This window comes from Microcoleus sp. S36a_B3 (genome assembly GCF_036700745.1).
Lineage (GTDB): Bacteria > Cyanobacteriota > Cyanobacteriia > Cyanobacteriales > Microcoleaceae > Microcoleus.
The window spans coordinates 115,343-173,013 of the sequence record NZ_JAUBPN010000013.1 but is presented as its reverse complement, the minus strand read 5'-3'; the positions used below and the strand labels follow the sequence as shown (position 1 = coordinate 173,013).

Genomic DNA, 57,671 nt, shown 5'->3' with positions numbered 1-57,671 from the left:
TATTCTAGCAATTTCTGTGCCGACGTGAACGTAACAAAAATAGACGGTATTCAGGCCGTATAAATCTAAAATTCGAGCTTGGGATTTCCACAAGGGGCTTCTTTGTCCGGGCGAGAGGACTGTTGCCCACAAAATGGCATCGCGCAAGGGTTCAAATACTTGACAAGGTGCTTTTTCGGCGAAAGAAATTGTGGCGGCAAATCCGACGTTCGGGCAGTTTGTCATGCAGTCTGGTACTTCGTGGGTGCAAGCTTGAAAGCGCAAAAAAGATAAGGTTTCGCTACTGCGAGAAGCGCTTAAGTATCCTAATAGGGGAATTTTTGCTAAGCGCAATTTGTCCCAAGCTTCTAAAATTGGCTGCAAAATTAGATCGCGGGCTTCGCTGGGTAACTGTTCCAAAAACCAATAAATCAGGGAACCGTCTACCATTGCTAAAGCTGGCGCGGGCAATTTATCGTCGTTAACTTTTGCCCAATCGCAGCCCATTTCTGCCAAAGCAATTGCTTCGGAAACTGCGCGCCGGTATCCCATCCATTCTTCGGTTCTAATTCCCCACTGTCGCGAAGCATACAAGTCTTCGGGTTTGTAGAAAACCTCGGGCACGCTATCTAAAACTGGGTGGCGGCTTTGGCCGTAGTGCAGCATGACTGTGCCGATGTTTAGCAGGTAGCAGTAGGCGATTTCGTGATGGTTGGGCGATATTTGCGAGCCGTCTGTGGCAAATACTGTGTGGGCGGCGGGGGGTGCGGTGATGTAGGTGCGATCGCCCAAAGGCTCGATCGGAGTTGCAGCATTGAATAAAGTGCGATCGCGCCAACTTTCTTGCAATTCCACCAAATTGTCCTGTCCAGTTGCGGCCTTTGCTAGTAAATTCTGAGCCACTTCCAAGCGTTGGCGAGCCGCAGCCGCTTCCACATTCAAATGTTGGCTCATTCCGTGCATTGCCTTAGCCGCTTTAGTTAAATCGAGCATTGGTTTTAAGCCTCAGATTGCTTTTCCGCATCGGAATGTAAGTCCTTGGGAAAAGATGGACTGGCATTCCGATGCGGAGAACTTGGAAAAGAAGGACTGGTATTCCGAACGATCGAACCTATTTTATTACGCTCGTCAGAAAAAAAAATCGATTTTTTTTTCGGTATCCTTGATTTTTTGGGAAGTTTATGTTATGTTTATATTATAATGGAAATATATGCAAAAATATTTTTTACGCAACCATCCCATTATATAAAAATACCATACCAGCGCCGCAAAAGTCAACCAAAAAAGTGTAAAATTTCAAATTTTTTTTTGACTCTGCTCACACAAAAAAACCTAATTGCCAACAAGTCTAACATCAATATTCGTCGGGGAGCCAATCGGCAAAATCTCCGGCAAACTGAGACAGAGAAAGCAATTGAACTGGTGGATTTTGAGCCACCGATTCCCGTTCGGCCGAAGTATTGTAACCCCAATCAGCCAAAAATAACCTCACCTGAGATAAATCCGGCTGCTGCTTCACCGATAGCAAAGTTTTTAACCGGTCTTCCACAAACCAAATAGTCGCATCTTTGCCTGAAGCTGCCAAAAATTCCCGCAAAATTTGGTGTTTCGGCTTGTTATATTCTTTGCCAAAAATCAACTCTGACGGCATTTGTACGCCCGCTAGCTGCAAAAGTTCCCGCACAAAACGGCCTTCCTTGGTAGTGACGATCGCCACTTTGACCGCACTCTCTTGCAACGAGTGCAGGCGATCGGCTACTCCTGGATAAAAGCGGTGCAAAGACAGCCACCCAGCTAAATCCTCAGCAATCCAACGATCGCGCAGTCCATCTAACATAGCACTGACAGACTGGGCTTTTAAATTATTTTCGGTCAATAAATGCGGGACAATATTGGGCCAGTCCAGCAAGATTTGCTCTGGGGTGATTCCTCTCAGCAGCGCGCGGATCAGCAGGGGCATTTCCCAACCGGTTTCGATGGCGGGTCGCACTCGGTAAAAACTCAAAGCTAAATCTGGATCGGGGACTGTTTCGGCTGGTTTCCAAATTTGACAGTAGCTACGCCAAGCTGTTTGGAAATATTCGATTAGTCCGTCACAAATCACACCGTCAAAATCAAGAGCTAGAATTGTAGGAAATTTATTAGTCATCAGTCTGTCGATTTTAGATTTTAGATTTTAGATTTTAGATTGGGTGATGGTGCAATCATTTGGCAGTCATTAGTTGCTCAAATTTGGCTTGTGAAAAAGTTGCGTAGCACAAGCTTTTGATGGAGTCTGTCAACCGCAGATTTAAGACAGATTAACGGAGATTTACGCAGATGTATTTCTACATAATTTGTGGGTGAGTGCTAGAGGTTTGGTAAGCTGTTGTGCATTTAAATTGTAGATTTCGACGATCGATCAAAAATCCTCTCCCAATCTCCCCCTCTCCCAATCTCCCCCTCTCCCCATCTCTCCATCTCCCCCTCGCGCCCGGTATTTTTGACTTGGGGCGCGATCGGGTAAAGAAAGTCATTTTTCACGTCGCCACCAGCAGACGGACAAAAATTTAAGAAATGGCGAGTTTTAAAGAGGCCCAACTAGCGGTTGAGTTGCCACTGATTCAAGTCCTTGGGACTGCAACAATTGCGTCCACTTGGCTGTCAGCTTCGCATCCCCTGGTGTCTGACGGCGCATTTGGGCTAAAGTATCGAGAGTTTCGTACCAAATCCCATTTTTAGCGTAAACGTCGAGCTTAGTCATTTGGTCGGAATTTGCCAAATCGCTTTTAAGAGTTCCCTGGGGTTCTATGCGCTGTACGAATCCTTTAACAATTAAATCTGCCGATCGATCTTCGGGGTCGCATACCATTGAAAACGACCATACGTATCGCTTGCCAACTTCCAGGGATTTCTTGTTATCGCTGCTAGCAGGAACGCTAACTCCCACAATCCCGGATTTGTCAGTTTTAAATGTTTTTTCGTAGACTACTTTCTCTTCGTTGTCGGTCAGCAAAGTAAACTCTATTTTTGCTGAGGTTTTAGGAACGTAGACAAAAATTGTGGGAGACTCTGTGAGAGTTAAACCGATATTAGTTGGAGGCACTAAGGGAGTAATCGATAAACCCGCAGGACAAAGCTTGCTGCCGCGATGCGTCCCTCCTTGTCGGCTGCCGGGGGCTGTGACATCGGGGGGCTTGAAATTAACATTCTGACTCAGCACTATCGGCCGGGATTGTGCCCGCATTCCTGCGAGGGAACTGGGGACGGTAAGTGCGATCGCAGCGAAGCCGATCCCCAGTGTAGCTAGATGTTGAAAACGTTTCATTTTTTTGTACCTTTCACTATAATATTGCAAACACAGGCTTTCGCTGATGGCGACAAATATTTTTGAGCGGTTGATCTAGGGCGCAGATACACAATTTTAACCTTGACATATCATCCATAACATTAATTAATTCGATCGGCAAGTCGATTGTCCGTCCCCAAAATCCGGCTGTCGAGGTCGCGAGTATCATTGCATACACATTCTGTCGCCGCAAAATGTAAATTTTTGTTACAAAACGGTCGGAGTTTCCGGATTTTCTAAGATGGAGGAAGTATGCGCTGCCGGCGGCTGCCAGCGAAACAACTGCTGTGCGGTGAAACGATTCAAACTTGGATACTGAAATAAATGAATAAAATATCTCATAAAATTCGATCGGCAGCAACTCAATTGAGTCAACTGTATAAACCATCACTAGCATTTGCTAAATCTGTATTAATTGCCAGCGCGGCAGTCACAATATCCTTGATGGGTGTCAGACAGCTAGGAATACTCGAACCGCTAGAATTAAGCGCTTACGACCAAATGCTGAGGTGGCGTCCCGACGAAAAGCCGGACTCGCGCTTGCTAGTTGTGGGAATTACCGAAGCAGACATTCAGAAACTGAAACAGTGGCCGATATCCGATCGCAAAATAGCTGAAATCTTACAAAAACTGGAAAAAATGCAGCCTGCAGTCATCGGTTTAGATGTACTGCGAGACGTACCTTTAGGAGACGGGCGCGACGAACTAACTAAAATTTTACAAAAGAGCGACAAAATAATCGGGGTATGCTTAGTCACCGACGGGAATCCAGACAGTCCCGGTTCTCCGCCACCGCCGGGGATACCAGAAAACCGGGTGGGATTTGCAGATTTTGGAGTCGATCCCGGTGGCATACTGCGGAGGGCTTTATTATTTATGAAACCGCCAAAAATTGAGGGCAACTCCACGGTAGAAAAACATCTTTGCAATGACAATTCTCAAGTTTTAGCTTCCTTCAACCTCCAGCTAGCACTCAACTACTTGCAAAGACAAAAAATTTATCCTCAACTGGCACCCGATCAATCTTTATGGCTAGGAAAAACTCAAGTCAAAAAACTAGAAAGCAATGATGGAGGATACAGCAATGCTGATGTCAGGGGATATCAAATATTAATTAACTATCGTTCCCGGCAGAATCTCGCCAACCAAGTTAGAATTACGGATATTTTAGAAGGGAAAGTTGACCCTAATTTAGTTAAAGATAAAATAGTATTGATCGGCTACACCACAGAAACCGTTAAAGATTTCTTTTATACTCCTTACAGCGGGCGGCGGCAAGACAAGCAATTCATGCCCGGTATTGTGGCACACGCACAAGTAGTCAGCCAAATTTTGAGTGCTGTTTTAAACAACAAACCGATGTTTTGGTTTTGGCCGGAATGGGCAGAAATTCTGTGGCTTTCGGGATGGTCAATTGTGGGAGCAACAGTAGCATCGCGGATGGCTCACCCAGCGCAGTTGGTGGGGACATTTGGAGCACTGCTGTTGGTGTGTGGCGGTTGTGGCTTTGGGATTTTTCTGTTGGGAGGGTGGGTGCCGGTGGCAGCGCCAGTTTTAGGATTAATCCTAACTGGTGCTAGCATTGTATCGGCAGACAGATTTAATAAAGCCGGATACGGGAAAGTAATTAGCGATCGAGTAAAACAAGTATTCAAAATCGAAATTGACCAAGCCCAAAAAGAACAGCAGGTGGCAGAAATCACAGAATCTGATTTCTTTAAAGAATTGCAGCAAAAGAAAGAGAAACTGAGAGTTAGCAAAAAAGAAACCCCTCAACCAGCACCTTCCCAACTGCCAGAAATAACAGCAAGTGCTGCAGAGCTTCCCAAGGCCGAAAGTGAGCCAGACGAATATTTAGCTCAGTTGCAGAAAAAAGCCAAACAGCAGAAGCAGCGCGCTACTGTGGCTAAAACTGTGACTGCATCGGAAAGCGGCTCAAAAACCGATGTGAACAATACCGAAAACGGCGCTAGTTCAAGGGAAACCAAACCCGATGAAGAGTTCAACGATTTGCAAGCGAAGGCAAAACAGATGCGGCAACGCCGTGCGGCTGAAAAGAAGATCAAAGAGGAAAAGATTGAGAGTTTAACAGACAAAGAAGATTTTGTCCAAAAGGAAGATTGACAGACTATTTGACGGCATCTGAAGTTGCATCCAAATCATTGTTTTTTTCCGTTTATACCTCTCATTAATTCCTGAGTTTATAGAGTCTGATTGATGGTAAATTTACGAAGGATATCATGTCCTATGGATTCCCATAACAAAAACGGTTCGTAGTGGGGACTGAAGTCACCACTACGAACGAAATGATAATTAAATAACTGTCGCTCGTTACTTGTTACTGTCGAAGATCCCGATCGTGCTGCTGGGGCGAAGAAGAGCCTTTCTTTGCATCGCTGCTTTGGGAAACAGAGGAGTGTGGCAGATATTTAAGTTATTAAATTTTCGTTGCTTAGCAGCAACGTCGGTTCATATCATATTCGGTCGATTACCATAACAAAAACGGTTCGTAGTGGGTACTTCAGTCTGCTCTTAAGTTGCGGAGGCTGATTGACGCACTACGAACTATACGAACTAATTTTACTATGGTTAGTCGAGGGGACACGATCTCACACGATTTGTATAGGATATAAATCATTAATCTGTTGGGAGGATCTCAGTTTGGCAGTTGAGCGTGCGAGCTTCCCCGCGCGCGAGTACAATAGGCGAGTGTGGACGATCGCAATATCACAAAAAAAATGCTTTTTGCCAAACTGAGATGCTCTGAATCTGTTTATATACAAGTATAAAATAATAAATAATTTCAAGGTCAATAAATGACTAGACTTAAATAGATAATTGTTCCATCTTTGTAATAGGCGTATCATGTCCAAAATCATCTCTGTTCACTCTTACCGGGGCGGCACTGGCAAATCGAACACGACTGCAAACCTGGCATCTATTATCGCTCGCGACGGAAATCGGGTCGGCATTGTAGACACAGACATTCAATCGCCGGGGATTCACGTACTGTTCGGTTTCAGCGAGAGCAACATGGATCGCTCCCTGAACGATTACCTGTGGGGCCGATGTCCGATCGCCGAAACGGCCTACAATGTGAGTGAGTTGATACCAAAATTAGCGAATAACGGCAACCTCTTCCTCGTTCCTTCGAGCATTAAAGCAGGGGAGATAGCGCGAGTTTTGCGCGAAGGCTACGACGTGGGACTGCTTACCGACGGCTTTCAAGAACTGATAGACGTTCTGAATTTAGACTACCTATTTATCGACACGCACCCTGGGCTCAACGAAGAAACCCTGCTCAGCATCACCATTTCCGACATTTTGCTGCTAATTCTGCGTCCGGATCAGCAAGATTTTCAGGGAACGGCTGTCACGGTAGATGTGGCCCGCAAATTAGAAGTTCCTAGGATTTTGATGACGATCAACAAAGCCCCAGAATCTCTGGATTTTGAGGATTTGAAGCAGCAAGTAGAGAGTATTTACAACATCCCAGTTGGCGGGGTGCTGCCCCACAGCGAGAAAATGATGCTGCTAGCGAGTAAGGGGGTGTTTGCACTCCAATTCCCTAATGACCCTTTAACTAAGGTGGTGGAAGGGATTGCCAAACAGATTGTAGGATAATGGGTGTGTCGGTGGTCGGCCCGGATGCAATAGTTTCGAGCTCCATGCTTGCGAAACGATGTCCCCGATTGCGCCGGCGAGTGCCGGGGAGAAACTTTCACTCGCGACAATATTTGCTTGAAGAGTAAGGAGAATGGCGACAAAATGAGATACAAATAGATTATGAGAATTTGTTAAAAAACTTTAGGAGGAGCACTCATGGAATTTGATTGGCGCATACTAATAGTATTGATGCCCGTCTTGTTGGCAGGCGGCTGGGCTGCTTACAACGTCGGCGCTATAGCTCTCAAACAAGCGCAGAAATTGTTGAACAAGCAAACTTAAACTCAGCATTTTCACTGGTAATTTCGCAGCCGACTGTTTCTTGAGATACAAAAACAGTCGGTCTCTTTGTGCCTTGGCTCAACAAGAGCGATGGCTGATGCGATTGGCGGAGGGCGATTGGCGAATGATATCGTGTCCGGTAGATTGACATATCTCAGATTGGATCGCGCGTGCGTCAGTCAGAGCCTGCATAAGAGCGGACTCGGGGACACACGCGCGAACTGTTTTTGTGATGGTAATCTACCGGACATGATATGACTTACTGGATTGCGATCGTGGTTTGGAGCAGGGGTTAACGGCAGTTGCTTCATGTTTGGGAATTTGTTTGATTTTTGACCTGAAGGGCAATTTACGACTCTAGAGAGAGTTTGTGCAAGTCAAACAACAGTTATATTCAGGACTTGTGCAGAAACCGGGTGCGATCGCACAAAAATACAGTCCCGGACGCACCCACACACCTAGAAGCCGGGTTTTTTTACTCGTTCTGTGGGTGAGTGCGAATGAGGCGCATAGAAAAAACCCTGTTTCGACGCACCCGTGCGTAAGTGCTCAAATAGTTAGTAGCAAGCGCTACCGGGTCAGAGAAACCAATTGTCTATATTAGACGAATCCCATAATTCTTGTGGATCGGGCGCATAGAGCCTGCTCTTTAGAGGTTGTTTGGAATTAATCTATTGGGGCGAGGGCGTAAGTGAAGAGCTTGATGTTTTTGGCTGTACTCAGCAGTTGTGATGAGATGGCCATACAAATATTTAGCAAGTACGTTCCGGCAAAAAATATGAGACAATCGCCAAAGTATTTGCGCTGAAAAGATCCCTAAAAACTGCGAAGTTTAACCAATAGGGAATATCTGTCAAATTGTCAACGTTTAACTCCTATATCTAAGGATAGATTATGCTTTTTCCCCGATCGAGCGGCATTTTACTCCACCCAACATCTTTTCCCAGCCGATTCGGCATTGGGGACATGGGCATAGAAGCATATAAGTTTATTGACTTTTTAGTGGAAAGCGACCAGCAATACTGGCAGATATTGCCGCTGGGCCCTACTGGTTACGGCAATTCTCCTTATTCGTGCTATTCAGCAATGGCAGGAAATCCGATGATGCTGAGCCCGGAAATTATGCGGGACGAGCAATTGCTCAGCGATGAAGATTTAGATAGTTTGCCGGAATTTGCGCTGGATACTGTAGAATTCGATCGGGCGATCGCGCACAAAATGCCTCTGCTCAAAAAAGCCTGCGAAAACTTCAAAGCGAAAGCATCGCCGGTGCAGCAAAAAGAATTCTCGGGTTTTTGCCAAACCAAAGCGTTTTGGCTGGAAGATTATGCCTTATTTATGGCACTAAAAGATAGCTTCAACGGAGCTAGCTGGCACACTTGGGAACCAGAAATTGCCCGACGCAAACCGGAGGCGCTAGACAAGTGGCGGCAGCAGCTAAATACTGAGATTTATTACTACAAATACGTCCAGTTCGAGTTTTTCCGCCAGTGGACAGAGTTGAAACGCTATGCGAACCTGCGCGAAATTAAAATTATTGGCGACATTCCGATTTATGTAGCTCACGATAGCGCGGATGTGTGGTCAAATCCCCACTTATTCTGTTTGGATGAAGCAAGCGGAGAACCAGCTTTAATGGCGGGTGTTCCGCCGGATTACTTCAGTGCCACAGGTCAATTGTGGGGCAATCCAGTCTACAATTGGGAGGCGCTGCAAGCAAATAATTTTGAGTGGTGGGTGCAGCGTTTTGAAGCGCTTTTCGATTATGTAGATGTGAGCCGGATCGACCACTTCCGAGGATTTGACGCTTACTGGGCGGTGAAGCGCGGGCAGCATACTGCGATGGAGGGAAAGTGGATTAAGGCGCCGGGAACGGCTTTGTTTGAAGTAATTAATGAAAAGTTTGGGAACTTGCCGATTATTGCTGAAGATTTGGGGGTAATTACTCCTGAAGTAGAGGCTTTGCGCGATCGGTTCGAGTTTCCGGGTATGAAGATTTTGCAGTTTGCTTTCGGCGCGGGCCCGGAAGATCCTTTTTGGCCTTTTAATTACGATCGCAACTGTGTAGTGTACACGGGCACCCACGACAACGACACGACTGTCGGCTGGTTCAATCAACTGCAACAGTACGAAAGAGATGAGGTTTTTCGTTATTTGGGCTGTATCGATCCCCAAGGAATTCACTGGTCTTTAATTCGCATGGGTTGGACTTCGGTTGCTAATTTGGCAGTTGTGCCGTTTCAAGATTTGTTGGGTTTGGCTACTGATGCGCGGATGAATTTTCCGGGGAAAGCAGACGGAAATTGGGGCTGGCGGTATCGGCGCGAAGCTTTGAATTGGGAGGTGCGCGATCGGCTAAAAAACATGACTTACATCACCGGGCGCACTCCTAATAAAAATTGAACAAAAATGGGTAATTGGTAATTGGTAATCTGCTCGTGTCCGGTCAATTATATCAATTCCGGTTGCACTCATACATGATGTTAACGATTAACTGTTAACGGTTAACTGTTAACAGTTAATCGTTAATTTACTATTCCGATGCTATCGGAAACGATATTACCCGTAACAAAAATGGTTAGTAGTGCGTCCTAGCTTCCGCTTTCATGTTACGGAAGCTAGGACGCACTACTAACCTAATTAAGAGCGAGTGCGGTTAATCGATCGCGGATGATAGGAGTCAATAAAGAAGGAGATGTCACTAAAACTTATCGACGGCTAGTTATTAACTATTTCCGATTGCCTTTTTCCGATTAACCTTGATTTTTGGAATCGGCTGAAGGCTTGAGTTCGTCTGCTTTAAAAATAAGTTGTTTGGCGACTCCGGGGTTTCCGATTAGTTCTGGTTGTCCGTTATTCACAGCAATCATTACCCCGCCGGCGTTACCAGCTACAATTACCAATTTGCGATCGGCTTCCCAGGTTTGTACAGTCCCGGTCGGCAAAATTCCCTCAAATTCTGTTTTGCCATCGACTTCAATCTGCATCCAGGAATCTGCCTTAAAAGTGAGGCTAACCATCACTGGTTTGTTGCTAGATTTATTGGGATTTTGACCGGTTCTTGCTGCTTCGACAGCCTCGTAACTATTGGGTTTCTGTTTTTTTGAGGCGCTCGATGCTGAGGCTGCTAAACGAGCTTGTTCTTGCTTCCCGAGGGCTAGTTCTTCGGCTGTGGCATCTTTTTTGCCTGTCGCAGAATTGCCCATCAAGTGAGATAAGCCGTTGACTGAACAGATAATTAGAAATGTGTAAAAGATGTAGAGGTGCATTGGGCGCAATTGAGGCCCATCTTGCCAGGATAGCTTGGTGCTCGATCGCGCTGGCGGTTCAATCGGGAAAAAGTCCGCAAACTGATTGGCATCCAAACCCATTGCTTCGGCGTAGCGCTTGATCAAACCTTGAGTGTAGACCGGTTCGGGGAGTTGGTCGAGTTGACCCTCCTCGATGGCTTGCAGGAGATTTCGGCGAATCATTGTTACCACGGCTACTTTGTCCAAAGAAATCGAATGCTGTTCGCGGCACTGCCGGAGTTGAGCTCCTATTTCCGCTAGCTTATTTTGAGGTGGTTCGGGTTCTTGGGGGTGCAGTTTTTGCTTAGTTGTTTTGAAGAATAAAAACAATAAATTCTTTGTCATATGCTGTGCTCCTCGAGATTTGCTGGCACGCTTATTGATGTTAGGTTGACTAGATTCCATAAAAAAATAATTTCTGCATCTTCTAGGGGGCGGTAGCAGCCCGGTGGCAATATTGGCGAACCAGGCTGCTGCAATAGAATCGGGCCAATGGCTGTGCGGTGCAGGCGTACCACGGGATATCCCAACTGCTCGGCAATACGCCGAATCTGTCGGTTTCTCCCTTCTGATAGAATGATTTCTAACAGAGTTTGGTCTCCGGCGCGATCGAGAATTCTCACTTTTGCGGGCAAAGTCTTTCTACCGGACAGAATGATGCCCTGACGCCACGCTTGCAGTATGGTTTCCGGGGGATCGCCCCGTACCCAAACCTGATAAGTTTTGGCGATCGAGTGACGCGGATGGGTCAAACAAAATGTCAGCTTACCATTATTGGTGAGCAAGAGAGCGCCTGTGGAATCTGCATCTAAGCGTCCTACGGGATGAATGCCTTGACCATAGCGCAATTTTGGTGGTAATAAGTCGAGAACTTTCGATCGGGCTCTGGGATCGCGGCAAGTAGAAACTACGCCTGCTGGTTTATTGAGCAACAGATAGACACAAGCGGGTCGATCCGTTGGTTTCACTGGCACTCCATCGACTTCAATCAAATCGCGATCGGGATTTGCTTTTTGTCCTAAGCGAGCAATATTGCCATTAACTCGGACTCGTCCAGCGACAATCATCTGTTCTGCCAGACGGCGAGAGGCAATGCCCCACTGGGCGAGAATTTTTTGCAGCCTTTCATCAGACATGACGGGAGTGTGGGAACCGCCAACACAGGAGCGTTGGGGGAGGAAATACAATAGGGTTAATGGATTTAACCTTACTACCAATGTTGAATTCCTAGTCGGAATAAATTTTTATGGTGGGCAATCCTTACAGGGCGTTGCGCCCGGTGTAGATTGTCCCGATAAGATAACCCTGAATCTTTTTTGGCAAAAACTACGAGGGAAAGACTCGTGGCAAGCTATCGCCCCGCCGTTAGTTTGCTGTTAATTTGAGAGGTGTGGGTCTGACTAGACGATAATCAACACTACCATAAATCCCGTACATCCGGTTAAATTTATACGCTCGATCGCCAAATTTGCCTTGGGATCGCACAAACTGGGTTTGTAAGGCTGGATGCGAGTCCCAGTTAAAGTTCTGTGCTTGAATATTAAGGCTTATATTTTTTAATGGTTTATGACTGTCGATCGCAACTCACTTCAATTTGACAATCAATCTGGCGCTGCTAGCTCTGATGGAACTGCTAATCTCGCCGAGGGACAAGGAACACCACCGCCTGGTAGAGGCAGCCGGATCGCGAGTTCGGTGCTGTCTCCGGCGGTGCAGTTGTGGCTGCGATCGCAAGTTCAGCAGGTTGACGAGTTGAAGGTGAAAATTGAGGGGAGCGATCGACAAATCTTCAGCGGTGCGATCCCCAAAGTAACGGCGGCCGCCAGCGGTGCTGTGTATAAAGGATTACATCTAACAGAAGTTGCTATAGAGGGCTGTGGCATTCGCACCAACCTCGGTCAAGCTCTCAAAGGCAAGCCGCTGCGCCTGCTCGAATCCGTTCCCGTCACGGGCGTTTTGAGGCTCGCTCAAGCGGATTTGAATGCGTCGCTGAAAGCACCTTTGCTGGCTGATGCTTTGAGCGAATTTTTGCTGCCAATGTTACCGCTGACAGATAGCGAAAAATCTCTGAAATTGCAAGATTCTCAGATAAAAATTGAGGCGGGGAAGTTGACGCTTTCGGCGACAATTTTGCGCGCTGGCGGTAGCAAAATTCCTTTGGTATTGCGGACTGGTTTGCGGATTGTCAGCGGTAGCGAATTGATGTTTGAAGCACCAGAAATAGAAATCGATGGAGAATTAAAGAGTAGTGATTTCAATGATTTTAAAATTGATTTCGGACAGGAAGTTGCAATTGATGAGTTGATTTTGAGTCCGGGGGAGATGGTTTGTCGGGGTGGAATTAGAGTTTTGCCTTAGTTAGTTAACTGTTGACTGTTGACTGTTAACTGTTGACTGTTGACTGTTAACTTTAACCTGATTCCTCGGCAGAGCCTGGAATACATACCCCAATGCCCAATGCCCAATGCCCAATGCCCAATCCCCAATCCCCAATCCCCAATCCCCAATGCCCAATGCCCAATTCCCAATTCCCAATTACCGATTAATTAAAAAAGAGTCGATCGCCGGTAACAGCAAAGTCACAAAATAGTAGACTAAGGGTGCGGTAAAAACATAACTGTCAGTGCGATCGAGAATGCCGCCGTGACCGGGGATCAATTGTCCCGAATCCTTAACCCCCGCGTCTCGCTTCATCATCGACTCAGTTAAATCTCCCAACAAACTAGCAACCCCAATCAACAAACCAAAAATAGCCCCAGTATAGGGCCACCCAGGCCATTGTAAATACCAAGACCCGGCGACGGCCACGGCGATGCTGCCGCAAACGCCAAATACAGCACCTTCAACGGTTTTTTTGGGGCTGATGTGGGAGAGGCTAGTGCGGCCGAAGAATTTGCCGACAAAATAAGCCCCAATGTCAGCGGCCCAGATGCAGAAGAAAGCCAGCATCAGCGAAGTCAATCCTAAAGATAGGTTGCTGTGACTTGTCCAAGACAGGGACGGGTGAATGTTAACGGGCGCATTGCTGGCTACTGTTTGCGAAAATTGGGTTGTAGCAATATTTGCCTGGTCGAAACCGACTCGCAGCCGTACCCAGTAGCTAGGTAAATAACCGCCGTAGAACAATCCTAAAATTGAGGTAGCAATATCGGCGATCGTGGATAATTTAGGTTGGAATAACAGGTAAAAACAGATTAAGGTTCCGGCGAGGGGAAACATCGCGTCTACGAGTTGGGGGGCCAGGGCGGCAGTAATGAGCAGGCCTTGACTGACAGCTAAGGTAGTTTTGGCTGCAGGTGCAATGCCTTTAGCCCGGGCTAACTGAAAATATTCCAATTGACCGAGGTAGACGATGACTCCAAAACCGAGGGTGAAGTACCATCCCCCCATAATAATCATTCCCAAAGCTAGGGCGATCGCAACTATTCCACTAAAAATACGGGACCAAGGCATAAAATGAATTTCTCATAGCAGATGGTAAATCGGTCGATCAATTTTGGATTTGAGATTTGAGATTTGAGATTTACAAGGGCAGATAAATCTGGGACATTGAACCTCAGTCCAAATTTGGGTGAGCGACGATTGTACGTGCCGCGGTATCCGTCTTTGGGCTGTGATTCGATGCAAAAATGCAAAAATGCTGCGATGCAAGAATTGTTAAGGTACGGCTTCCTCCCTTGCACGGGCAACCCCCATCCCCAATCAATCTTCCAAAATCTCAACTCAGGCGGTCAATCCAACTATGCTCGCCCTCATTCTTAGTATGAACGTTAAGCGAACTTAAAAAAGGTTAAGAATTACATTTAGGAATGGGAATGGGGCATCGGGAATGGGGCATCGGGAATGGGGCATCGGGAATGGGGCATCGGGAATGGGGCATTGGGCATTGGGTATGTATTCCAGGCTCTGCCGAGGAACCAGGTTAACAGTCAACAGTCAACAGTCAACTGACTTCTAATCCAGCTTTTCGCCACTGAGAATGAAAATGGGATTGACGGCGGCAAAGGTTTGACTCAGGCCGCGAGTTTCTAAACGGTTGACGGCGGATTGGACTACTTCGATGTTGCGGACTTGCAACTCGGCGAAGCTTTCGGAAAGGGCGTAAAGATTTTCTAAATTCGATGCTGTGGCGACAACTCGACCGCGGGGCTGCAAGTACCGCCAGACTTCCTTGAGAATCATTTTAATCGGGCGACCTCCTTCGATGCAGACTCGGTGGGGGGGTTGGGGCAGATTTTCGAGGCATTCCGGGGCACTGCCTTCTATGACTTCTACGTTGTCGAGCTCGAATCGATCGCAATTTCTGCGAATTAAGCTGGCTACTTCTTCGTCCCTTTCGACGGCGATAATCCGACCTTTGGGACAAAGCAAACCTGTTTCTACAGCAATTGTACCAGTACCTGCACCAATGTCCCACACTACTGAATCTGCTTGCAGTCGCAGGTAGGAGAGTAACAGCAGTCGGACTTCTCGCTTACTCATGGGAATTCCCGGTAAACGTTCAAATAAGTCATCGGGAATACCAGGAGTCACGTAGGGCCAAAGCATAGTTTGATTTTAAATAGAAGGCAGTTGTCAGTTGTCAGTTGTCAGTTGGTAGTTGTCAGTTGTCAGTTTGGCAGTTGGCAACCCCAAGGGAGGAAAGCACTATTTGCTACTTTCGATCTCCTTCATATTTACTGTCGCACAACCTTGAGAGTTTGGAGGTCGGGATCGCTACAACCTGTGATTTTTCCGCCGGCGGCAAGGATTTGTTGCAGGTAGTCAACGGCTTCTGGGGTAATGATTTCACCGGGCATCAAAACTGGTATTCCTGGGGGATAGGGACAGATGAGCTCGGCGCACAGGCGATCGACCGCTTTGTCTGCAGCTACAGTTTCCACTGCGGAAAAGAAGGCATCGCGGGGGGAGAGGGGAAGAGGGGGAGAATGAGGGAGTCGGAGAGGGGGAGAATGAGGGAGTGGGAGAGGGGGAGAATGAGGGAGTGGGAGAGGGGGAGAGGGGGAGAGGGGGGAATGGGAACAATCTTGCTTCTTGCTTGTTGCTTCTTGCTGAAATATCGAGCTATTAAATCCGTTAAATCCCGCACATCGATCGCTGTCGAACTTGCTTCTTTCTGCTAAAACTGTGAAAGCTTTAACTAGATTGTCGATATCTGATTCTGTATTCCCCAAACTGATAATAAATGTGAGATGTTGCGGCATGGGAAGTTCTGCTGTGACTGCGAGTTCCGAGTGCATGATTTCATCTGCAAAAAATCCTGTGATGCCTAAATCGGATACTTTTACTGTTAGCCTCGTTCTGTCTAATGCGGCACAACCGGGCGTGTTTGATGGTTCTAAAACTGATAAGCCGGGAATTTGATTGAGACGATCGCGCGCTGTGTCTGCTAATAGTAAGGTTTGAGCCATTAATTCTTTGCCGTGGAGGGCGATTTGTTGGCGGGCGGCGTCTAATGATGCTAACAATAAGTAGCTGGGACTGGTGGATTGTACTAGCTGCAATGCTCGATCGAGTTTTTGGATATTTATACGATCGCCCTTGAGGTGCAGCATCGATGCTTGTGTCATTGCACCGAGGGTTTTGTGGATTGATTGTACCGTTAAATCTGCCCCGGCTGATAGGGCCGGTTCTGGTAAGTTTGGGTGAAAGTTAAAGTGCGCGCCGTGGGCTTCGTCTGCTAATAACGGGATGTTGTATTGATGGGTAATTTGGGTGATCGCCCGCAAATCCCCGCAAACGCCGTGATAGGTTGGGTAGACGACCATTACTGCTTTCGCGTCGGGATGTTGTTCTAGGGCTGCTGCTGTGGCTTCTGGGGTGATGCTGTTGGCAATATCCCAATCCGGGTTGTATTCTGGATTGACAAAAATCGGAATTGCGCCGGATAAAATCAAACCTGAAATCGCGGATGAGTGGATATTTCGAGGTAGGATAATTTTATCGCCGGGGCCGCAAGTTGCTAAGATGGCGGCGATAATTCCGCAAGTCGAACCGTTAGCCAAAAACCGAGTTGATTGGGCTCCAAATGCTTGGGCGGCTAATTCTTGAGCTTCGGCAATTGCACCTTCTGGGTTAAAGAGATTGTCTAACTCCGGCAATTCGGGCAAATCCGATCGAAATACTGTTGCACCGAATAAGTCAATTAATGGCCCTGAGATTCCTTGTCCGCGTTTATGTCCGGGGGCGTAGAATGGGGTGTGCGGATGATTTGTGCGATCGCGCAAAGCATCTAATAGAGGTGTTTTGGTTTGAGAGTTCATCCGTGATTGGCTAAATTTGCCTTTTCAGGAAGAGGGATATCAACCCTCCACTAAGCTAAGACTGGCTTACCTGTCAATATAACCTGTTCAATAATATCAGCCGCTTTTTTGACTCCGCCCGATCCCACAATTGCCTCTTGCATCTCGATCGCCCTTTTTTTATACGACTCTTGGGTTAGGACTTTCTCAATTGCCGATCGCAATTTAGTCACGCTCAATTCCTTCAAAGCAACCACTTCACCAACACCCGTATAAGCAATGCGCCCTGCCACTCCAGGCTGGTCATTTGCCACAGGAATTGCCACCATAGGCACTCCATTGCTCAAAGATTCCAGACTCGTATTCATCCCAGCGTGAGTAATCGTGAGCGTTGCTTTTTGTAGCAGTTCTAATTGCGGTGCATAGCCAACAACTATCGGATTTCCCGGTAAATTTGGCAAGGATTCGGGAGTCGCACCTCCGCCCAGATCGATGACCAATTGAGCATCTAACCCTTCACAAGCAAAGGCGATGATTTGAAAAACTTCCAGCAAGCGATTTTGAATAGTTCCCATTGAAGCATAAATCAATGGTTTTCCAGTTAATTGTTCAAAACTAAAAGGTACTGGTTGGCGCGTCGCAGGGTTGTGATAAGGGCCAGTGAAATGGAAATGTGGGGGTAAATTTTGTCTGGGAAAATCGAATTCAGCAGGTTGCTGACTAAGTTGAGCGAGTTTAGAATAATAATCATTCGGATTAGAGTACAGAGGTAATTTCCACTCTTCGCGAAATTCGGCGATCGTCTCTCGAATCGGCTTGGTAAGCAAATTTAGTAACTGATAGCCGATTTGGTTGCGTAAGCGCCCTTTCCAAGTTGGACTATATTCCCAAGTAGTGCAAATCGGAGGAATGTTGGGTTCACGATTCAGCATCAACCCATTGCATACAGTTACAAAAGGAAGGTTGAGAATTTCTGCAACCGTTCCTCCTTCCAGTAAATATTGGTCTACAAGCAAAGCTTCTACACCGGCTTTTTTAATAGCGGTGGTCGCCTTTGTGAGAACAAGAGCCGAAGTTTTAGGAAGTGCTTTAAGATTATATCGCAAGGCAGCGAGTCCGCTGAGTTTTCCCATTTCGGTCAAGTTTTGTGCGATCGCTCCGAGGGGACATTCCTCTTCAGCAAATGACTGGAATTCTAATCCGCTGGCTACAGTTCGGACTTGAGCATCGAGGAAGCCAAATACCGTGACTTGATGTCCTCGACTAAGCAGTTCGCAGCCTAAAGCTATCATGGCGTTGAGGTGGCCGGTGGATGCCGGACAAATAATACCGAAGTGTGTCATTAGTAAATACTCCTTTGAGGTTAAAGTTTTTTTGGTAGTAGTGGGATAAGTGGTTTGTGTTGGGCGTTGGGGGCGATCGTACCTCTTCGTTAAAGCTTAGTGTTGTGAGGGAGGAAGTTTTCTAGCTTGTTGATGGGTTTAAGAAGTAACTAAAAGCTAGTAATTTTTGAGGAGTATGGTTGCTGTAGTCTACTCCAAAAAGCTGATTTAAAATGGTGCAAAATATAAATTTTAATAACTTTTCACTATTTAGATAGATGCGGTATTTTGATCTTTTTATCTACCTTAATTATGTTGAGTTATGAAAATTGCCGTGATTTCTCCCAACCCCACTCCGTTTCCAGGCCCGCAGATTCCCAGTACCGAACCGGGGCTGCCGGAAATTCCTTCGTCGCCACCGGTGCCGGGCCCCGTACCCGAACCGATTCCTGGCCCAGTACCGGAGCCGGTACCAGCCCCAATTCCGCAGCCAATTCCCGAACCAGTGCCGGAAACTGTACCCTCGCCGATTCCTCAAACAGTTCCGGAGCCTATTCCTCAGACAATCCCTGAACCAATCTAAATTATGTTTTAGTGCTTCGGGAAGTTTAAGATTGTTTGTGAGGTCAATCGCAAAAACCGACTTTTTCCAAAGTCCCCAATCTTTTTGATGAATATCAGACTTGAAAAAACTCGGTTTTTGCCTAAATTATCGATTAACTACTTACTGAAGTTGATCGAACTCTCTTTACAAAAGTTAATACCACGCAAATCAGTGTATGTGCCGTCAGAGTATTGGGCCCTGACATCAAAAACACAGCCCCCCGATATATCACCCTCGTACTCAGCTGAATCAAATTCAAAAGGGACAGTGCCCCGATCGGCAAGCGGACCGTCTAACAGGTTTTCTCCCCAATCATCGTCGGAACTACCCGACTGGAGGACTGTCATCGTCTTGCCGCTGTTGTTAATCACCGAAATTTTGACCATCTCAGCGAAAACGCTAGCTGCTGTGATCCCTAACAGAGGCAGCGACAGCCCCACAGCGATCGTTACTTTGCTTAACCACTTGTTAACCATGGAGCCATCTACCTCAAGTTGTATATTTATTCAAGCTTAGCTGTAAAAGTTAGAAGGGACAAGTCAGATATATTGCTATTGCTTATGATATTTTGATACAGTGATATGTTTCTAAATAGCTATGCTTACTGCCGGAATTGTCGGACTGCCTAATGTTGGCAAATCTACTTTGTTTAATGCTCTGGTTGCTAATGCTAAGGCGACTGCTGCTAATTTTCCTTTCTGTACGATCGAGCCAAATACGGGTATCGTGGCAGTACCAGACGAACGGTTGAAGGTGCTGAGCAATATTTCCAAATCCGTGCAAACTGTGCCGACGCGGATGGAGTTTGTGGATATTGCGGGTTTGGTGAAGGGGGCGAGTCAGGGGGAAGGACTGGGAAATCAGTTTTTGTCTCACATTCGGGCCGTGGATGCGATCGTCCACGTTGTCCGCTGTTTTGACAATGATGATATCATTCACGTTGCCGGTTCTGTCGAACCCCAGCGAGATATTGACATTATCAATCTGGAACTAATTTTAGCAGATTTGGCTCAAATTGAACGCCGGCTCGATCGCACTCGCAAACAAGCCCGCAACAACAAGGAAGCTCAAGCAGAAGTGGACGTGCTTGAAAAGTTGGTTGTGGTTTTGAATGCAGAAAAACCAGTGCGCCAGTGCAGTTTAACTGACGAAGAAGCTGAATTAGTTAAAGGCTTAGAATTGTTAACAAACAAGCCGATTATCTATGCGGCTAACGTGTCTGAAGACGATTTGGGAACTGGAAATAGCTATGTCGAACAAGTTCGGGAAATAGCAGCTAAAGAAAATGCTAAGGTTGTCATAGTTTCGGCGCAAGTTGAGTCAGAATTGGTAGAGTTGCCAGAAGAAGAACGGGTAGATTTTCTCGAATCTCTCGGCGTGACTGAAGGTGGCTTAAAATCTTTGATTCGAGCTACTTACGAATTATTGGGTTTGCGGACTTATTTCACTAGCGGGCCCAAGGAAACTCGCGCTTGGACGATTATAGCGGGAATGTTAGCACCGCAAGCTGCAGGAGTAATTCACTCGGACTTTGAGCGGGGTTTCATCCGGGCCGAAACTGTAGCGTATGAAGATTTGGTTGCTACGGGCGCGATGAATGCAGCTAAGGAAAAAGGCTTAGTTCGCAGTGAAGGAAAAGAGTATGTTGTACAAGAGGGGGATGTGCTGTTGTTCCGATTTAATGTTTAGTTTTTTTCAGGAGATAAGCAAATGGATATCGTTTCGCTGGCAATTGCTTGGTTGGTAACATCGGTGAGCTTTTTTATTATTTCCAAGTTACCTATCGGGGTGGACATTGACACTTTTGGAAAAGCGATGGTTTCGGCGGCAGTTTTTGGATTGCTGAATGCTTTGGTGCGGCCGCTTTTTGTAGTTTTTGGTTTTCCCTTTGTATTGATAACTTTTGGTTTGTTTATGATTGTTATCAACGCTGCTATCTTTGGATTGGCTGCTTGGCTAGTCGAAGGATTTCGCTTGCGGTGGGGAATTTGGAGTGCTTTGTTGGGCGCTGTAGCCCTCGGTTTTATTAACTCTATTCTTTATCAGTTGTTGAGTACGCTACCAAGCGTGCGGTAGATAGAGAAAGCAACGCGGAAGGGGCGGGTTTATCTGTGTTGTTAGCTATAGCAAATATCCCCGGCAAAACCCGCCCCTAATGACCAATGATATCAAATCCGGTAGCATCGGAATTATTCATATCTCTATTCTCTCTCTGTGTCCTCTGTGTTCTCTGCGGTTAAATCATTCCGATGCAACCGGAAACGATATGACCAATGACCAATGACTAATGACTAATGACTAATGACTAATGACCAATGACTAATGACCTATGATGAGTAATTGTCAGGGATAAAAGCGTCTCGACTGCGACTATTTTCCACAGGCCAGTCTGGATGTTCCCCGCCGATAATCAATTCTTCAACCGTCACGAATTCTTTGCTTAGTTGCTGGAAAACATTAATTAAAATATCGATGCCGATAGCGTCGCTAGTCCCTAAATCAAACCAACAGCGAGCCCAAGAACCTTGATACTCCATTTCTCCCATATTGTGCATCAAAGCCATCATGCTTTGGTCGGCTAGATTAACATCGTAATCCATGTCACTGATATCTAAGCCTTCATCTTGAACTTGCAAATTTTCTGCATTAAATCCCCCTAGTTTTCCCAAAAAAAACCAAGAGTCAAATACTTCTTCAACATACTGTTTTTCACCGTTTGAAGGCACGTTGCTAAACTTCAGCCAAATCCAGAGGTCAAAGGGGTTAAACTCGCGAAACTGTACTTTCATGGTTTTTTGGTATTTTTATAGTGGTGGTAAAGCCGTGGGCCCCCAGATGCCACCTGCATCTCTAATTTTATCGCGCATTGGGTCGCAGTTGCGAGATTTGCTGTCGAGACGGTTGCGGGTTTTACACTGCTGAAAGAAGATTTCGGCTACTAGGCTGCGCGGTAGTTGGTCTGGTTTGACTAAGGCTGCGTCGAAGTTTTGACGGGCTTCTTCTAGTAGGGTTTTGTTGCTTTCTTTTCCCCTGGCTTCGGAAAACAAGATTTGTGCTTTGAGATAAAGAATTTCTGGATTGTTTGGCGTTTCTGCTAGGGATTTGTTAGCAAATTCTAGGGCGCGATCGTATTTTTTTAAGTCTCGATAGCCTACTGCCATGCCGCGATAAGCTAAGTAGCGGGGAGAAGCTTTGTCTTCCAGTCGTTTAATGGCTTCGCTGGGGTTGGAAAATGGCAGGTTTGTGGCTAGCATTAAGTCCATGTAGCCTTTAAGCAGGTTGAGTTCTGGGTCGTTGGGAGCTATTTTTTCGGCTGCATCTAGGTATTGAAATACTACTCGCAGTTTGTTGAGTGCTTGGGGCGCGCCTTTGGCTGTTCCTTCTTTTGCTATGGCATTTGCTCCTTCTAGAAAGTGACCGACTGCTGTGTATAGGTTGCCGCGTAATGGGTTAGTTTTTGTCAAGTTTTCGCCAACTTCGCGGGTTTTTTGCGCGTAGGAATTCATCGAGTTGAAGTCTTGCTCGATGTATGATAGGGAGGCTGCCATTGCATAGGCTAGCGGTTCGTTTGGTTCGGCTAATAGTGCTTGTTGAACTTGGACTTTTGCTTGTTTGTAGTTTCCTTGTTCAAACATTGTTTTGAAGGCTGCTTCGGTGTTGGGCCCGATCGCCTGTGGGTTGCTGCTGCGAAAAGGATCGCCCGCTACTGCGGAGTTAATGCAGATGCTCAGGACGATCGCACTTGCTCCAAGGGCGATCGCCCGCACTGTCTGTTTAGAATTTAACATTTGTTTCCCAAGCGATGCTAAAGGGTTTTTTGTCATTGTCAATTCTCACTGGTGTAATATAGTGTAAACTAGAAACCTATGAGTTACGTTCTCAGACCTAGAGAGCCGCGAGCAAAAAAAGAATTGAATTTGCTTGATTTTTTCCGGCTGTTGCGGTATATTTTAATAATGGGAGTGTCACTAATTATATCTAAAAAGACAGATTTCCATTATTAGAATATACCATGAAATAAGTTAAAAATCAAACGCCCAAGCTCAAAAAAAACGGGAATTTTTTGTAAAGATTTATGTAAATTTTATGTAAAATTATTTTGGGCGATCGGCACGATTTAAAAACAGCCTTAACTATTAATAGCACAACCAGAAGCTGAGGGATACAAGATTCCCAATTCCTAATTCCCAATTCCCAATTACCAATTGCGTTAATGCTTTATCTAAAAAACTTAGTTTATCATCCTACAGCCTGTCCGAAGGCTATTCTGAAAAATGTTAACTTAGAACTGCCATCGCAACAAATGGGGCTGATTGTAGGCCGCAGTGGCTCCGGCAAAAGTACCCTCTTAGAAATATTAGCAGGTTTAGCAGAAAAAACTAGCGGCGACATCCGCTGGCGCGAACAAGAATTAACACCGGAACACTTGCAACAGTTAGGAGGTTTAGTGTTCCAGTTTCCCGAAAGGCATTTTTGCGGAGGCACAATTTTAGAAGAATTGCGACTGGGACATCCTGAATTGGGACAAGAACAAATTAACTCAGCAATGGCAGAAGTGGGACTCGGACATTTGCCGTTGCGTAGTTCTCCCCACGCTTTGAGCGGTGGACAACAGCGGCGGGTAGCCCTGGCGGTGCAGCTAATTCGGCAGCCGCATTTGCTGCTTTTGGACGAACCGACGGCGGGTTTGGATTGGTCGATGCGCCGGCAGTTGGTAAGCTTGTTGGGTAAGTTGAAAAGTCACTGGACTTTGTTGATTGTCACTCACGATGCCAGCGATTTGTTGAGCGTTGCTGATAAATTTTGGACTTTAGACCACGGGGATTTGCAGGAGGTCGATCGGGCTAAGTTAGAAGCTAAGGAAACGAGTTTTGTTAGTCAGTAGTCAGTTGGCAGTTGGCAGTTGGCAGTAGTCAGTAGTCAGTAGTCATACCAAATCCGGGTTGGGTATCCTCTTTATCAACCAGTCGGCGCAGGCCGACATCGTTTATGTAGACGCGGTTTCAACCGCCGAATCATCAAAGAGATATGTTACCCGAATCTAGTATCTGTGAAGCATTTTTAGGTATTTTGGAGCGGAGAGAATTTGCAGAGTTTACGAAATAGTAGGAATAGAAGATGAATCAGATGACAGTGCCTGTGTTGCCCGAAATGAATGAGTTGTGGCAACAAACGCTGAATTGGCAGCCGGATGAGTCGCAGCAGCAACAATTTCAGCGGCTTTACGAGTTGATTGTTGAGGGAAATCGTTCCTTGAATTTAACTCGAATTACTGAACCTGTTGAGTTTTGGGAAAAACATTTGTGGGATTCTCTGCGGGGAATTGCGAGACTGCTGCCAGCTAATCAAAATTTGGCGGAAAATAACGATTCTCCCGCCGATCGCCCGTTGAAAGCGATTGATATCGGGACTGGTGGCGGTTTTCCAGGGTTGCCGATTGCGATCGCCCTGCCGGATTTATCTGTCACCTTGCTCGATTCTACTCGTAAGAAAATTACTTTCTTGGATACTGTTTTGCCGTCTTTAGGGATCGCAAATGCTGTGACTTTGCTGGGCAGATCCGATGAAATTGCCCGACAGTTGCCGCACAAACAAGCTTACGATTTAGCTCTTCTGAGGGCTGTTGGAGCCGCTTCTGCTTGTGCTAAATACGCGCTACCTTTCCTGAAAAATGGCGGTTTGGCTGTGCTTTACCGGGGGAATTGGACGGCGGAGGAAGAGACGGATTTGCAAAGTGCGATCGAGCGTTTGGGCGGCACACTTGAGTCAGTCGAATCATTTACAACGCCGACGAGTCAGGGGGCGCGCCACTGCGTTTACTTGCGGAAAACTGTACAGCAGTTCGATCGCCCTACTCGCTAGCTGAAGCCGTTTCAGATCAGACGGCGGTTGAAACAACCGCCATCTTATCTTTGTTAAACTAACCGATCGCCTTTTCATAGCGTTTGTTAACTTCCGCCCAATTAACCACATTCCACCAAGCTTTCAAATAGTCAGCACGCAGGTTTTGGTATTTGAGATAATAAGCGTGTTCCCAAACATCATTGCCCATAATTGGATAGTTGCCATCACTGAAAGGACTGTCTTGATTGCCAGTAGTTGTAATCTCAAGCTTGCCGGCTTTATTGCGGACTAGCCACACCCAACCGCTGCCAAAACGCTTAGTACCGGCTTCGTTAAATTTTGCTTGAAAATCGCTAACACTGCCGAAATTTTGCTTGATTGCTGTGGCAATTGCTCCTGTGGGTTCGCCGCCGCCTGTGGGACTCATGATTTCCCAAAACATACTGTGATTGAGGTGTCCGCCGCCGTTATTACGCACGGTTGTGCGAATATCTTCCGGCACTTTGCTCAAATCTCTGAGCATATTTTCAACAGTTACATTTTTGAGATCCGGGTGTTTACTAACAGCTTCGTTAAGGTTTTTAACGTAAGCAGCGTGATGTTTGTCGTGGTGAAACTGCATTGTCCGCGCGTCGATGTGCGGTTCTAAAGCGTTGTATTCGTAAGGTAGAGGCGGCAGTGTAAAAGGCCCGGGAGTTTGAGCTATTTTTGTGTCTTTGGAAGCTGAACTTGCTTGCAGTACATTATTTCCTGATGCTTGGCAAGCACCTGCGGTAAGAGCTCCGACGCTAGCTGTCAGCAAATACAAAAAATCTCGGCGTTTGAGAGTCATAAAAAATACCTAAGTGGATTATTAACTGTTTGATCTCAGATTAAAGCAAAATGGGAGCGAGTTTGGAAAAAAAAGTTATATCGCCCGAATGGATGAGACGGATGGGTGATGGTTGTGAGAGTTTTTTGAGTATACGCTAATTGTGTGCGCTTGAGTAAAACTCATGTGTTCCGGTTAACTAACCCAGTTTCTATATTGAAACCGGGTTTTTTTTTGATTATTCTTGGGAAAGACGCTGCACGGATTCGCCTCCAAAAAGCAGATCTGCTGCTTGCAGAATACCGGGAATTTTGGCAGCGTGGGGGCTGTGGGCGAGACAGCGGCGCAAGTCCAATTCATTGAGGCGATCGGCTTTTTTGCCGGGAAACCAGTGGCTGGCGTTACCTAAGAGGTTGTAGCGCATCTTGCAATAGTCGATCGCATCGTAAGCATTCGCCAAATTCCACAGCCACAAAATCACACGAATGTTAACCTCTCCGGGAGTATTTTCGATAGTTGGTAAACCGACATCCCAAGTCTTAAACCAATCTTCTCCTAATTTATCAATCGCTGCCTTTTCCAACCTTGCTAATATCGGCGGCAACAATTCATCGGCTCTATCTAACAATTTTACAGTTGTCAGATGCTCGTTAAAATCTTCAGGTTTGGCAGCACCCAAACTCAAAGTATGTACTTGCGGGTGCGACAAACAAAACAAATCATTAAACACCATCGGACTCAGGGGATAGCACAAATCAACCAATTTTTGCGATGGGTTGTAAAGTTGACCGCCTTTGTCAGAAGGGCTGATAATAAAAACGCCCATGTCGTGACGTTTTGCCGCTTCAATTGCGGGCCAATTAATTTGATTGATGTAGTACCAGTGCAAGTTAATATAATCAAATTGATTGGTTTCAATGGTTTTAACAATCACATCCGTCGGCCCGTGAGTTGCAAAACCAATAAACCGAACTTTGCCTTCTGCTTGCAATTGTTTAGCAACATCCATGCAGCCGCCGGGACGCATAGATTCCTCTAGCAATTCCCACGTATTAATGCCGTGTAAGGAAAATAAATCGACGTATTCTAGTTGCAAATAAGCTAAGGATTTATTAAATTCTTCGCGAAACTCCTGGGAGTTGGCTTGGGGATTTACTTTTGTTTGAACTATCAATTTTTCGCGGGTAAACTGCGGCAAAATTAAGCCCAACTGCATCTCGGAAGTGCCGTAACCGCGAGCAGTTTCTATGTGATTGATGCCGCATTCGATAGAATAACGAATTGTGGCTTCTACATTTTGTTGATTCTCTGGTGGAATCTCATTTACTGGCACGTCTTGCCATTTGTGGTGATATCTCATACCGCCACAGGAAAAGACGGGCATGGATAATTCTGTGCGGCCGAATCTGCGATATTGCATCATAAATAGAAGGAAGAAGGAAGAAGGAAGAAGGAAGTTCGGCAACGAGCAATGTACGGGATGTAACGGATGTAAGTCCGTCGGAAGAAGGAAGAGGGAAGAGGGAAGAAGTCCAACGTCATTAGTCATTAGTCGGTAGGGGCGGTGCCCCCGTGCCCGCCCTCTTAGCTTAGCAGTCATTAGTCATTAGTCATTAGTTATTAGTTATTAGTTATTAGTTATTAGCTATTAGTTATTAGTTATTAGTGCTGTCCCTCCGAGCGAACCTCCAACATCATCAGGAATCAGGAACCATAATCATGATTGCAGTTATCAATAAAGTCCTAAATTTATTGGTGGTTAATATACATTAATCAAACAGGCTTTTTGTTTTTTTAGACTGCACTCTACCTTATAATAGTTTTGTTTAGAACAGGCAAGATGCCTGTTCAACCAGGATTTTTTTGACAAGCTGCAGGTCAGCTTTGACTATTTAGAAATCTCCCGAACTGCGGGTTTGCCTTCCTTGATTTCGCCGACTAAAACTAAATCAGTACAGCCTACAAATAAGCCATTTTCTAACACACCAGGAATGTTATTCAATGTTTTTTCCATTTCTGCGGGGTTAGGAATGTCATCAAATTTGACATCAATTACCATGTTACCTTGGTCGGTAATTACTGGGCCGGCTTTTTTGATTCCCATGCGGAGTTCTGGTTTGCCGCCCAATTTTTCGATGGCGCGAGTAACGGGGGTGATTGCCATCGGTATTACTTCGATGGGTACGCGAAAAGTAGAGCCCAATTTATCTACCATTTTGGAACTGTCAACTACTACAATAAACTGAGTTGCGAGGTAATCGACAACTTTTTCGCGGGTGTGCGCTGCGCCGCCACCTTTAATTAAGTTGAGGTGGGGATCGACTTCATCAGCGCCGTCTATAGCTACGTCAATTCTGTCAATCTCATCTAATGTTGTCAGCGGCACTCCGTATTGTTTGGCCAATACTTCTGATTGAAAGGATGTCGGGACTCCCTTGATATCTTTGAGTTCACCTGATTTTATGCGATCGCCCAATGCTTGAATAGTATAAGCTGTAGTTGACCCCGTGCCGAGTCCGACAATCATACCAGATTTTACGCGATCGGCTGCTGCAAAGCCGACTTGCTGTTTCATCAATTTTACGGCATCTTGTTCTGTGGTCATGTTCGGTACTCCTTAATAGTTTTAAGATTATACCATTTATTATGGATTTATTTAACCGCAGAGAGCGCAGAAAACGCTGAGAGGAAGAAGAATAAGAGAGGAAAATAGCAAATTATTTCAAGTGGAAACTTCTCTCTTTCTTCTCTGCGCCCTCTGCGCCCTCTGCGGTTAAATAAAAAAAATCTAGTTCACAAATCGGCGGATAATTGCCATCATGAAAATCGGATTTTTGGATACCTACACTTGGGATTACAATATTGATACTCCTTACCGCGAACCTTTGGGTGGCACTCAGTCGGCTATTTGTTATTTGGCTGAGGCGTTGGCTGCGCTGGGAAGCGAGGTATTTTTACTTAACAATACTTCCGAGTCTGGGATGTCGCGCGGTGTTGATTGCAGGCAGCGGGTAGGGAATAAAGCTAATTTAGAATTGCTGCGATCGCTCGATTTTTTAGTTATAGTCAATATGGTCGGCAAAGCGCTGGAAATTAAGCCGCTTTTGGACCAACATACTAAGTTAATTTTGTGGATTCATAACGAACCCGGCTTTGTCTTTCTTGAAAATTTTAATAATCCTCAAGAAGTTAATGCTTGCGATGCGTTTGTTTTTGTTAGCGACTGGCAGCGCGAGCAATTTCACACTCGTTTTGGGATTGACTTGAATCGCAGTTATGTTTTAAGAAATGCGATCGCACCTTGTTTTGCTAACATTTTTCACGATAATATTTCTATCTTATCTCAAAAATCTCTACCGCCAATTATAGCTTACACCAGCACTCCCTTTCGCGGACTAGATATTTTGTTAAAAGTCTTTCCCGAAATTCGTCAAGCTGTCCCCGGCACTAGATTAAAAGTATTTTCTAGCATGAAAGTACACCAAATAGACGACAATGATAACAATCTTTTTTTCGGTAAACTTTACCGCCAATGTCAGGCAACAGCAGGCGTTGAGTACATCGGTTCTATACCGCAACCCGAACTCGTCCGGCAACTGCGTTCTGTCGCGGTTTTAGCTTACCCTAATACCTATTTGGAAACGTCATCTATTGCGGTGATGGAGGCGATGGCCAGCGGTTGCCGGATTGTGACGAGTGATTTGGCGGCTTTGCCGGAAACAACGGCTGGATTTGCGCGTCTAGTTTCTCTGTCGGGGACAGAAAATTTGGCATCGGTAACTAATTGGAACCGTGCCGGAAAACCGGATTGGGAGGGATATACAAGGCGGTTTGTTGAGGCGACAGTCTCAGTTTTAAAAGAGTTTGCGGGGGCCGGCAGCGCCACTGTTGAAAATGATCTGAGACGGCAGGTAGAATATATAAATCGAGGGTGTACTTGGTCTGTGCGTGCCGGAGAGTGGGTAGAATGGTTGAATAGTATTAGTGTAAAACCTGTAAGAGTGGCAGAGAAAATGATCGCGGATTCTTTGGTAGATTTCAAGGCAGTTAAAAGTTATTTCCTAAAAGGCAATCGGCTGAAAGATGCAGGCAATTTCGAGGGCGCTATTGAAAATTATCAGCAAGCTTTAGAGTTGAATCCAGCCGAGGTGGAAGTTCATAAAAAGTTGGGGGAAGTTTATATTTTGCAAGGAGAATTTGCTAGGGCGATCGCCCAATGCAATCTCGCCCTTAAATTCCAACCGAATTTTGCTGCCGCTTACTTGACGCTGGGTAATGCCCTGCAGGCTGAAGAGAAGCTGGAAATGGCAATTAAAGCTTATTTGCAAGCTTTAGAAATTCAGCCGGAATTTGCCGAAGCTAGCGCGAATCTCGGCAGTATGTATTACAAGTTAGGGCAATTGGAACAGGCGACAAATTGTTACCAAAAAGCTCTTGCTATTAATCCCAATTTGTGCTCGGTTCATTTGATGCTGGCAGGCGTTTTGCAGCAGCAAGGAAAGTTAGATGCAGCAATTGCTTGCTGTCAAAAAGTGCTGCAACTGCAACCTGGAGATGCTAGCGCCAGGGAGAAACTATCGAGTTTGACTCAAGAAAAACAGCAAGAAACTGGCAGCCAAGTCATCGAATTAGAAACAGAATCAGACGCAGCGCAACCAATATCTGTCAATAAAGATGAAGGCTACGGCTTGCAGCCTTCTAGCATCAATTTGCCGCCTGCGCCTACCACAGAAAATTTAAATACTCCGTTTACCAATCCCGCCGCAGTTTCCGAACAAGTTACCTCGCTGAAGGTTCCAGACAGCAGACAAGTTGCCAATTATCAAGAAGTAGAACCCTACAAAAAACTGGCAGAAAACTGTTTAGTTCAAGGTAAAATTAAAGAGGCGATCGCAGCGTGCCAGCAAGCCCTAAAAATTCGCCCTGATTACATCCACGCTTACGTCACTTTAGGCAATGCTTTGCAAGCGGGAGGCAAAATTGAAGCTGCTATTCGATCCTATTCTCAAGCCTTAGAATTGCAGCCAAACTTTGCGGAAGTGCGGGCAAATATTGGCAGTATGTACTTTAAAATGGGACGTTTGGAAGAGGCGATCGCCAATTACCAGCAAGCCATTGCCTTGAGTCCCGATTTAGCGGGCGCTCACTGGAATTTAGGGAAAGTATATCACAAACACGGCAACGTTGAAGCAGCGATCGCGTGTTTTAAAAGAACATCCGAGCTCAACCCGCAGCTTGTCGGTGCCGACTTCCACTTTAACTTAGGTAATCGGCTTTTCAGTCAAGGAAAGCGCGACGAAGCCGTCGAAAGCTACGAAAAGGCGATCGCCATTAAACCCGATTGGGCAGAAGCCTATGCTAACATCGGCAGCGCGCGATCGCAACAAGGCAATCTCGATGCTGCCATCACTTACTATCAAAAAGCTGTAAGTTTCAAGCCAGAATTAGAAGTTCTGCACTTCAATTTAGGCAACTCATTCTTACAGCTATGCAGGTACGAAGAAGCAATTATTCATTACCAAAATACTCTCAAAATCAAGCCAGATTGGCCGGAAGTTCACGCTAACCTAGGCAGTTGTTTTTCCATGCTGGGACGGCTGGAAGAAGCTTTAACCAGCTATCAGCAAGCTTTGACACTAAAACCGGATTGGGCAGAGGTTTACTGCCGGATGGGACACATTCAAAAACAAGATAAGCCCCTAGAGGCGATCGCACATTTTGAAAAGGCGATCGAATGCAGCCCCAAATTCAGCGAAGCCCACCAACAACTCTGCGACTTGCTAAGCCACTCCACCAACCTCGCCAGAGCCCGCAGCGTCGCCGACAAATACTGCGAATTTTGCGGCGACAATGCCCCAGTCATGTCAGCCACAGCCTACGTCTTTTCCTACCTACAATCAGGTGTCAGTAAACAGGCAATTCAGAAACTCGAAGAAATCGAAAAACTCTGCTACGAAAAAGTCGAAACCTTTAGCGTCATCGAACTAAAACTGCTTTACGAAATCTTCCTATTTGCAGTTTCCCACCTGCGAGACAACCGCCAAAAAAATGCCAGTTTCTACCGATTAGTTGCCAAGGAATACTACAAAAAAGCCGTCATGCAGCGGCAGCAAATCAACCGCATCAAATCGGCAAATTTCCTCACAAAACAACAGCCCTTAAAAATCGGCTTCCTTTCCAAACACTTCCGCCGCCACTCAGTAGGCTGGTGCAGCGAAGCTTTAATTCGCGAATTAAGCCGCATCACTCCCCACGTTCATCTTTACGTCACCGGCAAACTCAACCGAGATGAAGTTACCGAACGATTTGAAGAAATGGCGGGCAAGTTTTACTGGCCGAAAAAATATCCCAACGGCTTTGCTGATGGCGGCGAAATCCTCGCAGAAGTAGTGCAAGACGATTTGGATGTTTTAATAGATTTAGACTCGATGACAGTGCCGACAAATGTCGAAGTGCTGTATCAATATCCTGCGGGAATTTGCGTGTCTTGGCTGGGATTCGATGCGCCCTACATTTCGGAAAATCACTACTTTCTCTGCGACGAACACACTCATCCCCCAGGCGTTGAAGAACATTACTTAGAACAGTTAGTTAGGTTGCCTAGTTGTTCGGTAGCAATTGGCGCGCTGCAAAGCATTGCCGTGAATCGAGAAGCCATTAGAAATGCTCTGGGAATTGGCTTAAATCAAATGGCTTATTTGTGTGTTGCGCCGGGGAGAAAAACGAATCCCGAAATGGTACAAGCTCAAGTTAGAATTCTCAAACAAGTACCAGATAGTTTGTTGATTCGCAAGGGCCAAGGCGATCCAGATGTTATTCACAGCACTTACCGCGAAGAATGCGATCTTCAAGGAGTAGATTTTGCTAGAATTAAGTTTATCGGGCAAACCAGAACCGAGGAAGAACACCGCGCTATTTATTATGTAGCTGACGTGCTGTTAGATTCCTATCCTTACAACGGCGGTACTCACAATTTAGAGGCTTTGTGGGCGAATTTGCCAGTAGTAACTCGATCCGGCGACCAATATCTTTCGCGGATGGGTTACGCTTTTCTCAAAAGCGCAAATCTTGATGTCGGCGCGGCTTGGAGTTGGGAAGAATACACGCAGTGGGGAGTTAAGTTTGGGCGGGACGCTGGTTTGAGAAATGCGGTGAAACAGCATTTAATAAAATCTAAACAGCCGGAACATCTCGCACCTTTGTGGAATCCTAAAAAGTTGGCTGAGGAGATGTATGAAGTGTTTCAGAAACTGTTAGCTAAATAGGTTAGTCAGTAGTCAGTAGTCAGTAGTCATACCAAATCCTAGTGACGCACTCCCTTTATGATGCGGTAGGGTGCGTCGCTACCGCATCGTTGCAAATAGCCAGAATTTTCGATGGCGACGCACCCTACTTTTACTTTTCCTCTGTGCCCTCTGTGGTTCAAAAAAAAAGAGATCTCAAGTACAGAAACGCGATTTCTGGATATTTTTACGCAACGCCGAGTAAAGTTTTGTAACAAGTTTCGTGAAAATGCGTAAAAATCCCGCGCCAAGCCTGATATATAAATGCTGATTCATAGTACGGCGATCGCCCTAACTTTATGCCAGTTGGGGCGATCGCTTTTTTTACTCAGGATCGAAAACTTAACAACTTAAACACCTCCGACAGTCCTCTCTCCCGTAAGTTGCCAGATCAAAGGAGGCAGAGTCTGCGGATCTGCATTACCAGGCAGAGCCTGGTAACGAGCAATAACTAATGACTAATGACTAATGACTAATGACTAATGACTAATGACTAATGTCAACTAGCCACTCGATCGCGCCCGCCCGACTTAGCCCGATAAAGCGCCTTATCAGCAGTTTCAATCAGCATCTTCGGCGAATTTTGATTTTCAGAAATCGTCGCCACCCCCATGCTGAGAGTCACGCAATCGGTGACAACAGACTTGACGTGGGGAATTGCTAAAGCTTTGACGCGCTGGCGGATTCCCTCAGCAACAGCCTGTGCGGTCGCGATGTCGGTATTTGGCAAAATCACCCCAAATTCCTCGCCACCGTACCTAGCAGCTAAATAAAGGCGTTCTGCGGGTGCATTCGTGCAACTATCCCCGATCGCCCGCGCGACTTGCTGCAAACAAGCATCCCCAGCCTGGTGGCCGTAGTTGTCGTTGTAAAGTTTAAAACAGTCAATGTCGCACATGATCAAAGATAGCGGTTCCGAACTGCTCGATAGTTCCCATTCGCGGTTAATCACCTCGTCAAACCGACGGCGGTTAGCTAGCTGAGTCAGACTGTCCAAATTCGCCAAGCCATCCAACCGCTGGTTAGCTGCTGCTAGCTGCTGGTAAAGTAAAGATTGTTCGATCGCGATCGCCACTTGAGTAGCCAACTGACTGAGCAAATCCATGTCAAACTGCTGCCACTGGCGGGGGGCAGAACAGTGGTGGGCAATCAGCAAACCCCACAACTTCGGTAATTGACAAGTAGGATTACCGTTGCGATTTTCGATTCCCTGCTGCACGATGGGCACAACTAAATTCGCTTTCACCTGACACCCTGCCAAAAAATTGATGTGGCACTCAGCAAAATTAGAAGTGTGAATGTCCTCGACCGCTCGAATTCTGTTCTTCAAATACTGTCCGACATAAGTATTAGCAAAACAGCAATCCTCTACACCCATACCCATCAGCGGCATCCATTCTTCCCCAACCGACTCCACCACCACATCTCCGTTCCAATCGGGTCGGAAGCGGAAAATAATCACGCGATCGGTTGCCAAAAATTCCCGCACTTCCGCTACTGTAGTGTTGAGAATATCTTCGATATCCAGAGAAGAACGGATGCGCGACTGAATCTGCGCGATCAGGCGTTCCCGTTCTACCTGCTGCCGCAGCGCTACTTGCGCTTGCTTGCTTTGAGTAATGTCCCTACCTTCCGGCAGCAGCAATACTATTTTGCCAGTTTCATCCTCGACAGGTTTGAGAGAAAAATCAACTGTTGCCGTTTCATGTGCGCCTTGAACTTCCACTTCATAGCGGACAAATTCGCCTTTGGCCGATCGAGAAATTGCCTCTTGTAACTGTTCCCGAACTTCCTCAGAACTTCCCCACCACGGCCCCTCCCAGAACGGGCGGTTTGCCACATCCCGCAGCTTAATTCCCGCAAAATCCAGAGAAGTTTGGTTAGCTTCCAGCAGAGTGCCGTCCGGTTTCAATAAGCTGACAAATTGAAACGAAGAATCAAAAATTGCTCGAAAGCGCCTTTGAGAATCTCCCAACATTGCCGTCACCTTTTCGCGAGAAGTAATATCGCGGAAGCGCCACACCCTGCCAATAATATCTTGTCCGACTCGAATCGGCTGCGTGTAGCGCTCAAAAGTCCGACCGTCTTTAAAATCGAGAATATCGCAGCCTTCGGACTCCGCATCGCTATAAATTTCTTTAATTTTCTGCAAAAAAGCCCTCGGGTCTCTAACGTGCTTGGTGAGAAATGTCAGCCGCACCGTTCTATCCATCGAGTTTCTAACTTCTTCATGAATCCCCCACATTAAAACTAACTGTTCGTTAAAACTAATCAGTTCTCCGGCGGTACTAACGGCAAGAATGCCATCGGTCGTTGCTTCCATAGTAGCGTGCAGCAAAGAGCGCGATCGTTCTAATTCCGATGCTATTAATTTGCGTTCCGTGAGGTTTCGCACTGCTTTTACCTGCACTAAACGACCGTCGCAAACGACGAATTTACTCCGCACGTCAGCAGGAAAAGCAGTCCCGTCCCGCTTGAGAAAAATTGCTTCGCAGACTGTATTGGTGCTAGCGGAAATCATTTGTGGCGCTACTTTATAAGATTTTGGCGATAGCAATTCCAGCAAGCTCATTCCCACCATTTCCTCTGGATTGTAACCGAACATTTCGGCAAAGTCGCTATTGACGCTCAATATTGTGTCGCGGTCGGCGATCGCCACTGCTTCAAAATAAGCTTCGCTTTCGAGCAATTGTGCTGCTGTATTGCTGCCATTTCCCACAGTATAACTGCTATTAATTAGCTGTTGTAGTTGTGTATTTGCCGAATACAAAGCTGCCATTGCTTGCCGATACATAGCAGTGCGTTTCTCAACTTTTTCTGTGAGGCGATCGCGATATCTTCGCAGTTCCCTTTCGACTTTAATTAAATCTGTAATATCTACTGCAAACACGATCGCGCCAGCAATTTGACCTGTTTCATCCCGGTAAGGTATCCTATCTATTCGCACCCAGCATTTTTGACCGGAGACTGTGGGCAGAAGTTCGATTTTTCCCAGCTTGGGAACCCCCGAATTCATGACTTCCAAATCTTCTAAATAATATTGCTCTGCTTCGTCTGGATAGATTTCATAAAAAGATTTTCCTTCTAATTGATTGGCTGGCAAACCTCTCGATGCAGCGGCAGCTTTGTTAATTCGCAGCAGGCGACTTTCCCGATCTTTGTACCAAATCATCGCCGGCACAGAATCAAAAATAATTTGTTGTTCTTGGTGTTCCCGGCGCATTTCTGCTTCTGCTTGTTTTCTTCTAATTATTTCTTGTTGTAGTTTTGTGTTAGCTTTTTTGAGTTCTGCCGTGCGTTTTTCTACTCTTTCTTCTAGTCGGTCGTAGTATTTGCTCAGCAAGTTTTGTTGCTGTTCGCGCCGTATTGTTTCTGATTTAGCATTTTCGCTAGCTAACAAACTTGAAGATACAAAATCGGCTAATATTTTGGTTAATTCCTGTTCTTCTTCCGTCCACTGACCCCCACAATTTTCACGTTCGGCACTGATGATTCCTACCATTTGACCTGCTAGCACAATCGGTACGTTTAACAAAGCAGTCTGACCGCGATCGGCAAAATAAAGATTGGCAAGTTCTTGCGTTCTCGGGTCATCTTCTGCCGCCACAGTGGCGATGGTAGTTGCGGATTTTAAGGCTTGAAAATAGGCAGGACAGTCGGCTGCTGTGACGATTATTTGTACTGAATGAAGTTTAGTATTTTCTTCGTAAAAGTCGATGCAGTGAAGCTGAGTTTTGTCTTCGTCGTACAGCCAAATGCTGGCTCGATCGCAGTTGACGATACTGATAGCGGCTTCTGTGACTTCGCGGATGAATTGTTCTATATTGTTGCGTTCTTTAAGTTGAATTTTGGCTAATTTCGCGATCGCCAAAGTTGGACTGCGCCAATTTTTTCTCAGGTTTGGCGACGCTGCTAGGGGCGCAGTCGCCTTAATTTCTTCGCAAACTAACAGTACAGTCGGTCGCTGGAAATTGACAATTGAGCGATCGCCATTATTGTCCTCTATTTTCCAGTCTACCCCAGCCAAAGCGCGCGCCGTTGCTTTGACCCAGATAACCCTACCATCTTTGCAAGTCAAGCGACCTTCCCAATAGGCAACTCCAGCAGCCAGCTTACCGTTTTTTGCCTGTGTTAGTGCAGCAAATTCGGTCTGCATTTTCTCTTGATCTTGACAGTAAAATATATTAAAAATTGAATGATAAATTAATTCCTGCGACCTGTAGCCGAGTCTCGTCTCGCCGAATTGATTGATTGAAAAAACTCTTCCCAAAGCGTCTAAAACGAAGTAAATGCCCGGAAAATTGTCGTAGAGAGTTCGATACCAATCCTGTTCAACTTGTTTGTTGCACGAAATGTTCGCTGCAGCGAGATCGCCGCCCGTACCGCCCAAGTGAGAATTGTGGTTTTCTGCGTTGCTTGAATGAATTTTTTTAGCAAACACTTTTAGCTTAACTCGACTGTAATTAGTTTTACTTTCTGGAATTGAACTTTCTTGTGAAACTAAATTAAACCTGTTATTTAGAAAAATTACAAATTGTAACAAAATTGCAACTTGCCCAGGGCGCTGGTTTTTGCTTCCCGACGTAAATCCTCTGTTTGTTCGTAGTTGGTAGATTGTCTGTTGGCGATATTTCCCGCTAGTTGCGGTGCTAGCAGGTTGAGTTGCAATTACCGCGTCTGTACTTGTAGTATCTCCGACAATGGAACAAACCGACACTCAAGGATTTTAAGTATCTATGATAACACTCAACTATCTAATCTTGGGGCTGACTTACTTGGGTTTCGGTTTGGGATATTTGCCGGGGCTACGGATGAACCGGGCTGCGATCGCAATTGTCGGGTCAGCTTTTGCCGTAGCTTTGGGGATACTCGACCTCAAAACTGCTTGGGAGGCGATCGACCCCAGTACGATCATTTTTTTGCTAGGAATGATGGTGATTAATTCTACCTTGGAAGCATCGGGTTTTTTTCAACTAGCTTTAGAGTTTTTAACTCGCTTTACTCGTTCTCCCTTCGGCATTTTAGTAGCTGTTACTTTTGGCAGCGGTATTTTATCAGCATTTTTTCTCAACGACACTACTGCTATGTTGCTCGCCCCATTAACACTCACTCTAACTCGCTCCTTATCCCTCAATCCTCTCCCTTATCTTTTGGCTTTAGCAGGAGGCACTAATTTAGGTTCGGTAGCAACAATCAGCGGAAATCCACAAAACATTCTCGTCGGCTCTTTTTCGGGAATTAGCTATTGGGAATTTTCCCGAACTCTCGCACCGGTAGCTTTAATTTGTTTAGTAGTTCAAGTAATTTGGTTGTGGTGGCTTTATCCCGAAGTGCGCTCTTGCAAATCTTTGCCTGCGGTTTCTCAAGTTCGGTATCGCTTATTCAAGCCTTTATTAGCGAAAAGTTTGTTGGTAACAGCAGGACTTTTGGTAGCTTTTTTAGCCGGAGCACCTTTAGCCGAATCTGCCTGGATAGCTGCCAGTATATTGTTGATTACGAGGCGCGTCAAGTCCGATCGCATTTTGCAGCGCGTGGATTGGAATTTGCTAGTGATGTTTGCGGGATTGTTTATTGTGACCAAGGCCGTTCAACAACTCGGTTTGTTGGATAACTTAACTAATTTGACTGGTACGCCGCTGAGTTTGTTGGGAACAACAGTAATTCTTTCTAACTTAATTTCCAACGTACCAGCCGTGTTAGTTCTGCAATCGCTGATTCCGAAAACAGATACACAAGCTTGGCTGTTGCTGGCCGCGGGTTCTACCCTGGCAGGGAATTTAACTTTATTGGGTTCTGTGGCCAATTTGATTGTAGCTGAAATTGCCGAAAAAACAGGCGATAGATTGACATTTAAGGAGCATTTAAGGTTCGGGCTGCCGCTAACTTTCGTTACGTTGGGAATTGCGTATTTTTGGATCTAATTTGCAGAGCGGCACCAGCCTAAATTTAGCACCTAACCAGCCAACAATCTCCTCATCTCTTCCCTTCCCCTTCTTCCTTCGCGTCCTTTGCGCCTTCGCGGTTCATTACAACAGTAAAACTTGCAATTTTCCAAGGCTCTATCTTAAAACCTCGCCCTTGAGACAACTTTTCAGACAAATTTGCAGGTCTTTCTAACAAATCAACTGACCCTACAATCTCCAATTCCAAATCGCTATCCAATTCTAGCACAGCCTCTTTCCCCTCCGATTCGCAACACCGCAAAATCCAAACATTAGCATCATCTTCCGACTGTTTAAATGCCATCAGCGCTAAATTTTGGGCAGACAAATCCAAAAAATTACCAACTGCGGGTAAACTCTTGTTGCGATTTTCCCCTAACTGCGGGAATACCTTTACTAGCAGCGGCAAATTCAACTCGTAACCCTGTCGAACTGTACCGGCATCTTGCCAATTTCCAGCGTGGGGATAGACTGCACAAGTAAATTCCGAAACTCCTTTATCTGCTTGTTCGTCCGGCCAAGTCGAACCCCGGAGCAAAGTCAGCCGGATTTGATTTGGTTGAATGTCGCAACCGTATTTACAATCGTTGAGCAAACTCACTCCAAAACCGTCATTGCTGATATCAGTCCAGCGCAAAATCGGTACTTCCCATTTGGCTTTTTCGGCGGGTGTTTGCGGTTTAGTTGTGCGATCGATCGCCCCGCCGGGAATTTCGCAAGTTACAAAATCTGCTTCTACATTTAACCCAAAAGCTGCTTTAACCAAAACGTAAGTTTCTTGCCAATCTACAACTGTCTTTATTTTCAGCAGTGGCGAACCTTTTTCTAGCGTGTAATCTTGGCAAAACTCCGATTTGCCAATTTGCAGAACAACCCGTAAACTCTGCCGTAATTCTCCCCGATCAATCCAATAAATCTCTTTGAGTATCGGCGCGGGTAATTGATGTTTTTGATAATTCGGATCGATGTTCCAAGCATCCCAATATTGACCGCTGTCTTGAAAGGCTTGCAGTTGATTGCCTCCGGCTGCATTCAACACTTCTCTGTGATTAACTTTATCCCAAATGCTGGATAAATTGCCAGTTTCTTGGTCTATTTTTGCCAGAATAAGTTCATTTTCTAACACCATTTCTGGGGCGGCAAAATGCGTTTCTTGACAAAGTGCGTTTTTTTGTGCTATACCGTATGTAAGTTTCGATAAATCTGTCTTATTTTCCGTGGCTGGACTCGCGCCCGCATTACCCACAGCTTGAGAGTCTTCGCGACACAGCCAAAACACGCGGTAGCCGATCGCCGGAACATCCTCTGCACAAAATAACATGATAAATTGCGATGGCGGTCGATCGGCCTTAACAACCTGCGAAACCAGCCTCTGTCCCGACAAATCGTAAATTTGCCAAGCTAAACCAGCAGAATCGGGAAGCGGTAGATTGACAACCTCAGAGCGCGACCAATTGAGAGGATTAAAAATCAGAATCGGTTGAGCGTCCGGCTGCGGGGGAGAAGGCAGAGAAATTTGAGCGGCGATCGCATCTAAAGATTTTAGCAGAATTTGGTGGCAAGCGCGATCGGCCTCAGCAAAGGCTAGATTAGCATCCGCGTAGACTTGGGCGATCGCCGAACCAGGCAAAATATCGTGAAACTGGTTAAACAACACTTGTTTCCAAGCCGATTCTAACTCAGATTTCGGATAAACCGCACCCGTGCAAATCGTTGCCAGCGAAGACAACAACTCCGCTTGATAGAGCAATTCTTCACAGTGGCGGTTTTGGCGTTTTTGGTCAGCGCGAGTCGTGTAACAGCCCCGGTGGAATTCTAAGTAAAGTTCGTCCTTCCAAATCGGCAGAGGGCCGAGATTTTTGAGTTGCGAGATAGAAGGATTGGCAAATTCTAGCGCCCGCAAATTCTCCGGCTTGTCCGATTCTCGAACATCATTTTCAGGCAAAATTGCCGCAACATCCGGCAAAAACTGACTCTCAATCAAAGCCAAATAATCAACCGCCTTGGCAAACTCCAACCTGGGAAAAAAAGGCGACAATTTCCAGCGTTTCGCCACCTCCAGCATATCGCGAGTCGGGCCGCCGCCGTGGTCGCCAACTCCCGGCAACCAAAGAGCATCTGGCAAATTAGTTTTAACTTGCCAATCAAAAGCATAACTTGCCATTTTTACAGATTCTATACTTTCGCCGATCGCCCCAGACATCATGCTAAATATTTTAGTACCATCCAACCCTTCCCACCAAAAAGCACCGTAGGGAAACTCCGTCGAATCATTCCAGCGCAACTTCTGAGTCACAAAATAATCAACACCGCCTTGTCGCAAAATCTGAGGTAATTGCCATCCAAAACCAAAAGTATCCGGTAGCCAAGCCACCCGCATCAATTCCCCAAACTTTTCCTTTGCATAACGCTGTCCGTAAACAACTTGTCGCACCATTGACTCAGCAGAAATCAAGTTTAAATCCGGTTCAACCCACATCCCGCCGACAACTTCCCAACGTCCGACAGCCACCTGTTTTTGAATCGCAGCAAATAAGTCCGGGCGGTGTTCTTCCAGCCAAGCATAAAGCGCCGGAGTTGAATGGCAGAAAATCAAATCGGGAAACTCCGATTGCAATTTCAACACCGACTCAAAAGTTCGTTCTGCCGCTTCCCAAGTTTCCGGGACAGGCCACAGCCAAGCTAAATCTAAATGAGCGTGACCGACCAAATAGATTTTACTTGTATATATAGATGTAATTTTGTCAGCTTCTCCAACCAGAGAAAGCCGACTTCTTCCTCCTCCCTCTGCGCCCTCTGCGGCCTCTGCGGTTCCATCATCTAAATCATCAGAAAAAGATGTAATAGCGCCGCTTTCCCCTATATATATAGATGTAATTTTGTCATCTTCTCCAACCAGAGAAAGCCGACTTCCTCCTCCCTCTGCGTTCTTTGCGCCCTCTGCGGTTCCCCCCTCCAAATCATCAGAAAAAGCCAGCAAATATCCCAGTAAATAGTGCCGCAAAACAGACAGCGATCGATCGAACTTGGCGCGATTCGGCAAAGCCGACCAATCAATCAAATTAACCGCCAAATCAATCTCAGATTTTAGCAAATTTCCCTTGACAAACAAGGGACAATTTGCTATATTCTTGGTGGGGAAGTATTGGGAATTTTTATTTTCTGAATTACCAGCCAAAGATTTTTGCAAAATTTCTAATTCGTCGGCCACAAAACCCGGATCGAAACAAGCAGAATCTGCCGCTTCGTACAAGCAAATCGATCGCACTAAAGCACCGCTATCGTGGCCTGGACTTACCAACCGCAACATCACCCAAAATTCATCGCCAGGATTGACCGACGCACTCAACAAAACTCGATCGGCACAATCGAATAAATCGCCCCTTCCGACTAACTCGCCGCCGACAAAAATCTGAGCATCTTCGGCCCACCAAGTCAAGCCCAACAGCAACCGCAAACCAACCACAGGATAGCCGTGCAAATTGTTAGGAATGACAAATTTCTGCCCTAAATAAACAACTTGCTTCCCAGATGGCCAAGCAATATGTCCTTTCCCGTTCAGTTCGGCAACCGGCCCGTTACAAATACCTACCGAACCCGCCACCGAGTCACCGTCGCAGTACCTCCAGCCAGACTGAACCTCCACTTGACTGAGGCGGCGCAACTTCTCTACAACTTCAGAAATATTATTGCTAGCGGGTGTCACAGAAGCGTTCATTTTTAGCTAAAATAGGAATTGCGTAGGAATCAGGATCGGAATCGAACCGCGAAGGCGCAAAGGACGCGAAGAAATAATGGTTTCAGAGGGTTTGAAACTGCGATTAATATCTCGGTTTGATTTTACAGCAAAATTTAGCAATTCCGGCGCAAATCTAAAACCTGAATTCAATAATTAAACTTATGTCTAACGGTTACTACGGCCCATACCAAAGCCGAATATTAAATTTTATATCCAAACAGTCCCGCCAAGTCGCCGATAATTGCGATCGCACTTGGCGACAAATTAAACAAACAACCCTCAGCGGTACCCAAATTCTACTTTATCCAGCTTACTTGCTGGTGCAAAGTTCCCGAATGTTGACCAGACAGTTGCGGGAATCAAGTCCCAAGGTAGATTTACCTGAATTGCAAAAAGATGTTGGGGACGAAAATCCCGATTTGCTACCAAATTGGGATGAGGGAGAAACGTCGGAAAGTTCGATCGGCAAAATCCTGCACTTAGCCGAAAATCTTCTAAATCCGTCACAAACTGCCAAAACTTTAGCCAGTGCCCCGCTGTTAATAAATCAGACAAATTCAGCAACGGAGAAACCAGCTAGGGGTTTGCTTCCAGCTATCAATTTTTTCAGTGGAAAAACTGCCAAACATCAAATAACTTCCGCCTTAGAACATCCGCTAACCAAAACTCAATTAGACAGCAAACCACAAGTTAGCGCCATCGCGACTTTCATTCCAGCGCGCACTTTAGTTTTGGTGGGAAGAGAAAATCAGGTGTTAGATATTTTGACACCCCAACAGCAGGAACTGCTGGAAAATCGGATAACTTGGGAAGTCGCCAACAACGGGCCGGAACGGCGGCACATTGCCCAAAAAGAATTAAAATTTAATCTCGGTTTGGAGTCGGCTGCTAAAAAATCTCAGTTAGCGCCGGTGCGTCGTTTTTGGGAATTGATGGCTTGGCTGCAGACAAGTCCGGTTGCGGTGAAAAGAAATCAGTTTGGAGAATCAATTTTCGCAGTCAAAAAATCGATCGACCGCAACGCTATCTTACTCCAAAAAGCCACAGCGCAGATGGCTGCTGCGACAACAACCGCACTGCAGCAGTCGATTTCTGCATCAAATTCTACTGATGACAATACGCCAAAATTAGAAACTTATTTTAACAACAAGCTCGATCGAGCGGCCAATCCTCTGTCCTTTGTCACCTTACTCGATCGCGCCGCCCTCAACCTCGAAGAATTTACCGTCCCCCCAGCCGACAAAACCACCGCGGCCAATCCCGAGGTAAAACTTGATACATCAGTCGCGCCAACCAATTTAGGTCTGACCGCCCGCGAAATCCTGGAGAAATACGCTCAAAACATCGAAACAATGATTTGGTCGTCAGTAGACCACCTGCTGGGCAAAGAAACAGCAGCCAGTGATAGCACGGAGAAATCTGTAGCAATTAGGTATTATTTGCAACATCAAGGACAGCTAGAGAAAACCGAAAACACCCAAGAGGTCGATCGACCTTGGTTGAATTGGCAAGACTTATTCGGGGAACCAGGGCCGCAGCAGTCGATCGAGGGCAGTTCCGAACCCGACGGCGCAACAGCTCAAATCTCAATATCACAAAACAGATCAAAAGTCAAGGATGAAATGGCAGAAGGTCGATCGACCGCAGTCTCAATATCGCCCTACCCCAAATCAATTCACCGCCTGCTCGCCGGACTCAAGCAGAGCTTGCTCGCACCAGAGTCAAAAAGTCAACCCCAAAAAGCCTCAAATTTAGCAGTAACTCAAAAAAATAGCCCTGCACCCGCAACACCATCAACCCCTGGGGGGAAACAGGAAACCCAAGTGCCAAAATACACAAACCCCAACACCGCGCCAAACAGCCAATCCCCAACAGCAATCACCCAGCAAACCAGCAAATATACCCCAACAGCCACAGCGGCCCAACCAACAAATCGCAGCGCCACCGTCCCGCCCGCCGACGAATACTTAGAAACAAAATCCGAATCAATGGGTTACATTAAACACCCGCTAGAACAAGTGCTCGAATGGATAGACCTACTCATGGTGCGACTAGAAAACATCCTAGAGCAACTCTGGAACTGGGCAAAAACCAATTGGCCAACAATCCTCCAAACCAAAGATAAAATTGAGTAATCTTTAGCCTATGATAAAAAAAGTTGCACTCGCAGCAATCAGCTCAGTATTAAACCATCTTTGGAGGCTCCCACAGTGCTAACCCTCAAAATCGTAGTTAATGTAGTTGTCCTATTTTTTGTTTCCCTGTTCGTATTTGGATTTTTGTCCAATGACCCAGCCCGGAACCCCAACCGCAGAGATATGGAATAAGCCAGCTATCTGGGCCGCTAGTTCGGGGGCCCGACACCGCAGCCCCCGAACCAGGGCACAAAGCCACAAAAATGACTCAATCAAAACTTGACCTCGCACCACCAGCGAGGTTATCTTGTGGCAAAACAAACCCGTTGAAATATTCGCTGATTCCCGCGAAACATCTAGCAAGCAATCAAGTTTATAAAGATGAGCCAGCTAACAACTCCGCCCAGCAAAAAAATTTAGGTTAACTTTGAAACGCTGCCTGTTAAGTGCGAAAATTTGGACGATCGATTCTCAGCTATAAAAAACCTCTAAAATCTAAAATCTAAAATCTAAAATCTAAAATCGGATGACTCACCTGTTGTAACTATGCCATATCCGGTACCGCCGCCCGAACCACCTGCCATCATCTACATCGCGAAACTAAAGAAAGCAGCCCTAACTGTCGCAGCCAGTGATGGAGACACCCCCAGCAACTCCGTAGAAACACCGGAACCAAGTTCAGAAATCGTTCAGCCACCCCAGCAACCGGCCCAAGTAGAAGAAGCAGCAGTCCTCGATAACGCCCCAGCCAGCAACCAACAGCCTCCAGAAATCGCACACCCTCCAGCCACAGTCGAAAGCGACGAAGCAGTAGCGGGATTTGGGCAGCCGGTTGCTGCTGAAAAACCCGAAACTCCAGCAGCTAAGCAAGATTCCTCATTTACTGCTTACCAGCTAGGTTCGGTAGAAAATGCTGTGGCAGCTCGAAATCGCCAAAAAATAGCAGGGGAGCAGAGAAAAGAGGACAAGAATGCGCTAAAACCGCAAGAAAGTTGGTATCAGGCCCAAGGCCGACAGTTAGAAGAGAACGCTCCCGTGCCAACAGAGATTCCCGTTCCAGAACCCGCGCCAGAACAGCCTCCCACCGAGCAGGAACAGTTCGACATTCCCACACCAGGAACCGCCCCCGTACCAAGAACCGCCCCCAAACCCGCAACAAGAGAGCCCAAACCAAAGCCCAAACCAGCCGCGCCGGGAGTCCGCACCGCACCATCTCAGCGGACGGTGCCTTTTCCGGTGAGTCCGGCCGATACCATCGAAATTAAGGCAGACCGGCAAGAATTTGACGACAAGCAGCAAATTGTCACGGCGGTTGGTAATGTTGTGGTGCGGTTCCGGCAAACTGTGATAGATGCCGATCGGGCGATCGTCAACCTAGTCACCCGCCAAGTGGTAGCATCAGGCAACGTCGCCTATACTCGCGGCCAACAAGTAGTCCGCGGCCAGCAGATGGAATTCAATCTCGGCCTCAACTCCGGCGCAGTCGAACAAGCAAGCGGCGAAATATTCCTCCCCGCAGCAGGTAGCGAATTAACGCCCACACTACCCACAGATATTAGTGCCGGAACCATTCTCGAACAGCCTCTGAGCGATCGAATTACCAGCCAGCAGCCCCTGCGCGGAGTCAAATCCCCAGGAGCGGCCAGCGTCACCATCGGTGGCGGCGGACAGCTAGCAGCCCCCCAAGTTGTCGGCGCAGTCAACCGCATCCGCTTTGAAGCAGAACGCCTCGAACTTCTGCCCAACGGCGCCAGAGTCGCAACTAACATTCGGATTACTAACGACCCTTTTTCCCCGCCAGAATTTGAATACAGGGCGCGGAGGGCGACGATTAGAAGCATTTCCCCCACGGCTGAAGAATTAGTCACAAATTCGCCCCGCTTAGTATTTGACAACCGCATCAAAATACCCGTGTATCCCCGCAGACAAGTGTTTGACAGCCGACAGCAGAACGGCCCTTGTTTGACCTTTGGCTACGATGGCGGGGACAGGGGCGGTTTGTACGCCGAGTGCGGTTTTCAGGTGTTGCAAAACGGGCCGGTGCGCCTCACCCTGACACCCCAAATATACCTTCAGCGGGTCGTGGCAGATCACGGCGGCAATCCGTTTTTTCCCGACAGCTACGGACTCAAAGCGAAGTTGACCTCTAGGCTCGGCCCTCGTACCAATATCGAAGCCTCGGCGATATTTCTGAGTTTCGAGGATTTCCCGAATTTGCCAGAAGAGAGCTTTCGGGGCAATGTGCGCCTGCGGCAGTCGATCGGCACTCACTCTCTAGCGGCAGAATACAGTTACCGCGATCGACTGTTTAACGGCTCTCTGGGCTATCAAACCGTGCAGAGCAGCCTCGGGGCAGTCCTCACTTCCCCCGTCATCCCACTCGGCAGCACAGGCATCAATCTCAGCTATCAAGCCGGGTATCAATTTATCAATGCTGACACCGATCGACCAGACTTGCTCGAACCAGTGCGCGAAAACAACCGCATCGATTTGGGCCGCGCCCAAGCCAGCTTCGCCTTGAGCCGCGGCTTCAACCTGTGGGAGGGTAAACCGCTACCCCGCACTCCCACCCAGGGTTTGAAGTACACGCGCAACCCAGTGGTTCCTTTCTTGCAATTAGCCTTGGGAGTCCGGGGAGTTGGCACTTATTACAGCAGCGGCGACACACAAAACTCGATCGCCAGCAGCGTCGGCATTCAAGGGCAGTTCGGCCATTTCTCCCGCCCTTTCCTCGACTACACTGGATTTAACGTGACTTACACTCAGGTAGCGCGGGACGGCATATCGCCTTATTTGTTCGATCGGCTAGTAGATTTGAAAGTCCTATCTTTTGGACTTGTCCAGCAAGTTTACGGAGGATTTCGAGTCGGCTTTCAAACAGCTATTAATTTAGAGAGCAAGGAAGCAATAAGTACGAACTACACTTTAGAATACAGCCGTCGCAGCTACGCAATTATTTTGCGTTTTAATCCTGAACGTCAAGTCGGGAGCCTGACTTTTAGAATTAGCGACTTCAATTGGAACGGCACTCCCCAACCTTTTTCTGGAGACGTGAAAACAGTAGAAGGAGGCGTCCGTTTATCCGATTAATTCAATTGGCTAATTGGGAATTGGTCAAACAGGGTATTTAAAACCAACAGTCAACAGACAACAGTCAACGAACCAATAACAAATGATAGAAGTGACGGCAATATCTGCACAAGCAGCGGCTCTGCTGGTTCACTACGGCTTTGACCTAGGTGGCAAAAAAGCCGAAAAATTGGCGGGTGAATGGCTGACCAAGTACCCCGGCTACTGGCTGCGTTTAGCAGTGGTTGAAGCGCTTTATCAAGGGCGCTACAAAGCTGTTTCTGTCGATCAGCTATTGAGTATGTGGCACCGGATAGGAGAACCGCTCTATCATTTTAATCGCGAGTTTGAACGCTTAGTATGCAACAATTTTCCTCAAGATTTAAACGTTGAAAAAGATCCTAAACTGCCGCAGGACGGTAGAGTTTTATCGATCCCCGCACCGGCAGTCAGTGTCGCAGAGTTAGATTTGCTTGCGCCGTCAGAGCCCGAAATCGATCGCGCGCCAGATGCAGAAGTCCCGAACATAGAAGTACAGGAAACAGAAAAATTACCCGATCGCGATCGTACAAAAGAAAATCAAGAAGTTGTAGTATATGAAGACCTAGCCCTTACCGCCCTCGCCGATAAAGCCGAGGTCGATCGCTTTTTACCCGATAAACCTGTGACAAAATCATTCCCAGTTGTCAAACACACTGATTTTCACACCAAGTTAAAAGCCATTGCCCTCAAAGGCCGAATCAAAAAGCGAGAAAGCAGAAAGAAAGTGTAAATTTTGGGCATTGGGCATGGGGGATGGGCCAAACAGGGCATTGGGCATTGGGCAAACAGGGCGTTGGGCATTGGGCATACCTCATATCAAATCCGGTAGCATCGGAATGATTCAGATATATATTCTCGGACTCTGTGTACTCTGTGTTCTAGCGCCGGTTAAATCATTCCGATACAAGCGGAAACGATATCACTACGCTTGAGAACCGCTATAGCAGATTCATCAGTGGGGTAAATCTCTGATTCCTCAATTATTCAATTGTTCAATTGTTCAATAAACCGAAAGTTAACTTTTCGCACTTACTCCCATCCGAATTTCCGAACAAAAAGATGCCTGTTGAGTACCGTTAGCTTGCTTAACAACGCTAGTCCGCAGCCGCAGATTGGGCATGAGATACCACAGCCTTTCTTCGGCGCGGACAGTATCTGATTCTGTAATCAATGTCAGCACATCGTCATCGCCCATCACGTAGCGGGCGTTTCCCTTCTCTTGCAACACTTGACCTTCCCTAGGATTGTCGGGATTGGGGACGATCGCTAATATTGTAGAACCAATTTGTTTAGCTTGGTTGCGATCGGGAATACCGTCCCAAGAAATCCGAACGCCCTTTAGCTGAGTTGAGGTAGGGTTAATCGAGTGTTGTTGGCAAAGTTTGACAACTGCTGCATCGCTAGCTGTCACCATTTCTATTTTGAGGTCAGATTTACCAGCCTGCAATTCGCCAGACTGAAGATTGTGTACGGTACGCTGGGAAAACCATTTACCTGCACTTAACTCAAAAAACTCGATAACATCCATAAAACTTGTCTCTAAACTTAAATACTTCTTTATTTTCGATCGCCACGGGCGTGCTATAAACTCAGAAACCCGGTTTCTGCCTGCGTACCTAGCGGTTAAACCAATGATTTTAGCTGATAAACTAGGTTTAAGAGTGCAAGTGCCACTCTATATTTTAAAGGAATAGGGCGCGCCTGCAAAACTTTCCGGGATTTGGGTCAAGCAGATTGCAGGTTTAGTTGAGGTACGAAACCCCACCGGGCGACAGGAGGCTGATGCAGCCGAGTTGACAGAAAATTAGATTCGGCATCGTATTGCGCTAAAAAAGTCTGATTCGCGCATCCAATAGGATTGTAGTACCTTAAAAAATTGAGCTTTGAGAGTGTTAGCCGATCGACAATCATCATTCCCAGACCAGCTATATTAAGAAAAACAACGATATATGTCAGGTTTTGTCGATCGGTAGATTTGGCGCTGCAGAGTTGAATTTTCACGGGCTGCGGTTGATAGCAATCGCACTCATTAAAAATTCTCAAAGCAGACACGGACTCAAACACCCGCGATTCATTGAACCATCAGCCTCATCAAGGGCAGTAGCCCGGTAGCAAATAGCCTTTAAATATGTCATCCTAAATAAACGAGAAAAGATTCTCGAGCGAGTTTCCAGCAACGTGCAGCTAGCGATCGCATACATTTAAAAAAAGACATCACCAAATTTATGAGCGAGTTTACGGAAGGGCTGGACACAATGCAGTCTGCAGAACAGACACACTGTCTGGAAATGCTGCCAAATCAGCTAGCAGCGACTTCAGACTTAGAAAAATTATACAGCTTACTAACAGATTACAAATTTATTGAATCCAAGCTGTCAGCATCAGGAGTACAAGCCCTAATAGAAGATTATGATTTAGCAACAAATCCTGATACTATTACCGATCAAAACAACGAAAACCTCAAGTTAATCCAAGAAGCTATCAGACTTTCTGCCCACATTTTAGCAAAAGACAAAAGCCAACTAGCAGCGCAACTAATTGCCCGCTTAATGCGCTTTGAAACCCCCGAAATCAACAAACTCCTAACCCAAGCAAAACAGCAGAAAAACCCCTGGTTGCGACCCCTAACGCCTAGCTTTACCCCTCCGGGCGGCAGATTGCTGCGTACCCTCACCGGACATACAGACTGGGTACAAGCTGTAGCTGTTACCCCCGACGGCAAGCGGGTAATTTCTGCATCCTCAGACCACAATCTCAAAGTTTGGCACTTAGAAACAGGAGAAGAACTTTTCACCCTCAAAGGTCATCTTACCTACGTCAATGCTGTAGTCGTCACCCCAGACAGCACTAAAGTAATTTCCGGTTCTTGGGACAACACGATTAAAATTTGGAATTTAGCAACTGGAACAGAAATATTAACATTAGCAGGCGATACTTTTGCAGTAGAAGCAGTAACAGTAACTCCCGACGGCAAGCGAATAATTTCCGGTTCCTGGGATGGCAGTATACAAGTTTGGGATTTGTCAACAGGAACAGTAATTTTCAACCTGAAAGGTCACAGCAGTTTTGTCCAGTCCGTAGCAGTAACTCCAGATAGCAAACAGTTAATTTCCGGTTCGGGAGACAACAGTATTAAAGTCTGGAATCTAGAAAAAGGACAAGAACTTTTTACCCTCACCGGACATACAGATTGGGTGAAATCAGTAGCCGTAACTCCCGACGGTAAACAAATAATTTCCGGCAGTTATGATGGCACTATCAAAGTGTGGAGTTTGTTAGAAGAAAAGCTACTTTTCACTTTAGGAGAACACAGCAGTTTCGTCCAAGCTGTAGCAGTCACTCCCGATGGAAAACAAGTAATTTCGGCAGCCGGCGACAAAACCCTGAAAGTTTGGAATTTAGAAACAAAAGCAGAACTTTTTACTTTTACCAATCACATCGCGCCCGTGAATGCTGTCGCTGTTACCCCCGACGGGAAGCAGATAGTTTCTGGTTCATCTGACAAAACCCTGAAAGTTTGGCGCTTAGAAACAGGCAAAGAAAATTTATCACCTGCAAGTCACGATGACTGGGTAAATGCTGTAGCAGTGACGGCGGACGGTACTAAAGCGATTTCTGGTTCAGGAGACAACAGAATTAAAGTCTGGAATCTCAAAAATGGGCAAGAAATTTTTACTATTGGGGGACATCAAGATTGGGTAAAAGCGATCGCAATCACAGCAGATAGCCAGCGAATAATTTCGGGTTCCGGCGACAAAACCGTGAAACTTTGGGATCTAGAAACCGGAACCGAAATCTTGACTTTCAGGGGCCATACAGACTGGGTAAATTCTGTAGCTGTTACGCCTGACGGAACGATGGCAATTTCTGGTTCAGGAGACAAGAATATTAAAGTTTGGAGTTTAGAAACAGGAGACGAAGTTTTTACATTTTCAGGTCATACTGACGGGATAAAAGCTGTAGCAGTTACTCCCGACGGAAAACGTGTAATTTCGGCGGCCGGCGACAAAACTCTGAAAGTTTGGAGTTTGGGGAAAGAAAAGAATATTTTGAAAAATATGTGGAATGTAGTCGTCAAAAATCAACTTTTCACTCTCAAAGGTCATGAGAGTTTTGTGAATGCTGTGGCAGTTACAACGGATGGTAAATGGGCAATTTCTGGCGGGCGAGAACCAAATTTGAGAGTGTGGGATTTGTCAAGTAGAAAAGAAATTTTTACTTTGACAGGTCATGGGGATGCGGTAACATCTGTGGCGACTTTGGGAAATAAAGTGATTTCGGTTTCCGATGACAATACTCTGAAAGTTTGGGATTTGTTGAGTCGAAAAATAGTTGCTAGTTTCAGGGGAGATAGTGCTTTGAAAGCTTGCGCTATTGCACCGGATGGGGTGACAATTGTGGCGGCGGAAGCTTCGGGACAAGTGCATTTTTTGAAGTTGGAAGAGGGAATTGATTATTAGTTATTGGTTATTGGTTATTGGTTATTAGTCATTAGTGATTGGTCATTAGTCATTGGTTGTTGTGCCGATCGCACTTGTGTTAAACTTTAAAAGTGCGATCGGCCTTTGCCCCAATCCAGTCTACAATTGTTCCGGGTCAATTCCCATCGATCGCAGTCTTTCTGCTAGGACAGCAGCCCAAAATGCGATCTTTCTCAATACAATAGCCTATTCATCTTGCTCTCTCCTCTCTAACTCCGCGCCCTCAGCGCCCTCTGCGGTTCATCAAAAAAAATCTCATTCAACATCAAAAACAGGGCAGACACCGCCCGCCCCAGCCAACTAACGCCTCTGCAACTTCACCCCACGAATAGAATAATCCAAAAGCTCGATCGGGTGCATCAAAGTAACAGCCTTCCCCTGCAACTCCAAATGCTTCTTAATTTGCATAGAACAACCAGGATTAGAAGAAGCAATCAACTCCGCCCCAGTATTCAGCAAATTCTCCACCTTCTGCACGCCCAACTCATCAGCAATTTCCGGCTGCAACATATTGTAAACCCCCGCACTCCCGCAACACAAAGCAGCATCCACAGGTTCTTTTAGCTTCACACCAGGAATTTGTTGCAACAACTGGCGCGGCTGCAAACTAATCTTTTGTCCGTGCAACAAATGACAAGCATCCTGATAAACAATTGTCAAATCTCCATCAACCAAAGGATGAAGTTTCGCCGTAATCCCCGCACTTGCCAAAAACTCCTGCACGTCCTTAACATTGGCCGCAAAATTCTCAGCTTTCTCCCGATATTCCGCATCATCTGCTAAAATGTGGCCGTATTCCTTCAAAGTGTGGCCGCAGCCAGCAGCATTAATAATGACAAAATCAACATTAGTATTTTCAAAACTGTCAATCATTTGTCGCGCCAAAGATTTCGCCTGTTCAGCTTGTCCTTGATGTTCCGGCAAAGCAGCACAACATCCCTGACTTTTCGGAATCACAACCTCGCAACCGTTAGCCGTCAAAACACGCACCGTAGCCTCATTAACCGGCGAGAACAACAACCTCTGCACGCAGCCTAAAATCACGCCAACTCGATAGCGTTTCTCCCCTTGTGCGGGAATAACTTCGGGTAAATTATCCCGAAAAGAATCAACTGTTACCTTCGGCAAAATAGATTCCATCGCCGCCAAGCGAGGAAATACTTTTTTCAGCAAACCTGTTTTACGAATTAGTTTGGGCAGTCCTAATTTTTGATAAACAAACAGCGGTACAAGCAAAAGCCGCAACCTGTGAGGATAGGGAAAGAGATTAAAAATCAGAGTACGAATTACATTGTCAGAAAAAGTGCGTTCTTGATTTCTAGTAACTTGGTGGCGAGTTGCAGAAATTAGCTTATCGTATTGAACCCCAGAAGGACAAGTTGTCACGCAGGCCAAACAGCCCAAACAAGTATCAAAATGCTGCGAAGTTGCTTCGTTTAAAGGTGCATCGCCTTCGTTGATTGCATCCATTAAATAAATGCGGCCTCTGGGCGAATCCATTTCTTTGCCGAGTACGCGATAACTCGGACAAGTTGACAAACAAAAGCCGCAGTGGACGCAAGTATCAATTAATTTCGGATCGGGCGGATTGTTAGCATCGAAACCGGGAATTTCGAGGGTTTCTAAGTGGGGATTTTGGGCTAAAAAATTGCTGTCTTTTGCTGGCCTTAAATCGTCGCTGGGAATTTGAGATGTTTCTGAAGTTTGCATATTTGAAGCAAGAGGGAAGTTCGGCAACGAGCAATGTACGGGATGTAACGGATGTAAGTCCGTCGGAAGAGGGAAGAAGGAAGAAGTAATATAATGGGTTTGCTAAATCAAGAAAAATCTAACTTTTAGAGAAGTTTCTAGATAGGAAGTCTACATCAGTCAATTAAACACAAACTCTTCTCTTATTTTCTTCTCCTTTCTTCCTTTGCGCTCTTTGCGCCTTCGCGGTTCGTTAAAAAAAATCAGGTTCACAAAAGACTTAGAAATAGATTCAAAAAGGACGGTTGTCCTCACTACGAACCTTTTAATAGAAAGCGATTTGGACTAAAAATATTTTCCGGGTCAAACTCTTGTTTGATGCGGCTCATTAAATCGATCGCACTTCCAGTATAGCCCCAAACATCTAACCCTTGCTTGATATTGGTCGGCGCTGCCAAAACAGTCAAAAAACCGCCATTAGCTTCGCACCCCCTGCGTACCTGCAACAGCGTTTCAGCAGTCGCCGTCTCAAACCGCAAAACCCCCAAACCGCTGCCGGCATGAATCAAAGCGTCCTGTACCGGCAACTCATTAATTGCCTTGACAGCTTCCGACGGTCTGATGCCTATTTTACAAATAATTGCTGAATTATTGGTAGAATCCCACATTGTTTCTGGCAATCTTTCCCATAATTGATCCTCATCATTACCGTCGCAGCTAGTACCTTGCAAGCCCAACTTTTCGCCAACTGACCGCAAGCGGGCTGATTGTTGTTTAACGCTTTCGGCGATACTTTGAAACCTTACTATTAATCCCGAACCTTTACCCAAACTCTGTTTTTCTACTAACTGCGGCGACAGCAAATCAACGGCTGTTGGAGTCAAGGCAGAGGATAATAAGATTTGAGCAGCTTCAGCTAAAGCATTAGTTTCCCCAGTCAATATTACAGTTCCCGATGATTCAGGCAATGGATAAACTCGGAAAGTTACTTGAGAAATGATTCCCAAGGTGCCGTAAGCACCGGTAAACAGTTTCATCAAGTCGTAACCGGCGACATTTTTAACGACTCGACCGCCAGCTACAGCAATTTTACCGTCCGATCGCACAAAGGTGATTCCCAACAGCAAATCGCGCACGCCCCGATAGCGGTGCCGCAGAGAACCCGCACTAGCAGTAGCGACAATACCGCCCAAAGTTGCCTGCTGCGGATATGCTGGATCGATCGGCAAAAATTGACCTGCTGCAGCTAAAATTTCCTGCAAATCCGCAAACTTCATCCCCGCTTCCGCAGTCACCGTTAAATCGCCCACAGCGTGTTCTACAAGGCGATTCAGGCGCGCCGTACTGACAGCCGCTATCCCCCCTAAATCCCCCTTAAAAAGGGGGACTTTGACAACATCTTGCTCCCCCCTTGGTAGGGGCGGTGCCCCCGTGCCCGCCCTAGGCTGGGGGGGATCCGGATCTAATTTAACCAAACCCCCCCAATCGAGTTTGCTGCCACTCCCTGCCGGCAAGACGGCCCAGCGATTTTGCCGAGCACAAGCAATCACGGCCGCGAGTTCTGCCTGAGTATGCGGGTAAACAGTGCAGTCTATTGAAGTACCGGGGGCAGTTGCTTTTTCTACCCGATTCTGCCAAACCGCCTCTATGTCTTGCTGCAGACAGATGGCAGCAGTGCCAACAATATTTTCTAATTTTTGTGTGGTAACGTAATTTTCGGTAGAGAAAGATTTCATCAAGGTTATCAGACGCCCGGTAAAAAAATAATTACAACACTGCCTAAAACCATTAAATATTAATACGGGCCCGATATTCAAAACATGAACCAACCAATGTCTCAAAACCGACTTTCTGTAGGAATTACCGGTCTCAACGAAGTGATTGACGGCGGGCTGATTGCTCAGCGCTCTTATCTGGTGCGGGGCGGCCCTGGCACCGGCAAAACTACGCTGGGCTTGCACTTTTTGACCGCAGGTATTGCTGTGGGTGAAAAGTCCCTGTTTATTACTTTAGGAGAACCGGAAGCGCAATTGCGCGCCAATGCCGAAACTCTCGGTTTTGATATCGAAGCGATGGCTTTCCTCGATTTGAGTCCCTCCTCGGAATTTTTTACAGAAGTTCAAACCTACGACATTTTCTCCCCGTCGGAGGTAGAGCGAGAACCCACTACACAAAAGATTATCGAACGAGTCCAAGCTGTCAAGCCTACTCGGGTATTTTTGGATGCGATTACTCAATTTCGCTATTTAGCTGCGGATGAGTTTCAGTTTCGCAAGCAAGTTTTGTCTTTTCTGCGGTTTTTGGTGGAAGGGGGGGCGACGGTGGTGTTCACCTCAGAAGGCACGTCAAGTGCTCCCGACGACGATTTGCAATTCATCAGCGACGGAGTAATTTATTTGGAACTGCTGAGTGAAGGGCGCACTCTGTCTGTCACTAAGCTGCGCGGTTCCAACTTCCGCAACGGCCGCCATTCGCTGCGCCTGACTCAGACTGGTATGGAGGTATTTCCGCGACTGCTGCCGGACAACTATCAACAGGATTTTGTGGCTGAACCGATTTCTGCTGGGGTTCCTGAAATGGACGAACTGTTGCACGGGGGACTGGAACGGGGGACTGTGACGGTGATTACTGGGCCTAGCGGTGCGGGTAAAACGACGGTGGGAATTCAGTTTATGAAGGAGGCGGCGGGAAGGGGGGAGCGATCGGTAGTTTACATTTTTGAGGAGTCAATTTCTACTCTGCTGCACCGCTGCGAATCCGTTAACATCCCGGTTGGGGCGATGATGGCGGGGGGAAGTCTTTCGGTGATACCCGTGGAACCTTTGCTCTACTCGCCGGATCAGTTTGCCTGTATGGTACGCCGAGAAGTGGAGCAGGAAAAGACGCGGATTGTGATGATTGACAGTGTTTCTGGCTATCAACTTTCGATGCGGGGGCAAGATTTGGTGAACAATTTGCACGCTTTGTGCAAGTATCTCAAGAATATGGGAGTGACGGTCATTTTGATTAATGAGGTAGAAGGGATTGGTGGAGATTTTCGGATGACCGAGATCGGGATTAGCTATTTGGCTGATAATATTCTGTTTATCCGCTATCTGGAACGCCAACTGCATAATAGAACAGAAATCCGCAAGGCGATCGGAGTAATTAAAAAACGAGTCAGCAATTTCGAGAAAACTCTGCGAGAACTCGATATTACTCGCTACGGCATCAAAGTCAGCAAGCCGATACGGGGGCTGCGCGGCATTTTGAGCTCTGCGCCGGTGTGGGTTGAGGGGGAAGTGGATGAAGATTGAATCGGGGTTGAAAGGGTTCTGGGTCGATCTCAATCGGCTGTTTGGCGGTCGAAAATTTAGGCATTAAGTTGATAGACGGCCTTGTTGATTGAGAGGGATTTTTCCTGAAGTACCCAGACGCTAACTTAAATATAAAATCTCCTACGGCATCAGCCTTATTCCGAGGAAGCTGACAGATGACTGGCAATTCAATAATTTTAGCAGTTGACCGCAATCAGCGAAACTTGCAGCTTTTAGCAAAATTTCTTAACAAAGAAGGATACCAGATGCTCGCGGCTTCTAGCTTGGAAGATGTGGCGCGAGCGATCGGTCAGCCTGCTAAAATCGGGATGGCTTTAGTAGATATTTCTGGTTTCGATAGCCAGATTTGGGAATGCTGCGAACAATTGCGAAATCACGAAATCCCTTTTCTGATACTTTCGCCCAAACAAAGCGCGGCCATTGGGCACGAAAGCTTCTCCCATGGTGCTCGGAGTATATTGGTAAAACCTTTGATCGTTAGAGATTTGCTATCCGTTGTTCACAGCTTGCTAGGAGAATCTGCGTGAGTCGAATTTTATTGCTTGTAGAACAAAAAGAAAATCGCCGCTTGTTATTAGAATGGCTGGCAGTTTACTATGAAATATT

At 46.3% G+C, this 57,671-nt stretch carries 42 protein-coding genes (2 of these 42 running past the window's edge); 21 read left to right on the top strand and 21 right to left on the bottom strand.

From position 1 onward, the window contains the following. The 3 genes from QUA01_RS16195 to QUA01_RS16185 form a co-directional block, all read right to left on the bottom strand. A protein-coding gene (locus tag QUA01_RS16195; protein WP_333090726.1) for a DNA double-strand break repair nuclease NurA crosses the window boundary here: on the bottom strand, positions 1-972 show its 5' portion. 246 nt of this gene lie to the left of the window's left edge; the window shows 972 of its 1,218 coding nt (coding positions 1-972); it begins with the start codon at positions 970-972; its stop codon lies off the left edge, out of view. Positions 973-1,333: 361 nt separating this feature from the next. Beyond that, positions 1,334-2,128, bottom strand: coding sequence for an HAD family hydrolase (locus tag QUA01_RS16190; protein WP_333090724.1), 795 nt, complete (start codon positions 2,126-2,128; stop codon positions 1,334-1,336). A 417-nt stretch (positions 2,129-2,545) separates the two neighbouring features. Beyond that, entirely contained in the window at positions 2,546-3,286 is a 741-nt protein-coding gene (locus QUA01_RS16185; RefSeq protein ID WP_333090723.1) for a DUF928 domain-containing protein, read from the bottom strand. A 345-nt stretch (positions 3,287-3,631) separates the two neighbouring features. Here QUA01_RS16185 and QUA01_RS16180 point away from each other — a divergent pair, with 345 nt between their 5' ends. From QUA01_RS16180 to malQ, 4 genes are all read left to right on the top strand, one after another. Then, positions 3,632-5,431 carry a CHASE2 domain-containing protein gene (locus QUA01_RS16180; RefSeq protein WP_333090722.1) on the top strand — a complete coding sequence of 600 codons (1,800 nt, stop codon included), beginning with the start codon at positions 3,632-3,634 and terminating at the stop codon, positions 5,429-5,431. Positions 5,432-6,172: 741 nt separating this feature from the next. After that, the gene (locus QUA01_RS16175; protein ID WP_333090720.1) at positions 6,173-6,931 is read left to right on the top strand and encodes a MinD/ParA family ATP-binding protein; all 759 of its coding nucleotides are present in this window, start codon (positions 6,173-6,175) and stop codon (positions 6,929-6,931) included. Positions 6,932-7,129: 198 nt separating this feature from the next. Further along, positions 7,130-7,255, top strand: a complete 126-nt coding sequence (locus QUA01_RS16170) for a photosystem II protein Y (RefSeq protein ID WP_194070524.1) — start codon at positions 7,130-7,132, stop codon at positions 7,253-7,255. Positions 7,256-8,149: 894 nt separating this feature from the next. Further along, entirely contained in the window at positions 8,150-9,658 is a 1,509-nt protein-coding gene (malQ, locus tag QUA01_RS16165; protein WP_333090719.1) for a 4-alpha-glucanotransferase, read from the top strand. Between the two features lie 350 nt (positions 9,659-10,008). On the opposite strand, the gene QUA01_RS16160 is transcribed toward malQ, so the two are convergent. Both QUA01_RS16160 and QUA01_RS16155 read right to left on the bottom strand, forming a co-directional pair. Beyond that, positions 10,009-10,890 (bottom strand): helix-turn-helix domain-containing protein, encoded by an 882-nt coding sequence (locus QUA01_RS16160; RefSeq protein ID WP_333090717.1) that lies wholly within the window; start codon positions 10,888-10,890, stop codon positions 10,009-10,011. Next, positions 10,887-11,681: a pseudouridine synthase gene (locus QUA01_RS16155; RefSeq protein WP_333090750.1), complete on the bottom strand. Its 795-nt coding sequence runs from the start codon at positions 11,679-11,681 to the stop codon at positions 10,887-10,889. Before QUA01_RS16155 ends, QUA01_RS16160 begins: the two co-directional genes overlap by 4 nt. Before the next feature lie 430 nt (positions 11,682-12,111). On the opposite strand from QUA01_RS16155, the gene QUA01_RS16150 reads away from it, so the two are divergent. Beyond that, positions 12,112-12,903 (top strand): LmeA family phospholipid-binding protein, encoded by a 792-nt coding sequence (locus QUA01_RS16150; RefSeq protein ID WP_333090716.1) that lies wholly within the window; start codon positions 12,112-12,114, stop codon positions 12,901-12,903. Positions 12,904-13,080: 177 nt separating this feature from the next. Here the strand turns inward: QUA01_RS16150 and QUA01_RS16145 are convergent, their stop codons facing one another. The 4 genes from QUA01_RS16145 to QUA01_RS16130 all read right to left on the bottom strand — a co-directional run bounded on the left by QUA01_RS16145 (position 13,081) and on the right by QUA01_RS16130 (position 18,130). Continuing rightward, on the bottom strand, positions 13,081-13,998 hold the full coding sequence (locus tag QUA01_RS16145; RefSeq protein WP_333090714.1) for a phosphatidate cytidylyltransferase: 918 nt from the start codon (positions 13,996-13,998) through the stop codon (positions 13,081-13,083). Positions 13,999-14,499: 501 nt separating this feature from the next. Next, positions 14,500-15,093 (bottom strand): precorrin-6Y C5,15-methyltransferase subunit CbiT, encoded by a 594-nt coding sequence (gene cbiT, locus QUA01_RS16140; protein ID WP_194012222.1) that lies wholly within the window; start codon positions 15,091-15,093, stop codon positions 14,500-14,502. A gap of 128 nt (positions 15,094-15,221) precedes the next feature. Next, positions 15,222-16,808, bottom strand: coding sequence for an aminotransferase class I/II-fold pyridoxal phosphate-dependent enzyme (locus QUA01_RS16135; protein ID WP_333090712.1), 1,587 nt, complete (start codon positions 16,806-16,808; stop codon positions 15,222-15,224). Positions 16,809-16,858: 50 nt separating this feature from the next. Next, positions 16,859-18,130, bottom strand: coding sequence for a glycosyltransferase (locus QUA01_RS16130; RefSeq protein WP_333090711.1), 1,272 nt, complete (start codon positions 18,128-18,130; stop codon positions 16,859-16,861). Between the two features lie 301 nt (positions 18,131-18,431). On the opposite strand from QUA01_RS16130, the gene QUA01_RS16125 reads away from it, so the two are divergent. Continuing rightward, on the top strand, positions 18,432-18,692 hold the full coding sequence (locus tag QUA01_RS16125) for a gamma-aminobutyric acid A receptor, epsilon-like protein (protein ID WP_333090710.1): 261 nt from the start codon (positions 18,432-18,434) through the stop codon (positions 18,690-18,692). 137 nt (positions 18,693-18,829) lie between these two features. On the opposite strand, the gene QUA01_RS16120 is transcribed toward QUA01_RS16125, so the two are convergent. Further along, entirely contained in the window at positions 18,830-19,189 is a 360-nt protein-coding gene (locus tag QUA01_RS16120) for a hypothetical protein (RefSeq protein WP_333090708.1), read from the bottom strand. Between the two features lie 121 nt (positions 19,190-19,310). On the opposite strand from QUA01_RS16120, the gene ychF reads away from it, so the two are divergent. Further along, positions 19,311-20,402: a redox-regulated ATPase YchF gene (gene ychF / locus QUA01_RS16115; protein ID WP_333090706.1), complete on the top strand. Its 1,092-nt coding sequence runs from the start codon at positions 19,311-19,313 to the stop codon at positions 20,400-20,402. A gap of 21 nt (positions 20,403-20,423) precedes the next feature. Continuing rightward, on the top strand, positions 20,424-20,789 hold the full coding sequence (locus tag QUA01_RS16110) for a phage holin family protein (protein WP_333090704.1): 366 nt from the start codon (positions 20,424-20,426) through the stop codon (positions 20,787-20,789). A 251-nt stretch (positions 20,790-21,040) separates the two neighbouring features. Here QUA01_RS16110 and QUA01_RS16105 read toward each other — a convergent pair whose 3' ends face one another. Then, the gene (locus QUA01_RS16105) at positions 21,041-21,502 is read right to left on the bottom strand and encodes a DUF3531 family protein (protein ID WP_333090703.1); all 462 of its coding nucleotides are present in this window, start codon (positions 21,500-21,502) and stop codon (positions 21,041-21,043) included. 15 nt (positions 21,503-21,517) lie between these two features. Further along, positions 21,518-22,537, bottom strand: a complete 1,020-nt coding sequence (locus tag QUA01_RS16100; protein ID WP_333090702.1) for a Sll0314/Alr1548 family TPR repeat-containing protein — start codon at positions 22,535-22,537, stop codon at positions 21,518-21,520. A gap of 389 nt (positions 22,538-22,926) precedes the next feature. On the opposite strand from QUA01_RS16100, the gene QUA01_RS16095 reads away from it, so the two are divergent. Both QUA01_RS16095 and rsmG read left to right on the top strand, forming a co-directional pair. Further along, entirely contained in the window at positions 22,927-23,598 is a 672-nt protein-coding gene (locus tag QUA01_RS16095; RefSeq protein ID WP_333090700.1) for an ABC transporter ATP-binding protein, read from the top strand. Positions 23,599-23,831: 233 nt separating this feature from the next. Beyond that, positions 23,832-24,575 carry a 16S rRNA (guanine(527)-N(7))-methyltransferase RsmG gene (gene rsmG / locus QUA01_RS16090; RefSeq protein ID WP_333090698.1) on the top strand — a complete coding sequence of 248 codons (744 nt, stop codon included), beginning with the start codon at positions 23,832-23,834 and terminating at the stop codon, positions 24,573-24,575. A 58-nt stretch (positions 24,576-24,633) separates the two neighbouring features. Here rsmG and QUA01_RS16085 read toward each other — a convergent pair whose 3' ends face one another. Both QUA01_RS16085 and QUA01_RS16080 read right to left on the bottom strand, forming a co-directional pair. Further along, positions 24,634-25,389 (bottom strand): Fe-Mn family superoxide dismutase, encoded by a 756-nt coding sequence (locus tag QUA01_RS16085; protein WP_333090697.1) that lies wholly within the window; start codon positions 25,387-25,389, stop codon positions 24,634-24,636. A 217-nt stretch (positions 25,390-25,606) separates the two neighbouring features. Beyond that, on the bottom strand, positions 25,607-26,791 hold the full coding sequence (locus tag QUA01_RS16080) for an aldo/keto reductase (RefSeq protein ID WP_442921551.1): 1,185 nt from the start codon (positions 26,789-26,791) through the stop codon (positions 25,607-25,609). Here QUA01_RS16080 and QUA01_RS16075 point away from each other — a divergent pair. After that, positions 26,751-26,927: a hypothetical protein gene (locus tag QUA01_RS16075; protein WP_333090752.1), complete on the top strand. Its 177-nt coding sequence runs from the start codon at positions 26,751-26,753 to the stop codon at positions 26,925-26,927. The genes QUA01_RS16080 and QUA01_RS16075 overlap by 41 nt on opposite strands. A 329-nt stretch (positions 26,928-27,256) precedes the next feature. Here the strand turns inward: QUA01_RS16075 and rpiA are convergent, their stop codons facing one another. Continuing rightward, complete coding sequence (gene rpiA / locus QUA01_RS16070; protein ID WP_333090695.1) at positions 27,257-27,973, bottom strand: ribose-5-phosphate isomerase RpiA; 717 nt, start codon at positions 27,971-27,973, stop codon at positions 27,257-27,259. Between the two features lie 214 nt (positions 27,974-28,187). Here rpiA and QUA01_RS16065 point away from each other — a divergent pair, with 214 nt between their 5' ends. Continuing rightward, positions 28,188-32,633, top strand: coding sequence for a tetratricopeptide repeat protein (locus QUA01_RS16065; RefSeq protein ID WP_333090694.1), 4,446 nt, complete (start codon positions 28,188-28,190; stop codon positions 32,631-32,633). 517 nt (positions 32,634-33,150) lie between these two features. Here the strand turns inward: QUA01_RS16065 and QUA01_RS16060 are convergent. Then, the gene (locus QUA01_RS16060; protein ID WP_333090693.1) at positions 33,151-37,368 is read right to left on the bottom strand and encodes a PAS domain S-box protein; all 4,218 of its coding nucleotides are present in this window, start codon (positions 37,366-37,368) and stop codon (positions 33,151-33,153) included. A 19-nt stretch (positions 37,369-37,387) separates the two neighbouring features. Here QUA01_RS16060 and QUA01_RS16055 point away from each other — a divergent pair, with 19 nt between their 5' ends. Then, entirely contained in the window at positions 37,388-38,572 is a 1,185-nt protein-coding gene (locus QUA01_RS16055; RefSeq protein ID WP_333090692.1) for an anion transporter, read from the top strand. Between the two features lie 52 nt (positions 38,573-38,624). Here the strand turns inward: QUA01_RS16055 and QUA01_RS16050 are convergent, their stop codons facing one another. Continuing rightward, positions 38,625-42,311, bottom strand: coding sequence for an alpha-mannosidase (locus QUA01_RS16050; RefSeq protein WP_333090690.1), 3,687 nt, complete (start codon positions 42,309-42,311; stop codon positions 38,625-38,627). 182 nt (positions 42,312-42,493) lie between these two features. Here QUA01_RS16050 and QUA01_RS16045 point away from each other — a divergent pair, with 182 nt between their 5' ends. The 4 genes from QUA01_RS16045 to QUA01_RS16030 all read left to right on the top strand — a co-directional run bounded on the left by QUA01_RS16045 (position 42,494) and on the right by QUA01_RS16030 (position 48,308). Beyond that, positions 42,494-44,467 carry a hypothetical protein gene (locus QUA01_RS16045; RefSeq protein WP_333090688.1) on the top strand — a complete coding sequence of 658 codons (1,974 nt, stop codon included), beginning with the start codon at positions 42,494-42,496 and terminating at the stop codon, positions 44,465-44,467. A 75-nt stretch (positions 44,468-44,542) separates the two neighbouring features. Next, positions 44,543-44,659, top strand: a complete 117-nt coding sequence (locus QUA01_RS16040; RefSeq protein ID WP_106151135.1) for a photosystem II reaction center protein I — start codon at positions 44,543-44,545, stop codon at positions 44,657-44,659. A 354-nt stretch (positions 44,660-45,013) separates the two neighbouring features. Beyond that, positions 45,014-47,557, top strand: coding sequence for a DUF3769 domain-containing protein (locus QUA01_RS16035; RefSeq protein WP_333090686.1), 2,544 nt, complete (start codon positions 45,014-45,016; stop codon positions 47,555-47,557). Between the two features lie 82 nt (positions 47,558-47,639). Next, positions 47,640-48,308 (top strand): hypothetical protein, encoded by a 669-nt coding sequence (locus QUA01_RS16030; protein ID WP_333090684.1) that lies wholly within the window; start codon positions 47,640-47,642, stop codon positions 48,306-48,308. A 285-nt stretch (positions 48,309-48,593) separates the two neighbouring features. Here QUA01_RS16030 and QUA01_RS16025 read toward each other — a convergent pair whose 3' ends face one another. Next, positions 48,594-49,106 carry a phycobiliprotein lyase gene (locus QUA01_RS16025; protein ID WP_194009974.1) on the bottom strand — a complete coding sequence of 171 codons (513 nt, stop codon included), beginning with the start codon at positions 49,104-49,106 and terminating at the stop codon, positions 48,594-48,596. A 197-nt stretch (positions 49,107-49,303) separates the two neighbouring features. Further along, entirely contained in the window at positions 49,304-49,630 is a 327-nt protein-coding gene (locus QUA01_RS16020) for a hypothetical protein (RefSeq protein ID WP_333090682.1), read from the bottom strand. 161 nt (positions 49,631-49,791) lie between these two features. Here QUA01_RS16020 and QUA01_RS16015 point away from each other — a divergent pair, with 161 nt between their 5' ends. Continuing rightward, complete coding sequence (locus tag QUA01_RS16015; RefSeq protein WP_333090746.1) at positions 49,792-52,038, top strand: hypothetical protein; 2,247 nt, start codon at positions 49,792-49,794, stop codon at positions 52,036-52,038. 321 nt (positions 52,039-52,359) lie between these two features. Here QUA01_RS16015 and QUA01_RS16010 read toward each other — a convergent pair whose 3' ends face one another. Both QUA01_RS16010 and QUA01_RS16005 read right to left on the bottom strand, forming a co-directional pair. Further along, positions 52,360-53,769, bottom strand: coding sequence for a (Fe-S)-binding protein (locus QUA01_RS16010; protein ID WP_333090681.1), 1,410 nt, complete (start codon positions 53,767-53,769; stop codon positions 52,360-52,362). Between the two features lie 293 nt (positions 53,770-54,062). After that, positions 54,063-55,484 carry an FAD-binding oxidoreductase gene (locus tag QUA01_RS16005; protein ID WP_333090680.1) on the bottom strand — a complete coding sequence of 474 codons (1,422 nt, stop codon included), beginning with the start codon at positions 55,482-55,484 and terminating at the stop codon, positions 54,063-54,065. An 84-nt stretch (positions 55,485-55,568) separates the two neighbouring features. Between QUA01_RS16005 and QUA01_RS16000 the strand changes: the two genes are divergently transcribed. The 3 genes from QUA01_RS16000 to QUA01_RS15990 all read left to right on the top strand — a co-directional run. Next, a complete protein-coding gene (locus tag QUA01_RS16000; RefSeq protein ID WP_333090678.1) occupies positions 55,569-57,044 on the top strand; it encodes an ATPase domain-containing protein in 1,476 nt (491 codons plus the stop codon). A 176-nt stretch (positions 57,045-57,220) separates the two neighbouring features. After that, the gene (locus tag QUA01_RS15995; protein ID WP_333090677.1) at positions 57,221-57,592 is read left to right on the top strand and encodes a response regulator; all 372 of its coding nucleotides are present in this window, start codon (positions 57,221-57,223) and stop codon (positions 57,590-57,592) included. Beyond that, a protein-coding gene (locus QUA01_RS15990; protein ID WP_333090675.1) for an ATP-binding response regulator crosses the window boundary here: on the top strand, positions 57,589-57,671 show its 5' portion. 1,057 nt of this gene lie beyond the right edge of the window; only the first 83 of its 1,140 coding nucleotides appear in the window; its start codon is at positions 57,589-57,591; the stop codon falls past the right edge of the window. The genes QUA01_RS15995 and QUA01_RS15990 overlap by 4 nt, the downstream gene beginning before the upstream one ends.

Bases quoted from the DNA above. Each gene is read 5' to 3' on its own strand.
- QUA01_RS16190 (WP_333090724.1), bottom strand. From the start codon at position 2,128: ATGACTAATAAATTTCCTACAATTCTAGCTCTTGATTTTGACGGTGTG.
- QUA01_RS16185 (WP_333090723.1), bottom strand. From the start codon at position 3,286: ATGAAACGTTTTCAACATCTAGCTACACTGGGGATCGGCTTCGCTGCG.
- QUA01_RS16180 (WP_333090722.1), top strand. From the start codon at position 3,632: ATGAATAAAATATCTCATAAAATTCGATCGGCAGCAACTCAATTGAGT.
- QUA01_RS16175 (WP_333090720.1), top strand. From the start codon at position 6,173: ATGTCCAAAATCATCTCTGTTCACTCTTACCGGGGCGGCACTGGCAAA.
- QUA01_RS16170 (WP_194070524.1), top strand. From the start codon at position 7,130: ATGGAATTTGATTGGCGCATACTAATAGTATTGATGCCCGTCTTGTTG.
- malQ (WP_333090719.1), top strand. From the start codon at position 8,150: ATGCTTTTTCCCCGATCGAGCGGCATTTTACTCCACCCAACATCTTTT.
- QUA01_RS16160 (WP_333090717.1), bottom strand. From the start codon at position 10,890: ATGACAAAGAATTTATTGTTTTTATTCTTCAAAACAACTAAGCAAAAA.
- QUA01_RS16155 (WP_333090750.1), bottom strand. From the start codon at position 11,681: ATGTCTGATGAAAGGCTGCAAAAAATTCTCGCCCAGTGGGGCATTGCC.
- QUA01_RS16150 (WP_333090716.1), top strand. From the start codon at position 12,112: ATGACTGTCGATCGCAACTCACTTCAATTTGACAATCAATCTGGCGCT.
- QUA01_RS16145 (WP_333090714.1), bottom strand. From the start codon at position 13,998: ATGCCTTGGTCCCGTATTTTTAGTGGAATAGTTGCGATCGCCCTAGCT.
- cbiT (WP_194012222.1), bottom strand. From the start codon at position 15,093: ATGCTTTGGCCCTACGTGACTCCTGGTATTCCCGATGACTTATTTGAA.
- QUA01_RS16135 (WP_333090712.1), bottom strand. From the start codon at position 16,808: ATGAACTCTCAAACCAAAACACCTCTATTAGATGCTTTGCGCGATCGC.
- QUA01_RS16130 (WP_333090711.1), bottom strand. From the start codon at position 18,130: ATGACACACTTCGGTATTATTTGTCCGGCATCCACCGGCCACCTCAAC.
- QUA01_RS16125 (WP_333090710.1), top strand. From the start codon at position 18,432: ATGAAAATTGCCGTGATTTCTCCCAACCCCACTCCGTTTCCAGGCCCG.
- QUA01_RS16120 (WP_333090708.1), bottom strand. From the start codon at position 19,189: ATGGTTAACAAGTGGTTAAGCAAAGTAACGATCGCTGTGGGGCTGTCG.
- ychF (WP_333090706.1), top strand. From the start codon at position 19,311: ATGCTTACTGCCGGAATTGTCGGACTGCCTAATGTTGGCAAATCTACT.
- QUA01_RS16110 (WP_333090704.1), top strand. From the start codon at position 20,424: ATGGATATCGTTTCGCTGGCAATTGCTTGGTTGGTAACATCGGTGAGC.
- QUA01_RS16105 (WP_333090703.1), bottom strand. From the start codon at position 21,502: ATGAAAGTACAGTTTCGCGAGTTTAACCCCTTTGACCTCTGGATTTGG.
- QUA01_RS16100 (WP_333090702.1), bottom strand. From the start codon at position 22,537: ATGACAAAAAACCCTTTAGCATCGCTTGGGAAACAAATGTTAAATTCT.
- QUA01_RS16095 (WP_333090700.1), top strand. From the start codon at position 22,927: ATGCTTTATCTAAAAAACTTAGTTTATCATCCTACAGCCTGTCCGAAG.
- rsmG (WP_333090698.1), top strand. From the start codon at position 23,832: ATGAATCAGATGACAGTGCCTGTGTTGCCCGAAATGAATGAGTTGTGG.
- QUA01_RS16085 (WP_333090697.1), bottom strand. From the start codon at position 25,389: ATGACTCTCAAACGCCGAGATTTTTTGTATTTGCTGACAGCTAGCGTC.
- QUA01_RS16075 (WP_333090752.1), top strand. From the start codon at position 26,751: ATGGATAATTCTGTGCGGCCGAATCTGCGATATTGCATCATAAATAGA.
- QUA01_RS16080 (WP_442921551.1), bottom strand. From the start codon at position 26,791: ATGATGCAATATCGCAGATTCGGCCGCACAGAATTATCCATGCCCGTC.
- rpiA (WP_333090695.1), bottom strand. From the start codon at position 27,973: ATGACCACAGAACAAGATGCCGTAAAATTGATGAAACAGCAAGTCGGC.
- QUA01_RS16065 (WP_333090694.1), top strand. From the start codon at position 28,188: ATGAAAATCGGATTTTTGGATACCTACACTTGGGATTACAATATTGAT.
- QUA01_RS16055 (WP_333090692.1), top strand. From the start codon at position 37,388: ATGATAACACTCAACTATCTAATCTTGGGGCTGACTTACTTGGGTTTC.
- QUA01_RS16050 (WP_333090690.1), bottom strand. From the start codon at position 42,311: ATGAACGCTTCTGTGACACCCGCTAGCAATAATATTTCTGAAGTTGTA.
- QUA01_RS16045 (WP_333090688.1), top strand. From the start codon at position 42,494: ATGTCTAACGGTTACTACGGCCCATACCAAAGCCGAATATTAAATTTT.
- QUA01_RS16035 (WP_333090686.1), top strand. From the start codon at position 45,014: ATGCCATATCCGGTACCGCCGCCCGAACCACCTGCCATCATCTACATC.
- QUA01_RS16030 (WP_333090684.1), top strand. From the start codon at position 47,640: ATGATAGAAGTGACGGCAATATCTGCACAAGCAGCGGCTCTGCTGGTT.
- QUA01_RS16025 (WP_194009974.1), bottom strand. From the start codon at position 49,106: ATGGATGTTATCGAGTTTTTTGAGTTAAGTGCAGGTAAATGGTTTTCC.
- QUA01_RS16010 (WP_333090681.1), bottom strand. From the start codon at position 53,769: ATGCAAACTTCAGAAACATCTCAAATTCCCAGCGACGATTTAAGGCCA.
- QUA01_RS16005 (WP_333090680.1), bottom strand. From the start codon at position 55,484: ATGAAATCTTTCTCTACCGAAAATTACGTTACCACACAAAAATTAGAA.
- QUA01_RS16000 (WP_333090678.1), top strand. From the start codon at position 55,569: ATGAACCAACCAATGTCTCAAAACCGACTTTCTGTAGGAATTACCGGT.
- QUA01_RS15995 (WP_333090677.1), top strand. From the start codon at position 57,221: ATGACTGGCAATTCAATAATTTTAGCAGTTGACCGCAATCAGCGAAAC.